Raw genomic sequence first — 55,693 nt, 5'->3', positions numbered from 1 at the left:
CCACACTTATCGATCGCAGAAAACAGCACAAAACCCTGACAACTCCCTCTTATCTCTACCCTATTCTCAAACAACTCCCCGCATCCTTCGTTTGCGGAGTGCAAAGATAGCTAGCTCCACCGGATTTCCAAATAAACTGCCCCTATTTTTTTACCAAAATATGCAATATACTGGAAACCAGAGCATTTTTTTATCCCCACCAAAAAACAAAAACCAACAGAACACCCAAATACATTATTTTTTAAACGTTTCTCCTCACTGGTTGAAAACCTAAAACGTCTTCCAAAAATCAACAGCCATTAAAAAAAATAAAACTCAAGTTTCTATACCTTGTTTATTCTAAAAGTGATTACTCAATAAACTAAGCTGCTAATGATGCAATATTTGCAAGATCTATCTCACAAAATGCCCTACTGGGTATGGAACATAGCAATCGTTTTATTTTCCATTTTAATAGGCATCCTTATCAAATCCATTTTAGTACCCATTGTTAAACATCAATCACAAAAACAAGAAGCTACCTATTCTTTCATAAAATCAATTATCAAACATTTCAACAAGATACTAACCGTTTTTATCCCAATACTAATCTTTAGCGCTCTGTTACCTTTAATGCAGCTTACTGCCTCTACTCGACTAATTCTATCAAAGACGACTGAAATCTTAATCACCCTTTGCTTCTCAATTGTCATTATAAGGATACTCCGAGTATCCGAAGATTATCTTTACCATCGCTTTGATATGAGCAAAGAGAACAACTTAAGGGAAAGAAAAATCCGAACACAAATGGTTTTCATTAGAAAGTTACTCATAACGTTAATCGTCATCATAACCATAGCGATTATCTTGTTAAACTTTGAAAGCATGCGCAAAATTGGAGCCGGTTTGCTCACTGGTGTTGGCATAGGTGGTATCATTATTGGTTTTGCTGCGCAAAAATCGCTAGGTAATCTGCTCGCAGGATTTCAAATTGCTTTTACACAACCTATCCGCATGGACGACGTGCTTGTCGTGGAAGGTGAATGGGGTAAAGTAGAAGAAATAAATTTGACTTATGTTGTTGTAAACATCTGGGATAAAAGACGGCTTGTTTTACCCATAAACTACTTTATTGAAAAGCCATTCCAAAATTGGACGCGTACCACCGCAGAAATACTAGGCACTGTATTTATATATACTGATTTTACAATTCCTATAGAAAATCTGCGTCAGCAATTAACTGAATTACTAAAACAGAACCGCCTATGGGACGGAAAAGTGAACGTCTTACAAGTAACCGATCTACGAGAACAAACAATGGAAATTCGTTGCCTAATGAGCTGTAGAAATTCTGGTCAAGCATTCGACCTAAGATGCTACATACGAGAGGAAATGATAAACTATATCAAAACCAATTTTCCCGAAGCATTAACTAAAACGAGAATCAGCTTCAACTCCATCAACGATAAAGGGGTGTAAACCCACCCCTACTGTTTAAGCCGCATCATGCGTGTTGTCCTTCATGCTTACCTTCTGCAAACTCTTCCACAATCTTTGCATTAAAAGCTGGTAAATCCGCTGGTGTTCTACTCGTCACTAATCCTTCATCTGTCACTACTTCACTATCTTCCCATTGCGCCCCTGCATTCATTAAATCCTTTCTAATTGCAGCTACCGATGTCATTTTCCGTCCTTCAACTACTTCGGCATTAATTAAGGTTTGCGGACCATGACAAATGGCAGCAACAGGTTTGCCCGATCGGAAGAATTCTTTTACAAAAGACAATACTTGTTCATTGGTACGCAATTTATCCGGACTTATTACTCCACCAGGAAGAAGTAATCCATCATAGTCCGAAGCCGAAACTTCATTTAAATGCTTGTCAACTGTATACGTGCCTTTCCATTCATTCCCTTCTTTGGCACGAACAGTTCCTTGCTTTGGCGAGACAATGTGGGTTATTGCCCCAGCGTCTATCAATGCTTGTCTAGGACTGGTCAATTCAATTTCCTCAAAACCGTCTTCCGTTAGAATAGCAATTTTTTTCTCACTTAATGTTCCCATAACGTTTGTTTTTAATACTATAAGATGTACAATAGGTACCTTCATACCTATATTTTTGTTTCAGAAAACTGAAAATTAGAGCTATGGAAACATAACCTATACCCTTTTATTTTCTATTACACCTGTCCAAAAAAAATTTTTGGAACAAAAAAAGTGCAGGTTCTCTGCTATGAAAAGTGATATTTTTGTTGGGAAAGGGAAAGAACCCTTGGATGTCGCTATAAATTCAACCATCAGATAATTTTTCAGTTGAACCAAGGCTATCGCGCTATACCTGTTTATCACCTGCAAGATACCAACTCATCTCTTAAACATTACAAAAGTCTTATTTGACTCTTATATGACTCTAGTTTTTAGCATCATTTATTAGTCTTTTAGTTGTCTTTTAATAGTCTTAAAGACGATAAAAAGACGACTAAAAGACGATAAAAAGACGATCAAATGTAGAAGCAGTATAGTGTTAGGTAAGTTATAGGATATGTTTTGGTAATAAAAAGGTAGCCGGCAATAGCGAGGCGGGTAATAAGGTAGATATGCCCCTGATTTAATATCTGTTATAAGCGATGCGGTGTTTATTGGTATAGGAAAGACTTGATTTGCACAGTACACGCCCAATGCCCAGGTGGTTGATGTTGCCGGTAGTACTCAATGATCTTTAAAAGTTCCTTATAATCACATCATTTCTGTCATAAATGATAAACATGAATAAATTAAACACGAAAAAGGAGAAATATGCTAACCGTAAGCAACTGTATATAAAAGACAAACGATGTTTATACTTGTTTTTTTAAAAGAGTTGGCTTATCTTAAGCCTGTTTTATAGCTACTTATATGTCAAGTCATCGGTTTATCACACCTTTAATGGTTACCTTTATAGTCCTTCTATGCATTTCTTGTCAACAGTCAACTAATAAACATAAACGAACCACTATAGATTCTTTGCATACTAAAGCGATTCAAGAATGGAACAAAACTATTCCCGGAAACTTTAGCGAACAAACCGATTTACATTTTGACAGCACTTTACTAGCACAATTTTTTGTAAAATATCCGGGTGTAGCAACCTATAAGGAAAATGTTATTAAATTCTATAACGAAAGAAATTACTCCTACGCTTGGTTTGATCAAAATGGACTCATTGAACAAGCTGGCAATCTAACTGATCGAATGCTAAATCTCAAAGATGAAGGAATCAACAAAGAATTACCGTACAATAAAGTATTAGATTCCCTTATTAGCCTATATAATGATCATAAATCAGGAGATTTCATCAATCCTGAGTTGGAAATCATGCTTACTGCTCAATATTTTATATTTGCTAATATCGTTTGGGCAGGGATGGATGAAGCAGATATTAAAGCTAATGACTGGTTCGTTCCCCGAAAAAAAGTTTCTTATACAGCCTATTTAGACAGCCTTTTGCAACATCCTCTTAACAAAACAAATGCGTCTATTGAACCTGTATATCGGCAATACGAGCAACTTCGTACTTATCTCAAAAAGTACAGGGCGCTTGCGGCGATGCCTTGGACTAATTTAGTAGCCGACAAAAAAAGCTATAAACTCGGTGATTCTTCATCGGTACTGCTACAAATTAAAAAAAGATTATGGTTGCTCGAAGATTATCAAGGAGATACAACAAATGGCTTTTATGATAGTACATTATTCCGCGGGATAAAAGCTTTTCAGGCAAGACATGGTTTAGCAAGCGATGGAACTATCGGCATAGGTACGCTTAATGACTTAAATACTCCTCCCAAAGAAAGAATTAAACAGATCATAGTCAATATGGAGCGTAGCCGTTGGCTGCCTGTAAGTCTGAATACAGATTACTTGGCCGTAAATATTCCGGAATTTAAACTCCATGTATATCATGCCGATAGTTTGCTATGGAGTTGCAATGTAGTAGTCGGCCAAGCGGTACACAAAACAGTAATCTTCCACGGTGAAGTCAAGTATGTGGTATTTAGCCCTTATTGGAATGTACCCCCCAGTATTGTACGTAATGAAGTTGTACCCGGCATGAACAGAAACCGTAATTATCTAGCTAATCATCGCATGGAAATTACGGGCAAAAGTGGTGGATTACCAGTTGTCCGACAAAAACCTGGCCCCAATAATTCGCTAGGATTGGTGAAATTTCTGTTCCCCAATAGTTATAATATTTACCTACACGACAGTCCAGCAAAGTCTTTATATAATGAAACATCAAGGGCTTTCAGTCATGGATGCATTCGCGTAAGTGAACCAGAAAAGCTCGCGAATTTCTTACTTCGCAATGATTCTACTTGGACAACAACGGCTATTTATGATGCCATGCATGCCGGTAAAGAGAAGTATGTGACTCTCAAACAAACCGTCCCTGTATTTATTGCCTATTTTACCGCCTTTATTGATCGTCAAGGAAAAATAAATTTCCGAAAAGATATTTATAGCCGAGATGAACGCCTTGCGAATATGTTGTTAAAAGAAAATACTAAAGAATAAACCATGCTGACATACAGCTGTCAATTCATGCTTTAGCTTTGTTCATCAATACCAAAACATAAAAAGATGGACTTAATTAAAGCACTGAAAAAAGAATTAACAGAAGAAGCGACAACTACACGCAAATTTCTTAAACTCATTCCCGAAGACAAATACGATTGGGCTCCTCATGAAAAGAGCATGAAAATGGGTAATCTTGCAACACACCTAGCCGAACTTCCTTCATGGATCGCCATGGCAGTAAATACCGATGAACTTAACTTTGCCGTAAATATGTACGAACCCACACCGCTAAACCACAATGAAGAATTGTATGCAATGTTTGAGCGGTCGCTCCAAGAGGGACTGGATGCGCTAGACAAAATTAATGAAGCCGACTTTGAGAAAAAATGGCTTCTGTTAAATGGTGACCAAGTACTTTGGGAAGGCAACAAATACGAAATGATTCGTGTTTCGTTTAGCCAAACAAGTCATCATCGGGCGCAGCTGGGTGTTTATTTACGATTATTAAATATCCCCATCCCAGGGAGCTACGGACCAAGCGCTGATGAACATACATTTTAAAGCTAGTATATTAGCTGGATTAAACTCACAAACAACTTCATTAATCCTCAGATCGAAATGAGTCTTTAGTCCTTATTTCTTAACTAAAGAAGCTTCACGAAATATGGTTCATGTTCCTAAAGCTGTACCATAAATAAAAACTGCTCCTTGTTATTAATCCTCAAAATGATGACCGTATAAAAGGCAAATTTTGAGGATTTCTTATTTACCTATAGTTTCGTTGTGCCTTCATTTTATTTATAGCATCACTTTATTTTCGCTCATTTATTTGTATTCATTCTAAATAAACTTATATTTGCAACCGAAATCGGCTGCCATTGGTACGTCAGGTCAACGTGTCTCATTAGGTTAGAAAGTGAAAAAGCCCGGTCATCAATCAACTAAGTCCGTGTCTGGATTAACACAGACAAATAATTTCATTCATCTTATATACAAAAATATGATAGGTATTAAACATTCTGCCTTCTCACCTTCTAGGTTAATTATGAGAAAACTATTTTCAGCTTTAAAGTATTCTGTTTGTTTAGCCACCTTATTATTACTGATGATCTATTTCGCAGATGCCCAAGAACGGTCGCTTAACCTAAAAGGTAAGGTAGTCGATAACTTAGGCGAGCCAGTCTACACAGCGCTGGTTAAGATACAAGAATCTGGTGCACAAAAAGTTACCGATGGTGACGGATTCTTTTCCTTTGAACATATTGCTCCTGGCAACTATCATCTCCAAATTCGTAGTCTTGGTTACAAATCCATCCAAAAAGAAATCACTATCAGTGAAAATGATACGGCCTTACTTCACTTCGTGTTACAATCAACACAACAACAACTCGAAGCAGCGACCGTCACAGAGAAAACAGCATCCCGAAAATTAAACGAAAGCGGTTTCCATGTGAATGCTATTGATATGTCAACCTATGCCAATACAAATGCTGACATTAATCAAGTGCTGAATGTCACCACGGGTGTACGCATTCGTGAGGAAGGTGGGCTCGGCTCCAATTTCAAGTTTTCGCTCAATGGCTTCAGCGGGAATCAGGTTAAATTCTTCATGGATGGCTTGCCCATGGATAATTTCGGATCATCCCTTACACTCAACAATTTTCCAGTTAATATGGCCGAACGAGTGGAAGTTTACAAAGGCGTATTACCCATTAACTTAGGCACCGACGCTTTGGGTGGTGCAGTCAATATTGTGACTAGAAGTAATTCCAACTATTTGGATGTTTCTTACGCCATTGGGTCATTCAATACGCATCGAGCTTCAGTGAATGGTGCTTATACGAACCAGAAAACCGGATTTACGGTACGAACCAATGCTTTCTTTAACTATTCAGACAATAATTACAAAGTACTTGCTCCTATCAAAAATCTGCAAACAAGCAGTTTTGAGGACGAAGAATGGGTAAAGCGTTTTCACGACAATTACCAATCGGCGGCCATTCAACTAGAAGCAGGTCTTACCAATAAAAGATATGCAGACAAATTACTCTTCGGTATAATCGCCTCGGAAAATGATAAAGATCTTCAAACCGGAGTAGTCATGGAAGAAGTATACGGAGCTATGAAAACCAAAAGCCATACTATCGTCCCTTCACTAAAATATCAAAAGAAAGACCTTTTTATCAAAGGTTTGGAGACAAACCTATATACGGCTTATAATCGTTCTTCCTTAAAAAGAATCGATACGACCTCCCGAATTTACAATTGGCGAGGTGAGTGGATACCAAACCCTTCGTATAATGACGAATCTGCCGGAGGCGAAAGAGGCCGTACACAAAATGAAAATACCGACCGAGAATGGTTATTGACCAATAACTGGAATTACCGTATCAATGCACAACAAGGTTTAGCACTCAATTATACCATGACCGATTTTCACCGTAAAGGTTATGATGTTGAAAATCCAGAGGCATTGGAAAACCGTTTCCCTACCAATTTAACCAAACATATACTGGGCTTATCTTATAATTTAGATGTTTGGAATAAATGGACCACCTCCTTCTTTGGAAAATGGTATTTTATGAATGCCACAGGCTACGAAAAGGTAGGCGCTTTTACTGAGGATGAGCGCTACGAAGCCACAAGTTATAGTTATAATAACCCAGGATTTGGTGTAGCCACGGCGATGTTTATTTACCCTCAATTACAGGCCAAGGCTTCCTTCGAGCGTACTTATCGCTTACCCGAAAGTGGTGAGATTTTTGGAGACGGTGTATTTACCGTTGCCAATTACAACTTAAAACCAGAACGAAGCAACAACTTTAATGTAGGTCTACGTTATGCCAGTAAAGAAGACAAACCCCACCAGTTCAGTGTGGAAGGAGATTTTATTTACCGTCTAACCCGTGATTACATCCGTATGGATCAAAGCGTTTCGGGCGGTAACCGAAGCATGGAAAACAAAGGCAAAGTCAGAACAATGGGTGGTGAAGGCGAAATTAAATATGATTACAAACACCGTCTCTTTGCCTCTATAAACGCTACGTACCAACAAATATTAGACAAGCAAGAATTTGAACAGAGCGGAGGTTATACTGGCGGAGCTACCCGAAACATCACTTACGACTATCGCTTACACTAGTTGTAAAAACGCGTCATTGCGAGAAAGAATGATGAAGTGATGGTGTTTTTGATATCATCAAATTGCTTCTCCGCCAGTTGGCAGATCGCAATGACGACGTAGATCTTTTAGACACCTTCAATTGTTACAATCTTCAATATGGCCGTTTCCATTAGTGTGAAACGGCCAACGTTACTGTTCGTAACCAAAACTTTTTAGGTAATTTTTTTTACTTCTCCAATCGGATATTACTTTAACAAATAGTTCTAAAAATACTTTTTTCTGCAAAAATTTTTCAATATCCTGCCGCGCATACGTACCTACCTTTTTGATCATTTCTCCCCCTTTACCTATGATAATATTTTTTTGAGAATCACGCTCAACAATTATCTCTCCGCTTATTCGAATGATTCGTTCTTCATCTTTAAATGAAGTAATGATCACTTCTGTACTATAGGGAATTTCTTTTTCGTATAGCTTAAAAACTTTTTCCCGAATAATTTCCGAAACAAAGAAACGTTCCGACTTGTCTGTCAATTCGTCTTTATTATAATACGGTTCGTGTATCGGAAGGTGTTCTAAAATAAAGGGCATAATCGCTTGTATATTGTGCCCATGTAAAGCAGATATAGCAAAAATACTTTTCGGATTTAACGTTTGCTGCCAGTATGCTATTTTCTTAATGACTTCTTCTTCAGAAGATTTATCAATTTTATTAATCAAAACTGCGATAGGAGAAGTTACCTTTTTTAATTTCTCAACAATGTCAGACTCATCGTAGCGCTCATTGATATCTGTCACGAAAAGAATAATATCAGCATCAATCAGTGATCCTTGCACAAAGCTCATCATCGATTCCTGTAAACTGTATGTCGGTGTGATCATACCAGGCGTATCCGAAAAAACGATTTGATAATTCTCATCATTAACTATTCCCAAAATACGGTGTCTGGTAGTTTGTGCCTTCGAGGTAACAATAGACATCTTTTCACCTACTAATGAATTCATTAGAGTAGACTTCCCCGCATTTGGTTTCCCTACAATGCTTACAAATCCTGCTTTGTGCGACATTTTTTTTTAATTTTATTTGCACAGCAAAGAAACAAAATATATCTTTGCACTCCAATCAAACGGAAATAAAATATGTTTTCCTACTGATTGGAGCAACTATTAGGGTAGAAAGTTGAAGCAAGTTCAACTAGCAGATTCGCTTAAGTCAATGTGCTAAATTGAATAGCTAAATAAAATATATTGCGGGGTGGAGCAGTTGGTAGCTCGTCGGGCTCATAACCCGAAGGTCACACGTTCGAGTCGTGTCCCCGCTACCACAGGCCGGTTAACGTTTGTTGATCGGCTTTTTTATTAACCAAACACCTATCTTGTTACCATTTACACCCGCTACACCCAAGCCGAAAGAGTAAGGAGTTATTTTATTCTCTCATACAACGCCCTTGCCTCCTCATCCAAACCGGGTTCCAGCTCCTTCAGACGTTCCAAAAGATTCATGGATACATGTCTAATAGTGAGTACAAATATATTGTCGTCAACAATATCGCAGATCAGGTAATGCTTCTGAATAGGATATACCCTAAACTTTGATGAGATTTTTTTATTGATTTTTAAAAGCCCTTTATGTGCTTGCAAGAGAGAAAAAGCGTCCTCGAAAGCCTTGATATATTTCAAAGCAGTTTGTTCGCCCCATTCATCAAGAGAATAATCATATATATCCTGAATATCGTCCAGAGCCCTTGAAGTTAGGTGAATTTTGGTCATTTGGATTTTGTCTTCCGATGTGTTTTCAAATCCGCCATTAAATCACCGGAAAATTCATGTATCCGGCCATGTATCACATCCTGATATCCTTCGATAATATGGCTACGCAATTTGGCAGCCTCTATCCGGTCACGTTCGTGACGAATTAAATCCCGCACGTATTCGCTGGGAGTGGCATAAAGTGTCCCGCTACCGGACTGGCTAGACACAAACTTTTTCATCTCGTCAGTAAGGGCAATATTTAGTGATTCAGTTTTGGACATATCCCACTTAAATTTATTGTATAGAACAAATGTAGCAAATTCTTTATATATTGACAATATATGAAGGAAAACAAGTGCAATTCCATATCGCATTGGATTAAATCCCAACGGAAAAACTGCTGTTTTTATAAGTGACAAACTGACTTTTAATAGGTCTCCGCATAATATCGTCGGTGCACTAAGGCCGAGTTACCGCTATTATGTATGTCTACTATCCTTTGTTTGTTTAACCAATGAGAGAAGAAAGGATGGACCGTTAAATTCATGCCTAGACTGAAACCAGTATTCAAAACGTATAACTAAACCTATAAAGAATTAAAATAGTTGGCAACAGACTTCCCCTTCACCGTAGGCATATCCAAGTGCAAGTATTCTGTTATGAAAACAGTAATATCCCGCAAATTCATTTCTTTAATCTCCACCCCCTTCTTCATTTGAGGGGAAATGGCAATAAAACCTGTCTGTATACTCCGGGTATCTGGAAAATAACCGTGGGTACCCCCTTTTCCCGCTGTGATGGTTTCTCTGGTACGACTATTTCCGAACGCCGCACCTTCAAGACCAGTAAGCGCAAAAGCCACATTCGGATCAGCACCAATCTTATTCATCTCTTTACGGGAAACAATACGGAAATAGCTCTTTTCTTCCGCTGGTAACGATTTTAATAAGGTCATTACTTGTTTAGCGGTTTGCTTATCTTTTTTATCACGCAAAAAAAGATAAGTGGAACCACCTGCCGAATAGAACTGCGCCTTTTGCAATAGACCGGCTTTAGACAACCAGACATTGGGATTAACCGACTTCTTTACATCGTAAAAGCCATGATCACCGGTCACAATAAACAATGTGCTGTCTGCAATGCCAGCGTCCATTATGGCTTGACGAATGATGCCAACCGCACTATCGGCATCACTGATCGCTTCCGAAACCATCGATCCTTCACGGCCCACCATATGTTCGGCATGATCCACTGAAAACAAGTGAATGGTCATTAAATTTGGTTTTAGGTTTTGGATAACCCAAGCAGCTACCTGTGCATTTTTCTGATCTTTCCCCCAATTGATATCGGCATTACTATGAAAAACCTCCTGTTTAATCGTCTCTACCACTCCTTCTGGCCTAGCGTATTTAGTTCTTACACTATCTCCCATTCCTCCTATATCAGCAATATTAAAAGAAGTAGGCGCCTCCGCAGAAACGGGCCACATTAAAGAGGCAACCGTTAAACCTGCCTTCTGCGCAGTCTCCCATATCGTAGGAACTTTAATTTGATGAAAGTTCCAATAAATTTTATTGCCAGCGCTATCCGGATCGAAAACACCATTATAATAAATGCCATGTTCATCCGGCTGCACACCAGTCACGATAGTAGTATGCGAAGAATAAGTGACTGAGGGAAAAACACTATTTACACCATATGCATGAATTCCCTCTAGTAACAGTTGTTTTAAATTAGGGGTAGGCCACTTATCTTCCAAATAGAAATCCGGACGAAACCCATCAATCGTAACTAATATGACATGCTTCTGCTGTGCATGTAAACTCAGTAAACTTAAACAACAAATCAGGAACAAAAAAAGGCGCTTCATGGAATAAATTTATCAATTCTTCAATTTCGCCGCAATTTAAATGATTTGCTATTACTTTAATGTTAAATTTACTCCTATAACTTGGTTAACTTAATCTACACATCTATCTATGATGCACCCTCTTGCACATATACCACACATACTAACAACAAGAAAATACCAAGGACAATAGCATGCTAAGCTTCTCCTTTGCAATATTGTTCATCAATTCGAAATGTTAACGATTCGTATCTTTTAGCCGCTAGCGTATTTAAATTGCATAATAAAAGCAATTTATATAAGTTTGTGCCACCACAAACTGTGTGATACGTACACAGGTACAAAAGGTCATGTTCAAAAAGTAAATTTTTTATATTATGTCAAATACATCCAAAATCATCTATACCAAAACTGATGAAGCACCAGCATTGGCCACTTATTCTCTATTACCAATCGTAAAGGCCTTCACTGCCTCATCCGGAATTGACGTAGAAACACGGGATATCTCTTTGGCTGCAAGAATTTTAGCCGTTTTTCCCGAATACCTGACTAATGAGCAAAAAGTGCCAGACACGCTCACAGAGCTTGGCGAATTGACTTTATTACCCGAAGCCAATATCATCAAATTACCTAATATAAGTGCTTCAGTACCTCAATTAAAAGCAGCTGTCAAAGAATTACAAGCTAAAGGTTATGCCTTGCCTAATTATCCAGACGATCCAACAACAGAAGAGGACAAAACGATTCGTGCAAAATACGATAAGGTAAAAGGAAGTGCCGTTAATCCGGTGCTTCGCGAAGGAAACTCTGATCGGCGTGCTCCAAAGGCAGTAAAGAATTACGCAAAAAAACATCCTCATAGCATGGGCGCATGGAGTGCTGATTCTAAATCTCATGTGGCGACTATGGAAAGTGGTGATTTCAAACACAACGAAAAATCGCTCACCATACCCGAAGAAACAACCGTTAAAATCGTTTTTACCGACCAATCGGGCAATCAAACTACCCTCAAAGAAAAGCTTCAGCTCCTTGCCGGCGAAATTATTGACGCTACCGTCATGAGTAAAAGGGCATTGTTGAAATTCCTTGACGAACAGATCGCAGATGCAAAAGCAAAAGGTGTGCTTTTCTCCTTACACATGAAAGCGACCATGATGAAAGTTTCTGACCCGATCATTTTCGGTTATGCCGTAAAAGCTTTCTTCAAAGATGTCTTTGCGCAATACAGCGAAGACCTTAAAGCTGTCGGCGCCAACCCAAATAGTGGTTTAGGCGATGTGCTTAATGCTATCGAAAAACTTCCTGAAGATAAAAAACAAGCCATACAAAACGCGATAACAACTGACATTAAGAATGGCCCGGCACTAGCCATGGTCAATTCCGATAAGGGCATTACCAATTTACATGTGCCCAGTGATGTGATCGTAGATGCTTCCATGCCTGCAATGATCAGAAGTTCTGGCCAAATGTGGAATGCGGCTGGTAAACTTCAGGATACCAAAGCAGTTATTCCAGATAGCAGTTATGCTGGCGTTTACGAGGCGACCATCGAATTCTGCAAGCAAAACGGTGCTTTCGATCCAGCCACGATGGGCACAGTACCGAACGTAGGATTGATGGCTCAAAAAGCCGAAGAATATGGATCGCATGACAAGACTTTTGAAATTAATGGTACAGGTAAAGTAGAAGTTATCGACCAAAATGGAACGGTTCTTTTAAGCCATGATGTCGAGTCAGGAGACATTTGGCGAATGTGTCAGGTAAAAGATGCACCTATAAGGGATTGGGTTAAACTGGCTGTGACACGCGCACGCTTATCCGAAACCCCAGCAGTGTTCTGGTTGGATGAAAATCGTCCACACGATGCAGAATTGATCAAAAAGGTCAATGCTTATTTACCTGAATATGATACAACTGGCTTAGACATTCGCATCTTGTCGCCGGAAAAAGCTACGTTATATACTTTAGCGCGAGTTAAAGCTGGCCAAGATACCATTTCTGTAACTGGAAATGTTCTGCGGGATTACTTAACGGATCTTTTCCCCATCTTAGAATTAGGCACTAGCGCTAAAATGCTTTCCATTGTTCCGTTAATGAACGGAGGTGGCTTATTTGAAACTGGGGCTGGCGGATCGGCACCGAAACATGTGGAACAATTTTTAGAAGAAGGACATTTACGTTGGGATTCTCTTGGTGAATTCCTGGCTTTAGCTGTTTCTTTCGAACACCTAGGCACGAACTACAACAATCCACGCGCATTAATTTTAGCCGACACATTAGATCAAGCCACAGGTAAATTGTTAGATAATCAAAAATCGCCTTCACGTAAAGTAAATGAGCTCGATAATCGAGGCAGTCACTTCTACCTAGCGCTATATTGGGCCGAAGCTTTAGCTGCGCAGGATAAAGATGCTACTTTAAAAGATCAATTCACCAATCTAGCGAAGCAATTAGCCGCTAACGAAACAAAAATTGTGAGCGAATTAAACGCAGCACAGGGACATTCGGTCGACATTGGTGGCTATTATTTTCCAAGCGATCATTTAGTTAATCAGACGATGCGGCCAAGTAATACACTTAATGAGACGATAGCCTCACTAAGTAAATAAAACACAGCACTTTAAATGGGGAGATTGATTCTCCCCATTTTTTTGGAATCGATATACCTTCCTTACGCACAATTGTTTTTTACGTAGATTTCTTTAATTGTGCAAAAACTAATTAAAAAACCACTTTAAATATTGCCCATAATTTGTATTTTAGCGACAGCATACAAATTATGGAAAATAATCATACGGGAGACATACTTAACAATAAAGGACAATTATTTAGGATAACCTATCAACAGCTAGACTGTTATTTTAGGGTACTGAAACCGGTCAAAATTACAGCGTCTACCAATGAAATAGAACTGCTCATTGAGGAAGAAACGCATACCATAGAACGAGATGGCAGGTTATGGGTCTTTAAAAATTCCAATTTAGATAACGATTTTGCCAATGCTATAGGCCGACTAATCTGCTTGAGATATCGGCTATAGGTTTTCAAAGCCGCAATCTTCTTCCATCTAAGCCTAACAATGTCAATCCTTATCCTTAACTTTGCGAGCAGCAATTCCAAGAAATAGGATTGCCATAAAACAGTATTCAAAGCGATAACAAAGCAACATGTCCAATATCATTGCCATAGTCGGCCGCCCAAATGTCGGCAAGTCCACCTTATACAATCGATTAACGGAATCAAGAAAAGCTATCGTCGATGATTTTAGCGGAGTCACACGCGACCGTCATTATGGGCAAGGTGAATGGATAGGCAAAACCTTTACCGTCATTGACACAGGTGGCTACGTACATGGCTCGGATGATATTTTCGAAGCAGCCATACGTGAACAAGTGTTAATCGCTATCGAAGAAGCTAGCGTCATTTTATTTATGGTAGACGTAACTGTTGGTATAACCGATTTGGACGACGAAATTGCCGATCTACTACGACGCTCCAAAAAGCCGGTATATGTAGTTGTCAATAAAGTTGACCATCACCAGCTGCATCACGATGCTACTGTTTTTTATAGTTTTGGACTGGGAGAAATCTATAACATCTCGTCCATGACCGGATCAGGTACAGGAGAATTGCTAGACGACGTCGTTCAACATTTTCAGGAAATCGAAGAGACAGACAGTCTACTACCTAAATATGCTATAATTGGCCGGCCCAACGTGGGAAAGTCTTCGTTAATTAATGCACTAATAGGAAATGAACGAAATATTGTAACACCAATTGCCGGCACAACCCGAGATGCTATCCAAATCCACTATAACCAGTATGGACACGAATTCATGCTGATCGACACTGCTGGTTTACGTAGAAAAACAAAAGTCAAGGAAAATATTGAATTTTACTCGGTTATGCGTACCATTAAAGCTTTGGAAGAAGCTGATGTGGTTATTTTAATGATCGATGCAATGGAAGGTATAGAAGCGCAAGATATTAATATTTTTCACTTGGCAGAAAAAAACAAAAAAGGTGTTGTAGTGGTGGTCAACAAATGGGACCTTATCGAAAAAAATAATAAAACTACGAAATTATTTGAAGAGCAAATTCGCGAAAAAACAGCTCCGTTTACCGACTATCCTATCGTCTTTACTTCAGTATTAGAAAAGCAACGAATTTTAAAAGCAATAGAGGTCGCAGCAAAGGTTTATACCAATAAATCTAAAAAAATACCGACTTCTAAACTTAACGAGATATTATTGCCCATCATTGAAAACTATCCTCCTCCAGCCATCAAAGGCAAATACATCAAAATTAAATATATAACACAAATCGTGGGTAAATCACCTATGTTCGCTTTCTTCTGCAACCTTCCTCAGTATATTAAAGATCCTTATAAACGCTTTTTAGAAAATCAGCTTCGCGAAAACTTTGATTTTGATGGGGTACCTATACAATTATTCTTTAGGCAGAAGTAAAAGTTTATGAGTTATATGTTTTAACCCAAATTCAGCAATAGGTAATAAGCCGTATGCTTTAAGCTATTTATATAGCCTGCAACCGGCAAATGTTTATTGCTTAAAGCCTAAAGTGTAATACTGGCTTAAGAGCATACGTATAACCTAAAACTTAAAACTTACAACTCCTTTAATTTTGCTACTTCTCTACAAATTCAATATCTTTATCCAAACGCTGCCAATTTTTTAGATCTTGCTTACTGTTAGGGTAATAAATATATCGTTAATTTCTTTGGGGAATTACGTTGAGGATAAATCATATGCCACATTTAATAACCATTAAAGATATTGCCCGATCATTAAATGTTTCGGTATCTACAGTCTCTAGAGCCTTACGAGACACCTACGATGTTAGTCAAGAAACGAAAGACAAAGTACGGAAAATGGCCCTAAAGCTGCACTATAAACCCAACTTTAATGCTATGGGCTTAGCTAATGGAAAAACGCACAATATTGGCATCATTATACCATTCATTACCAATTATTATTTCTCTACCGTTATTACGGGTATACAGGAGGCAGCGTATAATCAACAGTACAATATTATTCTGTATGTAACTAATGATTCGGAAGAACGGGAGAAAAAGATTACCAAAGATTTATCGGTAACAAGTTTAGATGGTTTATTGGTGTCTACTTGCTGCTCCAATGGCGAACATTTCGAAGATTATCTAGCCAAGCGTATACCCATTGTTTTTTTTGATCGAGTGATTGATCAAATGGAAGCATCGAAAGTGATGCAGGATGATTATAACGGAGCCTATCAAGCCACAGTACACCTTATTAAACAAGGGTACACCAAAATCGCCCATATTGCCGGACCAAAAGATCAAACTTTTACTAAAAAGAGGCTACAAGGGTATTTAGATGCGCTAAAACGCTATTGTCTGCCCATTCGGGAAGAATGGATCATTCACTCTGGATTTTCTCAGGAATGTGGAGAAAACGATACGCTGCATCTTTTAGACAAACCAAGCCACTTGTTACCTAATGCTATTTTTGCAGTAAATGACCGCAAAGCCGTTGGTGCAACCTTAGCCCTCAAAAAGAAACATATCCGCATTGGCCGAGATATCGGTATCATTGGTTTTACGAATGATCCTGTGTCCTCCTTGCTCTCTCCCACCATCAGCACCATAGCTGAACCGGCCTTCGATATAGGCTACCGATCATGTGAATTACTCTTGCAACATATACATAAGAAACAGACCGCCATACAGGAGATTACCTTACCGGGAGAACTGATTGTCAGGGAATCGACGCAAAAGAGGGTTGTTGGTGTTTGAAAGGGAGCTAAGGCAAATTAAAAAGGTAGAAACTAAAACAGTATAATAAATAAAAATATTCAGTATCCTTGTGGTATACAAAAGACCTTTGCTTATTTTTCCAAAAAGAAGGACCTTATAGGTACCTTACAACAAGTGACAATTATAACAAAGGCATTAACTAACACAACATCCAAACATAAAACATAGAAGTTTTATTTTTTTAACGTGCATTTTTTTTATCTTCTTCACAAAATCCTCATCATAAGTCCTATGTTCTGTTGTCTTCTGAAAAGAAACATTCAGTGCCTTTAATATGGCTTTAATTGCATTTGCCTGAGCCTTATTTTCCGGATAAACAATAAATGTTTCCATAATCATAACCGTTTTTATTCATATGTAAATAAGCTGTTTTTCAATGGCCATATGGAATGTCCAGATTATTTTCATTCGTGTTTGTGTTTTGGCAATCGTGGACATTTCATACAAAGATAAAGAATATTTATTCATACTAACCAGAATAACGTCCACTAGTATTCCAAATCCAGTTACAAACGCCAGCGGACCTCACCGGCTATGATCGTATAAGCGACGTTAATTTGATCATCAAAAATGACTACGTCGGCGTCCTTTCCATTCGTTAAAGCTCCTTTACTGTTGTGCAAGCCCATGATACGTGCCGGGGTAGTACTCATCATCCCAATCGTTTCAAGCAAAGGTACACCAGCTGTCGTGATCATCGTTCGCACCAATTGATTGGTTGTAGCTATACTTCCGGCAAAGGAACTTCGATCAGGTAATTTAGCTACACCATCTTCTATAATAACGGGCAATCCTGTTTCCTTATGCCCCAGCATACTGGTTTTAACAGCTGTACCTGCAGCCCGCATGGCATCCGTAATAAGAGCAATTTTGGAAGCTCCTTTAGTTTTATAGATCAGTTTTAACAATGCTTCCGGTAAATGAACGCCATCGGCAATGATCTCCACATCAATTTCATCCAGTAGTAATGCACTTTCAACCACCCCAGCGTAACGAAAAGCGTTACGCCGCGTCACACCTGACATACCGGAATAAAGATGCGTCGCTAAAGTGTAACCGTGTTCTATTGCTTTTAACACGTCGTCGTATACCGCATCGGTATGGGCTATAGCTGCCAGCACACCGTGAGATCGTAAAGCATCACCGAAGCTCAAAGCGCCATTCCGTTCCGGTGCAGCACTCCATCTGGAAATAAGCGAAGCTTGCTGCAAAATTTCCAAATATTCTGCTGGATCAGGATCTCGAATATACCGTGGATCCTGTGCCCCACGTTGATTCATCGCAAAATAAGGTCCTTCTAGGTGCATCCCTAATAGTTGTGCTCCCTTATGGTTGTGCGCTCGTGTCTTTTCATAGGTTGCTAAGGTATGCAATAACTGTTCCTTATCGCTTGTCAAGGTTGTCGGAACCATTGCGGTTGTACCATAACGGATATGTGTTTCAGCTACCTGCAAAAAGGCCTCTACGGTACCGTCCATAAAATCAGCTCCTCCTCCACCATGCACATGGATATCGATAAAACCCGGGGAAACATATAAGCCCTCCGCATTGATTATTTTCACCTTTCCGGGTACGGAAATATCGCCTTCCACAATCGCCTCAATCTTTCCCTGACGAATGTATAAGGAACCTCCTTCTATTATTCGTTGTGGCGTTAGGATACGGCCATTAATAATCTTTAACATACTACTTCTTGTGCTAACGGCACTAAGTTAAGGTTTTAATTGCTAGATCGCCACGTCCTATTCCTCGCCATGGTGATAAAGATTTAGTGGAAATCTGTCATTTACCTTTATGTGGTTAACAAAGCAGCGGATGCTTCATCCAGATAAAAACTACACTGCAAATGCTTTTGCAAGATGCTGGCTGGAAATAAATTACTAACTTTCTGTTCCAGACTATCCTTCACTGCCTGGGCTTTCCGAGCATCAGGAACAGAACATAGAATATGCTTCGATTGCATAATCTGCTTCACAGACATGCTAATGGCTTGGTGTGGAACTTCATCCAAGCTCTTAAACCAGCCTTCACCTAATTGTTGTTTGCGACATTGGGTATCTAAATCCACCACAAGATAAGGTTCTTCGGTTTCAAAATCAGCAGGCGGATCGTTAAAAGCGAGATGACCATTTTCGCCTATACCCACCAACGCTACATCTATTGGATGCCGACGGATCTGCTCACCCAATCGTTGCCTTTCGGCTTCAGGATCACCCTCTCCATCGATTAAATAAAAAGCTTTTAATGGAGACACCTTATTTAAGAAGCGCTCCTGCAAATATTTACGAAAACTGGCTGGGTGTGTAACCGGCATTCCAATGTATTCGTCTAGATGAAACATCGTCACCTTCGACCAGTCAATGTCTTCCTTGATCAACTGCTTGAGCGTTTCAAACTGGCTAGTTCCGGTTGCTAAAATAATATGAGCCTCTCCTTGTGTCTCAATACTTTTCCTAATTAAATCTGCAGCGGCTTTTCCAGCCGCCTCCCCTAATTCAGCAGGATTCTTTAACGTGAAAATATGCATTTTATAACAATTAAAAAGTAAAATTTAATATTTCAACCTCTTATAACGTAAAACGTATAACTCAGTCCCTAAACTTTACCACTCCAAACTCCTGTGGTTGCTCCTTGCGAAAGCGATAGGTCTACAGGTTTGTTTTCCTGCCATTTCCCATTAGTAAAATCTGGGATATCAATTGGCCGACTGCGGTTGGCTACAGACCATTCACTCAACGGACCGATCACACTCCAGGCTGCCGCATCATAAACATCCATATCCATTGGCAACCCGTTACGCAAGCAGTCGATCAAACGCCAATCCATCATAAAATCCATTCCGCCATGACCACCGATCTGCTTAGCCAATTCCCCAATTTTCTTCACAATGGGTGGTGTATATTCCGCTTCTATTTTCTTCATCTCCGTCTCATCCAGCCAGTCTTCATGACCAGTCGCGATCTTACCCGGGAGCGGGTATTTTTGGGCCACTGCTTTAGTTCCACTAAGTAAATGCAAACGTGAATAGACACGGGGAGATGAAACATCATGTTGTACAAGGATTGATCTTCCTTTCTGTGTTCGGATAGTGCTGGTATTCATATTGCCTCGGAAGGGTTTGTGTACAAAATCCTTAAATGTTGGATCTTCCGTTGCCCTTTTTTCTGCATAGGATTCTAACATAAAATCATTGGATGACATCGAAACCATATAGTCAAGACGATCACCGCGATTAATACCCATTGCCTGACAAACGGGACCGAACCCATGGGTAGGATAAAGATTACCATTCCGACGGGCATTCTGTTTCAGTCGCCATAAATTCCATCGGGCATCCTTTTCAAACAGGCTTTCCAAAATGTGGTGAATATACGCCCCTTCACCATGAATCAATTCACCGAAAAATCCCTGTTGAGCCATGTTGAGTGTCAACAACTCAAAGAAATCATAACAACAGTTCTCTAGCATCACACAATGCTTCTTGGTTTTCTCAGACGTTTCTACCAAGTGCCAGCAATCTTCAACCGTATAGGCGGCCGGAATTTCGGTAGCCACGTGCTTTCCGTGCTCCATCGCGTATACAGCCATTGGTGTATGGTATTCCCAAGGGGTACAGATATAGACGAGATCGATGTCTGGCTGTTCACATATCTTCTTCCACGCTTCCTCATCGGTATCGTACAACATTGGGTCATGACCTGCACTTTTGATCCGCGCCTTGGCCTCTTCTACTTTTATTTTCCGTACGTCACACAAGGCTTTGATCTGCACGCCATCCAGGTAACTCACCCGTTCTACCGCGGCACCGCCACGGTTACCCAAACCGATAAAACCAATCCGTACCGTTTCGATCTTAGGAGCAGCAAATCCACTCATGTTAAACTGCTGCTGATGACGCTGTTTACTTGCATCTAAGGTATGCTGTAATTTAATGCCCTTATTATCTTCCTGTTCATTTCCCGAGCAGGAAGATAAACTTAAACCGCTCGCGGTGCTAAGTCCGACTAGACCGGTATATTTTAAAAAATCACGTCGATTGCTCATTATCTATTAAATAAAAGTAAATCTCTTCTACTGGCCAATTCATGGACAACTCAAACTCGCTTTAGGCTGATTGCCTTCACTCAACTACCCTTCCAGACATCGTCCTTTCCCGATAGCTTGCCATTCGGGCAGTACTTAGTGTTTTCATTAAAGCCACATCGCCCCAAGGGATTATACCGGGAAGATGAATAGCCATATTGTAATAATCGATACTGTCACGTTGATCAAAGTGGTAGCTTTTAGGACAATCGTATAAAATCAACCGATCCGTTTTGTTCCAAATGGAGAAAGCCAGGGCCGCAACAGCCGTTTCTTTATATGCAGAGATCGTTAGTTTTTCACAACCTTGTTGCTTCAACCATTTTTGCATGACTTCTAAATCTGCCACCCATTCTCCGATAACTGTTCGGCCAAGCCATAAAGCGGATCGAGCTAAGGTATGAAAGGGAGGCAAACGACCATCAATCTGTTGCGCTTCTGGCGACGCTTGTTCACCCGTTCCCCAAAGGTCTAGCAAAATCACATTTTCCTTGTTCTGAATAGCTTTTTCTATTGCTTCCGACGAAAGACTATCTTTTCCTTGCGAATGAATAAACAGCTGATACGATGTTACCTTATTCCGACTTGCATACCACAAAAAAGGAATGGTTTGCCCGGCCATTGTCCGAAGTACCATCCTGCGCCAACCATCTTGATCACCCAGCTTATCTACACGTTTGATCACCCTTATCTCTCTTGTACCTATAATCTGCTTTAAGCTTTCACGCTTGCCATCGAAATAAGCTTTATCTATTTTGAAGTGGTTGATATCTAATGATTTACTCCCTTCCTGTCGGCAAAAATCGGCCGTCGAGGCGACTTCCTTTTCTCGTTGATTATCCGGATAAGTCGCTAAATCCTTTGCTGGTAAGGGTAATACGGATGGTCTAGGTTTGGCCGAACCATCGCCAATGCCTTTTAATTGATGATCGAACCATCCCAACATAGCCTCCTGCATAACCGGCCAATATCCATGTCCCGTATCGAAACGCTGATAGCTTAACTGCTCTTTCGCTCCCATAAGGGCATATATTTTTCTGGCATTAGCATATGTACGCAGCATTTCAGCGGGAAAAAAAGAAGGGTTGGCGTCTTGATTGGCATTAAAGACTTTCAATGCCCGTGGTGCAATCAACCCTAGCACCGCTGATTCTTCAGTAAAGCTTAAACCATGAGGCAATAATTCGCATACACAATTGCTGTTCATCACATATGATTGAAAGGTCCCTACACTAACCACCGGTATAGCTGCTTTGATCCGCTCATCCAAGGCAGCAAGCCACATTGTTTGGTTACCACCACCGCTTGAGCCAGTAGCGCCGATCTTAGTAGAATCAACCCCCGGTAAAGAGCAAAGCAAGTCTACGGCGCGAATGTTATCCGTTAATTGCATACCTAGAAGTGACTGACCGATATTGAATAAAGATGCACCTAGATTGGCACCGTGATATTCCTGCTCGCCTGCAATCGTACAACGTTCACCAGCTCCCCAAGCATCGATCGTTAGTGCGACATAGCCTGATTGAGCCAACACCTGAGCAACTTCTTGAAAGATGACTGCCCGTCGTCCGTCGGGCCAATGTCCATGGGTGATAAGTACTCCCGGAAATGGTCCCTTCCCTTCAGGTATATAAAGATTGGCTGTCGCATAAACGCCGGGGCGTGTTTGAAAACGGATATTTTTAATACGGTATTCCGTTTTTACAATCATTCCTGTTTCTTTTATTTCCAATGGCAGATTCGGATACCGCTGTACACCGGTCTCTTGTATAATCCGTTGTTTAAGCACATTCTTTTGCTTCAGCCAAAATTCCTTGTTGCTAGGTATAACAGCCTCTTGAAAAGCTTTTGCAGCCAATGATCGGTAGTGCTGAGCAATAAAGTCTGCTGGCTGACTGTCCAGCACATGGGATAAGCCAGCAGTTTGCCCCAACACCCCAGAAGACATTAACATCAAAAATACCATCGCTTTAACGAATAGAAGAATAGATCTGAACATAAGCGCTATTTAATCCACATCCCACCATACTCGAGTGGCCGCATTATCTGGCCCGCCAAGTAACGTTTTACCTTTCTCTAACTCAGCGGCATTACTGGTAGCCTCAGAAATCGGATAAGGTAACCGTTTGATAAATGTTCCTACCGGCAAGTCGGTATTATCAGATTGAACTAATGGATACAGTATCGGATAACCTGTACGTCGATACTCGGCCCAAGCTTCCATACCGTCTGGAAAAACAGCCAACCATTTTTGTGTTCCAATTTGCGCCCTTTCGGTAGCTTCGTCCGAAGCCCAGGGTACCGGAGTGTCGGCCACAGCCGCTGAATTACTAACATCGCCGGGAGCTGTAGGAACAACAGCGCTAGTTAAATACGTCGTGACTGCCGATTCATTACTACCCCACTGCTGTAAGCTCATGCGAATACCTGCTTCATATAATTCTTGAGCAGTACCTCCCATATTCCAACCATTTAAGGCGCCCTCTGCACGCAAAAAGAAAGCCTCAGCAGCGTTCATAATAGGCTGCTCCCGTTCTAGATTAGGGCTCCAAGTGTTGGAATTCTTATCCCAAGTTACCCAAGAGGTTCCCACATTGGAATTCTGCGCACTTGTGTTGCCTGGATTATTTAAAGCAGATGGCGGTAATCCATTCCGTAAACTATGGTACTGCCCATTGGTCACATCCGGCTGAAAATATTGTGCTAGTCGCGGGTCTTTGTATCCTTTCAAATAAGAAGCTATAGTTGAACTCATGGCAAATTCATTCCAGGCGGCGACCTGTGCTAAGCCATTCGCATCATTTCCCTCCAAGCTCTTAATTAACGAAGCATTATCGGTGTTCGTCGTAAAAACACCAGCTGCAACCGCAGCTTCCGCTTCTTGCTGGGCTTTTGTAGGATCAATCGCCGATATCCGTAGGGCCAATCGAAGGCGTAACGTATTTGCAAAACGAATCCATTGATCCACTTTTCCATCATACATCAAATCGTATCCTTCAAAAACCGTAGCATTGTCTCCCAGTGCTTTTAAATGCGTCACTGCCTCATCCAATCGCTTAAAAAAATCATCATAAATAAGATTCGGCGCATCGTATGCAATAGATTCAACGGGTTGAGCAGCATTAACGTAAGGGATCGGTCCAAAGTGGTCTGTTAATCTATGAAAAGCATATACCCACCAAATACTAGCCAACGCATATTCTCCAGAAGCTGGATCAGCATTGTCCATAATTGTTCTAAGCTGAGGAGCCGTATTGACATAGACTACCGTCCAAAACCGGGTTAGCCAATCCGGTGTCAGTACATAACGATCGGCTTGAAAAGACGTTACCGAGCTCGCGTAATACTGGGCATATAAATCTGCACCCAAATTTTGAACCGTCTGATAGAAGCCACGATCCATTGCAGCAGCCGATTGTGCTTTTGCAAACATAAAAGGCATTTCACGTTCACCAACTGTAGTAATTTTATTGGGATCGGTATTCATCTCTTCAAAATCTTTTGTACAAGATGCGAAAAACCCAAGTAACAGTATATATTTAAAAACAACTTTCATCTGTAAATAATTATTCGTCTATTATTATTTTACTATTGGCACTCATGAACCGCAAAGCGGGTTTATTTCATCGACCAGATGGAGCTTACCATGTTAAAAAATTACATTTCCTTGTGTGACAAAAATGAAATTTTTAACATGGACGGTGCATCGGTTTATTTTATTTGTTCATATATTTATTTAGTACCTAGACAAAAAATTTCGTCATTTATTTTTTGTCATCTATGCTAACTTTCCATTAAAAGGATGCCTGCACATTAATACCGAAGCTACGAATAGCTGGGGGCAGACCTGATTCCACACCTTGATAATTCCCGGCTCCTAATGCCGCTTCTGGATCTATCGGAATGGTTCTATCCACTCCTGGAATATCCAGTTTTGCTTTTCCTCTATAGAAAAAGAATAAATTACGCGCCACCAAAGCCACCCGGGCTTTCTTAATTACCGTACTTTTTATGGGTAAATTATACGCTAAGGAAAGTTCCCGCATTCTAAAATTGGTTGTGCTATACGTAAAAAACTCGCCCCAGGCCGAACGTCCATTTTGCGAAACTGTTGTCCATAAATCCTGTGAAGTAATCGCCGTCGTATTTGGGCTTCCATCGGCAAGAACACCCGGAAGAACCAATCCGCCATCACGCCAGCTTTCGGTAAAATCTCCTACACCATAAGCCCCTAAGAAAGAAGCCGTTCCCGAAACCAATTCACCACCTACACGCCCGTCAATTAACATAGACAAACTAAAATCCTTATAATGAAAGTCGTTTTGCCAACCTAATGTAAAATCGGGATTAAAATTTCCAATTTTTTGATTGGCGGTAACCACAGGCAATCCCTTATCATTGACTAAGTATTCCCCTTTTTCATTTTTTGACCAAGCAAAGCCATAAATATCACCATAAGCACCTCCTGTTTTAGCCACTACAGAAGCCAAACGCGCACTGGCCGATAAATCAGCTTGCGTAACCTGAGGAGCCAATTCCAGAATTTTATTGATATTTCTTGCAAAGTTAAGGGTCGTATTCCAAGAAAACTGTTCTTTCTTAAGGGGCGTTCCAGTAAGTTGCAACTCGATACCTTTATTTTCAATATTTCCGGCATTAATATATTGCCGACTAAAACCACTAGCTAGGGGCAACCCAATAAATAGCAATTGATTCTTGGTATTGCTTTTATATAAAGTCAGGTCCAAACCCAATCGGTTATCCAAGAACTTCCATTCCAAACCAATTTCACCCGAATGGGTAATTTCAGGTTTTAGATTACCGATAGCTCGAGTCACATCCCGGCTTACAAAACCTTGGCCTGCTCCTAAATTATATGAATAAAGTTGATTAAGCAGATTCGGATCGGCATCATTACCCACTTCCGTATAAGCAGCTCTTATTTTACCAAACGACACCCAATTTGGTAATTGCAGAGCATCTGAAAGTATTGCCGACAAACCCACCGAAGGATAGAAATAACTATGCGGAGCCGGTAAGGTAGAAGACCAATCGTTTCTCGCGGAAGCATCTAGGTATAGAAAATCTCGAAAATTTAGTTGGACATTGCCATATACCGACTGTAATTCCCTTTCCAATTTTACAGGAAGTGTATTTGTAAAAGAAGGCGTTGTAGCAAAAGCTAGGCTGAATTGATTAGGTATACTTAAACCATTGGCCATATTTTGTAAGCTACTGTTCTTTCTATTCAACACGCTGGCCCCAACATTGTAGGTAACTTTAAAAGCGTTAGAAATTGTATTATTACCAGACACCAATACATCCATGTTGCGTTCCCATCGGCTTTGAAAGGTTTCATAATACTGTCCACCAGCTTGTACATTTCCCAGAGAAACCGTTCCATCGTAAAAAGAACCATCTAGCTTATCGTCATATCGATCCAAACTATACCTCCCCATAACACTTAACCAATCGGTTAGCTGGTATTTCACCGATCCCAATAGTGTAATCCGGTTACGTTCCTCGTTTACAGAAGTTCGGTTGACATCCCAATAGGGATTGTCGAAAACAGAGGATGTTGTCCAGTATTGTCTTACGGGCTGGCCCGTAGCCTCATTGATCGTTTCAAAATTTCGAAGCGCTCCTTCACTCATATCCCGTGGCATAATATATGCTTCCATGGAAGTACCCGTATCGCCTTGTCTCGGTTTATTGGCTATAGTCTGATTGACATACGTTATTTTAGCATCGGTAGACAATCGCGAAGTTAATTTCGTATTCACCCTTAAATTCAAGGTATTGCGATTCAGCTTATTACCCGGAATAATACCGCCGTTCCGATTGTTCGTATAAGACATATAGCCTTGCGCATTTTCGGTGCCTCCAGAAAGGTTCAACGAATGATTATAGGAAGGGGTGCTTTGGAAGAAGCTCCTAACATTATCCGCATATGTTTGCGCTGGTGCACCCCAACTTTCCCCCGCAGTTTCACCGGCCTCTCCCCCGTTTCCTCTACCATAATGATTTTGGAATTTCATTAAAAGATTCGGTTGATCAACCGAAAATCCACCATTATAATTCAGGGAAGCCCTTCCTTCCTTTCCCTTTTTTGTGGTAATGATAATCGCCCCATTAGCCGCCCTACTTCCATAAAGTGCTGCCGCCGATGGCCCTTTTAGCACATTCATGGATTCAATGTCGTCTGGATTGATATTGGTCGCTCCATCGCTTGATCCGTAGCTATTAAAATCGCTAGTTGGTTGATTAGGAGATGAATTGTCGATCGGAACCCCATCAACTACGATTAATGCATTATTATTACCACTAATGGATTTATTGCCTCGGAGAACAATTTTGGCTGCTCCACCCGGGCCTGTTGCCGCTGGTGTAATAACAGCTCCAGCTACCTTTCCCGACAAACTATTCAAAACATTTCCGCTATTATCCCTAACTTCATTCAATTGGTTATCATCAATTTGCTGCGTAGCATAGGTTAAGGTTCTGGTTTGCCGTTCTATTCCTAAGGCGGTCACGACCACTTCATTCAATTGTGCCGCTTCGGCAGTCAAACTTACATTCAATACCTCTTGGTTACCTACAAGCACTTCTCTTGCTTCATAGCCAACGGAAGAAAACACCAATACCGCTTTGGGTGGCACTTCTAGCGTATAGGTACCCTGCGCATTGGTAGATGTGCCTTTGTTACCTCCTTTTATCTGTACACTTACCCCTGGTATGGGTTTACGGTCAGCTGCACTCGTCACAATGCCCTTGATCATACGGAGCTCTTGGGAATAGCTGCGTAGCGGTTGGTAAAACACCATTATAAGCAGCATAGATGCATATAGCCACCATCGAAAAAGCCAGTATCTGTTCATCATTCTTCTTTTAGTCATTGGTTACTTATAAAGGTTATTCTGTTCGTATAACCAAATGACTTAGAAAAATGGCTGAATCACAAAAATATAGAAAAAAACTACCGAGAACGTTACCGAAAAAGGTTTAAGCTGTAAGCCATAAGCTTTACGCTTTAGTTCATTGGGTGATAAGTGATACGTTGTAAGCGGATTAAGGGATAGGTTGTGAAGAGGTTGATCCAGATTTCAACTTTTCAGTGCCTCAATAGCTCGAACCAATAGGTGATCAGATCTATTTCTAATCTTAAAATATGCCTCTCCACCGAAGAAAAAACGTGCAACTAAGGCTTTCATATCTGATTCTATTAATTTTCTGGATACGCGAGCTTCAGCAAAATTTACATCAATGCCTTTTTCTTTAGCTAATTTAACAAAGTTAGTATACGTATCTTTCGGTAATTGGTAATGTTCAGAATAGTGATCAATGGAAAAATCAGGAGGGGTATTTACCAAATTACTATAGACATAATCATTAATAAGGCTAGCCTTGACTACTTTTTTGTAGAAACTATTAATACCTAATGTATCCAAGGGTACATAAATATCGGGCATAATCCCCCCACCACCGTAAATGGGCCGTCCTGCGCTAGTGTGATAAAGTAACCCCTTAAATATAGAGGTATCAACAATGGGTGTCCCTTCTCTATTATTGGTTAATTCTCCAGAAACATACCTTCTATTAATTTCGTTAAAATAGTTATCAAATCCATCTTTATAGGATTTTTGGATACTCCGTCCAGACGGTGTGTAATACCTTGCTATCGTCAGGTTAACGGCCGATCCATCATCAAAATTATATTGATCTTGCACTAGGCCTTTTCCAAAAGAGCGCCGACCAATCACAAGCCCTCTGTCCAAATCCTGAACAGCTCCGGCTACGATTTCACTCGCAGAGGCCGATCGTTCATCAATCAAGATGGCCAGCTTGCCCTTATCGAATATGCCATTACCACTAGAATAGTAAGCTGTTTTAGGCTCATGTGCACCTTGCGTATATACCAGCAACTTCTTTTCTTTAAAAAATTCACTTGCTAGCGCCGTGGCCGATCGAAGATAACCGCCACTATTTTCTCGTAAATCTAAAATCAGCTTATTAACACCATACTGTTTCATTCTGCTCAAATTTTTTCTAAAATCATCAGCAGTTTGTGCTCCAAAACGTTTAATTTTAATATAAGCGATAGCGGTATCGATAATGTAAGCGGCGTCAATGCTGCTTACTGTAATTTTATTGCGCGTCACTTTGATGGGATGTGCCAGATCGACCCCTTTTCGATTAACCCATAAGTTTACAATACTACCTCGCTTACCCCTTACTCTAGCGGCCACCTCTTGCTCATCCATATGTACACCAGATATGGGTTTATCGTCCACCCCGATTAACTTGTCGCCCATTTGTACGCCCGCTTGTTCAGCTGGCCCGCCAACGGTTAAAGAAGTAACCATAAGGGTGTCTCTTAGCCGGTAATATTCCAGACCAATCCCGTCAAAACTTCCGTTCAGATCTTCTCCAATTGTTTTTGCTAGTGTAGGCGGCATATATGTCGAATGCGGATCCAAATGGGAAAGCACTTCCTTAATGGCAAAGTCCTGCAGGGTATCGATACCCACCACATCCACATATTCGTCATTCACGATTTGCATCAGCCGTTGCAACTTTCCATTTTTGTCTATTAAAACCGATGGAACAACACCCGTTTTGCTCTTCGCATTTTCGTTCACAAAACTTTGTCCCAATAACAAGCCTAGGAATAAAACTCCAGCATAGGTAGCAGCAGTAAGCAAGTTTTTTCTAGTTTCGGGACTCATAGTGCATTAGAGGCGCTAAGTTAACTATAATAACGGAATTGTAATCTATCAACCATCTTTTTTACATCGTTATCCAAGGTAATTTTCAACGTTGTATTTCCTATTAAATTAGCTAAGTTTGCTTAAGAAAAGACATTTTAATAATATTATCCGCACCGCAGATCCATAGTTCAAACTATTTCGGTAACAAATCCGCGCATAAAATGTTTGTATAGAGCAAATTAAACCCGGATTCGGCATTAAACGGAGGAATAGAAGGCGTAGCTGAATGGTCATAAGGATGATTCATTGATTTGGATACCAAGTTGAGAATGTATTATGCACGAGATAGAACCTTTTTATCGTTGGAGAGATGATTATATTGCTGCTGAAGATGAACAATCACCGTTTTTTGGCACGGAATATAGCGAATTTGAGTTTGATAAGCAGATTTATAATTTTCTGTTACATCCTCAATGGGATACTTTTGGTTCAAACACACTTTATTTGAAAGTATTGTATGCCGATTATGAGCATCAATATGCGATTATCGAAATGATCGGCGAATGGAATGATGCCATCAATAACGATATTATGCTGCTAAAAAGGGAAGTTATTGAATTAATGGTTAATCAAGGTATCAACAAGTTTATCTTAATTGGTGAAAACATTCTGAATTTCCATTCCTCTGATGATTGTTATTATGAAGAATGGTTTCAGGAAATCGAAGACGGTTGGATAGCCGGAATCAATTTCCGACCTCATGTCATTAATGAGTTTAAAAATGCCAATATAGACTATTATATCAATTTTGGAGGATCATTAGATGATTTCCATTGGCGAAACCATAAACCTATCCAAGTATTTAGGGCTGTTGAAGAACAATTAACCAAAAGGCTGTATTAAATTGGTTGTTCGTTATTGGTTATTCGTTCGTTGATAGTTGTGCGTTGTTAATACCAAGATATAAGTATCAAGATTTTTAGTAGCAGTGGCGGTGGCAAGTAGCACTCCCTGTTTTGGTCGCTATTTGACTGCTACTGCAAGTGCCACTTTAATAGCTTTCTGCTTTACATTTTTAAAACGTGTAACTCAGCGATTTGCTGCAAAAAAAGTCTTGTGTTTTATGTCTTGCTACCTGTGTCTTATGTTTATATTAATTCCTGCAACCAGCCTATAGCTTAAAGCCTATTGCCCGTAGCCTATAGCTTTTTGGTACAGTGCTTGCTATTATTAATCAAGAGATGGTATTAATGAGTTGCAGGTTATGAGTTGCGAGTTGTGAGTACCTATATAGTTTACTAGCTTTAGGCTCTTATAACATATAACTTATAGCCTATGGTTTATAGCTTATAGCCTATGAAAGCTTTTGTTTTATTATTAGTGGCATCATCCGTTTATAGCACATCCGTTTTTGCACAAGAGACGGAAGAAAGTAGCTTGGGTAAACAAGTGGATAAATCGAAACTTCCCGTTCCCAACGAAAAAGAACAGTTGTTTTATTTACAAAGGGATCCTAATAGGAACACCGTTGTCTACACACTGAACACAAAAGATGGGCAGCTCGATGAAGACGACCCGGTCAAGGCCTATTGGATTTTATATGAAGAAGACGGTGAGCGTAAAGATTTATCGTATATACAACGCAAATTTGCATATGGTATTCACGCAAAAAAGATAGCAGAAAATGAATATCAAATTAATTTATCCTCTTGCAAGAAGATTCCTCTACGTTTGGCTTACAGCCAAGAAAGCGGCCAGTATGAGGCCTTTGTTTCCATTAAAAATAAACCTGCAATTGTTGAGCGCATATTCGTTCGAATTGACGGTGGCACGTTATTTAAACCACATATCGACTATATTGAGCTCACCTGTAAAGACAGTAAATCCGGACAAGAGTTGACACACACCATCTCTATGGATTGATCCTTAGCCATCGCCCCCATTATATTTACAGCGCGTGGTCGCTCACGCATCTAAACCCTAAATTATTGCTGGCACTGCTTACTTCTCCTTTTCCTCGGCTGCCTGCCTTATAGCGTTCGCAATATTGATCGTTACATAGAAATGATCCTCCCCGTTGCACCCGTTTAACTAAACCGGGTTCCGTTGGATCATAACTATCCGCAGGGCCTTTTGGATTATTTCTGTCGGCATGTTCATACGCATCTGGCCGGTAAAAATCTGAGCACCATTCCCATACATTACCCTCCATATCATACAAGCCAAAAGGATTTGCAGGAAAGGTTTTTACAGGAGCAGCTTCAACAAAGCCATCTTCCGCGCTATTTTTTGAAGGAAAATCTCCCTGGTACGTATTCGCTACCCATTTGCCTTTTGGCTTTAACTCATCTCCCCAATAATATTTCTTCCCCTTTAGTCCTCCTCTAGCCGCGTACTCCCACTCCGCTTCAGTAGGCAGGCGCTTTCCTGCCCATTTAGCAAAAGCTTCAGCATCCTCGTAGCTTACCTGAACTACCGGTTCATTCTCCTTACCCTGAATAGAACTCCCCGGCCCTTTAGGACGCCTCCACGAGGCACCCGGCACATATTTCCACCATTGTAAATGGTTTGTTAAATCAACATGTTCTTTTGGTGGAGTAAATACCGCAGAGCCCGGCACCAATAAATCTTTGGATACTCCAGGAAAGTCCGCGGGATCCAAAGCGCGTTCAGCTACCGTTATATATCCCGTTGCTTCCACAAAACGCGCAAATTGCGCATTTGTTACTTCATGTTCATCCATCCAAAAGTCGCTAACGGAAACTTCATGAATAGGCTTGGCATCGGCAAATTCGGCCGATCCCATTTGAAAGGTTCCCCCCTTAATCAAAACCATCTTTGCATCATCAGAACCTTGCAGGATTTCCTGCTGTGCTTTTTGGGTGGCAGCTGCACGGGACGGCATACCTTCTGATACACACATCGCTACCGAATCCTGTTCACTGGCAGCCTCTTTATTTTGGGAATGACAGCCCGTAAATACCAAACCGTTTACAAAAATACCCAAGCAGAATAAGGTACTACTATATCTCTTTATACAAACCATGATTATACTAATAAATGCTGTCTATTATGAGCGACAGACGCTACTTAGCCAAATAATAAAAATGCCAGCGCTAAAGTAATCAAGATATTGAATAATTGTGCTATCAAAAAGACCCAAAAAGGTCGCTGGCTATTTTCTTTAATTAAATCCTTAAAATTCGTCTCCAATCCAATGCTGGTAAAAGCCAAAGCAAACCATAGCCCTTGAATCGTCTTAATATCCCCTTTCACCGCATTTACCGTATCGACACTTAATACGAAGGAAAATAATAGGGATGCTGCGATAAATCCCAAAACAAACTTAGGAAAGCGTTCCCAGATTACGCCAATGCCTGGCTTTACCCCAGCCTGTCGTCCCACTGGATTATTAGTATACGTCCAATAAACAGAGATCGCTAGGGCAGCAATACCTAACAATACATTTTGCGAAAACTTCACAATAGTGCTAATTTTTAATGCGGTCTCCCCTACCAATGAACCAGATGCTACCACCGCACCCGAAGTATCAATAGTCCCTCCTATCCAAGCTCCTGTAACCTCTTCGGAAAAGCCAAAATAGCGCGCAATATAGGGCATCACAATCATCATCGGGATAGCAGTAATCAACACCATAGATACTACATAAGAAAGCTTCTTGGAATCCCCCTCGATTGCACCGGATGTCGCGATTGCGGCCGAAACACCACAAATAGACACGGCACTGGATAGCATTAATCCCAATTCTTCATCAATTTTAAATTTCTTACTCAACCAAAAAGCAAAATACCAAACCGACAATACCACTACTAACGATTGAATCAAGCCTAAAGCACCTGCTTTTAAGATATCGGAAAATATAATGTTTGTTCCCAACAGCACTAATCCAATTTTCACCAATAACTCGGCTGATAGTGCTTCCTTTAACCAAACCGGTAGCTTTATCGTGTTTCCAACAAGTAAGCCAATTAGCAGACTAAAAATCACGGCCTCCAGGCCAAGCTCTTCCATTTTGGCATTACCTGCAAAAAATAAGGCCACAGCTGTAAGCAAGAATATGATAGGAAAACCAATTAAATACGGTTTAATTTTTCTTCCCGTTAGTAAGCCACCCAACACCAAAACCACCAAGGTATAAACAAATTGCAAGACTAAGCGTTGCAAGTTTTCGAAGGAAAATACCGTCGAAAAATCGTCTGTACTCGCCCATTTATATTGCGGAGCGGCCACATGTAAACCGCCTATAATCGAAAAGATGATGAGAAAACCCAGTATAACAACCGTCCAGTCTTCTGTTAAATAATTTTTTTTAGGAAGGTTTTGGAGCTCGGGAGATAAGTCTTCCGTCGTCGTACTATCGTTAATTTGTTGATCCATGATTTAATAGCTGATTAGTAAAAAAACCAAACATAGCTAATTTTAAGTGGATGACAAATATAATCGATCAATTATTGATTTAAAACCAAGAAAAACTACGTATAGGAGGCATAAATTATGCCTATCACATAGGGTACACCTACATAAATTGGGGTTTCATTTTAAAAACATCCGCCAACACCTGTTTAGCAGCATAATAACCGCACATTCCATGAACGCCTCCACCTGGAGGTGTTGCTGATGAGCATATATATATTCCCTTTGCTGAGGTACGATAAGGCGACCATCGTAGTGCAGGCCGAGTAAATAACTGGCCAATATCCATGACCCCTCCGTTAATATCGCCACCCACATAATTTGGATTATAGGTCTCGTAATCTTTTGCGTTGGTTGCGCATTTTGCTATAATACGTTCCCTAAAACCTGGAGCAAAACGCGCTATCTGTCCTTCAATAGCTGCTGTCATATCTACATGAGATCCATTTGGCACATGGCAATAGGCCCAAACGACCTGATGAGGAGCTTGCGTCCGACTTTCATCAAATAAGCTCTGCTGCGCCAACAAGACAAAAGGTTTTTCCGGATGTCTACCATTCCACACGGCTGCTTCTGCTGCCGCGATTTCCTCCAAGGTATTGCCTATATGTACGGTTCCGGCCTTACGGCAGATATCCGAAGTGAACGGAACCGGACCATCCAAAATCCAATCCATTTTAAACACACCCATTCCGTAACGATAGTTTTGCAGCTGCCGACGATACGTTGCCGAGAACCGATGTCCTGCTAGTTGCAACAATTGCTTCGGACCCAAGTCAAACAGCACGGCTTTGGCCTTTGGTAATTGCGACAGGCTACTGATAGGATAATTGGTTACAATTTCTCCTCCTATAGCCACAAAATACGCCGCTAGCGCTTGAGCCAGCCCTTGAGAACCTCCCTTTGGTATGGGCCATCCCCTCTGATGCCCAGCAGCAGTAAGGACTAGGGCGATAGCCGATGTTGTTATTTTCGATAACGGTAACATGGCATGTGCAGCCATTCCTGCCCATAGTGCCCGCAAGGTAGTCGACTGAAATTGACGTGCAGTAGCCATAGCTGGCCGCAACGCCTTCCAACCAAATTGCAGAAAATCCATGGGGTGTTTTGGCCAATGAAAAGGAGCTAAGACATCATCTATGATTTGCGGCCATATGTTTAGCAAAGGATCGAACACCTCTAGATAAGTCTGTTTATCCACACCAAATTGTTCTGCTGTTGCGGTAATCGAAGCATACAAACCAACCGCACGCCCATCGTCAAGCGGATGAGCTGCCTGTATTTCTGGATAGCAATATTGTAAACCATGTTCGGCCAAGGGCAAGGTTTTAAAAAAAGGCGATTGTAATGCCAAGGGATGAATGGCTGAACAAATATCATGCTTATAGCCAGGCAATAACAATTCTGCCGACCGTAAACCACCGCCAATTGTTTCTTTTCCCTCTAGCAGTAACACGTCAAGGCCCTCTTGTTGTAAGGCAATTGCAGCTGCCAAACCATTTGGGCCCGAACCCACTATTACCGCATCATAATTATCCTTTTGCATCATTACCGATTATAGGGATACTCGTTGATCCATCGAAACCCTGTGTTCATTAAACGGAAAGAACTTATTTCTCTTTTTTTCAAATGTACTTGTATGCTGTCGCTTTTTAGATTGCCTCGTAAGATCAAATAATTATTCGCCAATTCATAACGAAATGCTCCCTTTTTTGACGTATCGGCATAAGGAAAAAAGTGTACCGTTTTTGCTACGGTATCTACGGTAAAGTTATAATAGTTCAATGAATTATTCATCAGTTTAACCGATGCGTTCTTTTCCCATTCAATAATCAGGTTTTTCCACCGATTGGTGTCGGTCATTAAAGGTGCTATGGTGTCTCCATTTAGGATAAACGCTTCGGTATCATATAATCCATATAAAGGTGGTTTCCGTCGTTTATCACCATAGCTATTTTGACCGCGAATACCCCCTACAATCCCAGAATAGAAAAAACTGCCGATGATCAGTATCTTTAACACTAAGCGTGTTATCTTCATCCATTTCCGCTTAAACTGAACAGGCCAAAAAACAGGATCAGCGGGTTTATTACAAATGAAAAAATTCAATACCCTTTTGGTATCGCTAGACAACAGAAAAAGCGACATTAACAGTAAAACGGAAGAAAACAATTTCACCGGTACATCAAAAAATAAGTTGATAGCTAAAATATTCACCGTCACCAGTACAGTAAGTAAAGCTCCGAGCGTTGTCGTTTTACGAAACAATAAAAAAAAGCCTGCTACAACCTCCGCAAAGCCCGTAAAGAAGCTGAAACCTTTTGAATAACCAACATAAGACCATGCTAAACCCATCGGCGATTTATCACCAAACTCCTGAATAAGCGTCGTAAAAGAAGGTGAAGGCATTTGCAAATGAAAAATTTTGATAAACCCATAAATAAACATAAACATAGCCAGATAGTAGCGTAAAAATACGCTAAGCCAGTACTGTAATTTAGGATATCCCGATGCCTTCCTGTCTAGAAAGGACCAGATCAAGCTTACTACCAAAGCCAGCAATACGTAAACCAAAACAGCCACATAATCGTAAGTGGTATCACCACTGCCATTGGTAAAGACGGTAATTGGCTTTTCCAACTGCAACACATGCAAAGCAAACCAAGGTACCACCATGTGAAATAGTCCGTATGTAAACCTATTTAGTATATATAGGATAAAAAATGTAAAGAAAAAGCGGAAACATATTTTTTGTACAAAACTCCATGAAGGTGTTATATCGGTCATAGCGTCAAGAATTTCCTAAAGATACTTTTTTTCTATCATTTTCAAATCTCCTCTTTACCTCCTCTGTCTCTAAATTGCATTTGATAATCATCAAATTATTATCGATATTTGCAACGCTTATTGAGAAAGACGGAGGGATTAGACCCTACGAAGTCTTGGCAACCTGTGCTTACAAGGTGCTACATTCTACCCAATCTTTTTTGGGACAGATAAGCGAAAGTCATTTTCTGGGCTTTTTTCTCAATGCAAGCATTATCACAAACAAAAAGGTCTAAGCGGAGATAGACAATAGCCTTTGCATGGCTTAACATGCCGTATGAGTATTAGAGAAGAACTAAATAAACGCATTTTAATCATTGATGGCGCCATGGGCACCATGATCCAGCCTTATGGCTTGAGTGAGCAGGATTTTCGTGGCGAACGCTTTGCCCACCATCCTTGCGAAGTAAAAGGGAATAACGATCTACTGAATATCACCAGGCCTGATGTTATCAAAGCGATCCATCAAGCTTACTTAGATGCCGGCGCAGATATTATTGAAACCAATACCTTCAGCTCACAGGTCATTTCTATGGCCGATTATCAGATGGAGCCTTTGGTGTATGAATTAAACTTCGAAGGCGCCCGTATTGCTAAGGAAGCTGCCGAGGAATATACCGCAAAAAATCCATCAAAACCACGTTTTGTAGCGGGTGCTATCGGTCCAACCAACCGCACCGCTTCCTTATCACCAGATGTAAACGACCCCGGTTATCGTGCAGTAACTTTTGACGACCTTGTTGCTGCCTATTATGAACAAGTAAAGGGGCTCATCGATGGCGGAGCAGATGTATTGCTTATTGAAACCATTTTCGACACACTCAATGCAAAAGCGGCCATATTTGCTATCATCAACTACGAAACAGAACTGATAGCTTCCGGAAAAAGGCAAAGCCCAATTGATATCATGATCTCCGGCACCATTACCGATGCCAGCGGGCGAACACTGTCTGGCCAAACGGTGGAAGCCTTCTTAAATTCCATCAACCATGGAAACATTCTCAGCATCGGCTTAAACTGTGCACTGGGAGCAAAAGAAATGCGCCCCCATATAGCAGAATTAGCCCAAAAAGCAGGCTGTTTTGTTTCCGCCTATCCCAATGCGGGCTTACCTAATGCATTTGGTGCCTATGACGAACAGCCCCATGAAACCGCTCATTTGGTGGAAGATTTTATCGCTAACGGTTTTGTGAACATCGTTGGTGGCTGCTGTGGTACAACGCCAGACCATATTCGTTGTATTGCCGAGAAGGCCGCTAAGGCCCGTCCGCGGAAACCACCCGTACCTGAACCGTATTTACGTTTAAGCGGTCTAGAGCCGGTGACCTATACTCCCGATAGTGTTTTTATGAATATTGGGGAGCGCACCAATGTTACGGGTTCTCCGAAGTTCGCTAAATTGATTCTAAATGGCGACTTTGAGGCCGCATTAGCGATTGCCCGCCAGCAGGTGGAAGGTGGCGCTCAAGTGATTGACGTGAACATGGATGAAGGTATGCTTGACTCAGAAGCAGCCATGACACGCTTTTTAAATCTAATTGCCTCTGAGCCTGATATCGCTAAACTTCCCATCATGGTCGATTCGTCGAAGTGGACGGTTATTGAGGCCGGTTTGAAATGCTTGCAAGGGAAGGGCATTGTGAACTCCATCTCCTTAAAAGAAGGGGAAGAACTTTTTAAAGAACGGGCAAAAACAATCTTACATTACGGTGCAGCCGTAATTGTCATGGCCTTTGATGAAAATGGACAGGCTGATAGCTACGAAAGGCGTATTGAAATCTGCAAACGTTCCTATGATATTCTTGTTCATGAAGTCGGCTTTCCACCACAGGATATTATCTTTGACCCCAACATTCTGACCGTTGCAACGGGTTTAGAAGAACACAATAATTACGCGGTAGATTTTATTAAAGCAACCAAATGGATTAAAGAAAACTTACCCTTTGCCAAAGTAAGCGGTGGTGTGAGTAACATCTCTTTTTCCTTTAGGGGAAATAATACCGTACGCGAAGCGATGCATGCAGCCTTTTTATACCATGCTATTAAAGCTGGTTTAGATATGGGTATTGTTAACGCCGGCATGCTCGAAGTATACGAAGAAATTGATCCTACCCTATTGGAGTATGTGGAAGATGTGCTGCTCAATCGTAGAGCAGATGCCACCGAACGTTTAGTAGACTTTGCCGAAACGGTCAAAAGTAAGGGTAAAGCCGAAGTGAAAAGCGAAGAGTGGCGCAACGGGACCGTAGAGGAACGTCTTTCACATGCTTTAGTCAAGGGAATTATTGAATACTTAGACGACGATGTTGAAGAAGCTCGCTTAGCCTACGACCAACCATTGGAGGTCATCGAAGGCCCCTTAATGGATGGGATGAATATTGTGGGCGATTTATTTGGCGCCGGAAAAATGTTCTTACCTCAAGTTGTGAAGTCAGCCCGGGTTATGAAAAAGGCAGTAGCTTATCTATTACCCTTTATCGAGGCAGAAAAAGCCAAAAACCCCTCCTTATCCGACAGGAAGAACGCCGGAAAAATCTTAATGGCCACTGTAAAGGGTGATGTGCATGATATTGGGAAAAACATCGTGGGTGTGGTATTAGCCTGTAATAATTTTGAAGTAATCGATTTAGGCGTAATGGTACCTAGCCAGAAAATATTGGATGAGGCCCGAAAGCATCAAGTAGACATTATTGGCCTTAGCGGTCTCATTACTCCTTCCCTTGATGAGATGGTGCATGTAGCCAAGGAAGCCGAACGGGAAGGCTTTAAAATTCCCATTCTTATTGGGGGCGCAACGACCTCACGTATCCACGCTGCGGTAAAAATTGACCCTAATTACAGTGGTCCAATCATCCATGTATTGGATGCCTCCCGTAGCGTTACGGTAGCGAGCAGCTTAATGAATGCCGAAACGCGCGAGACCTATGCCGCTAATATCCGTGCAGAATATGCGCAAGCTCGTGAAAATCATTTAAAAAAGCGAGGCGACAAAAAACTGGTTCCTATAGAAACAGCTCGTGCGCAAGCCTTCCAAATTAATTGGGCAAATTATCAAGCTCCCAAACCTTCTTTTTTAGGTACCAAAGTGTTTACCGATGTTTCGTTGGCAGAACTGGTTCCCTATATCGATTGGACGCCTTTCTTCCACACTTGGGAACTTCGTGGCAGCTATCCACGTATTTTAACCGATAAGACGGTCGGCACGGAAGCTACCAAATTGTTTGAAGATGCCCAAAATTTATTAAACGAAATCGTATCGAAGAAGCTCCTTCAGGCAAAAGGTGTCATTGGTTTCTGGCCCGCCAATGCCTCAGGAGATGATATTATATTGTATACCGATGAAAGTCGGCAAGAGGTATTAACCACGATCCATACCATTCGGCAACAAGCCGAAAAAGCAAAAGATCAACCCTATTATGCCTTATCCGATTTCATTGCTCCGGTATCTAGCGGAGTTGCCGATTATTGGGGAGGCTTTGCCGTTACTACGGGCATCGGTTGTGACGAACTGGTAGCCCGTTACGAAAAGAATTATGACGATTATAACAGCATCATGGTTAAGGCTTTGGCTGATCGTTTAGCAGAAGCCTTTGCCGAGAAAATGCATAAAGAAGTAAGGAGAACCTATTGGGGCTACGCTCCGCAGGAGGAGTTAAGCAATGAGGACCTCATTAAAGAACAATATGCTGGCATTCGTCCGGCGCCGGGTTATCCTGCTTGTCCGGAACACACCGAGAAGATTACCTTATTTCAACTACTGGATGCCGAAAAAAATACAAGTATCTATTTAACCGAAAGCTTGGCTATGCACCCTACCGCTGCCGTTAGCGGCTTCTATTTTTCGCATCCCGAATCCCGCTATTTCGGGGTAGGAAAAATCGGCAAAGATCAGGTTGAAGACTACGCCAAACGCAAACAGGTGCCGTTCGAAGAAGTAGAGAAATGGTTGGGACCGAATTTAGGGTATTAACAGTTATGCGTTATGAGTTGCCAGTTGCGCGTAATTGACCCATTATCTACCTTTACAAGATGCAAGAAACTATAAAATCTTATACGGAATTAGAGGTTTGGAAACAAGCAAGGGGTTTAACCAAAGAAATTTATCAAGCAACAGCAGCCTTCCCAAAAGAGGAAATATTCGGATTAGTAAATCAGATGAGACGAAGTGCTGTCTCTATTCCGTCAAATATTGCAGAGGGATGTGGACGAAATTACGCAAAAGACAGTATTCAATTCTTTTATATAGCAAGAGGGTCACTATACGAATTAGAAACCCAACTTTACGTTTCTTTTGATTTGCAATATTTTGACAAGAATTTATTAAACAAACTACTTGGTCAACTTCAGAATTCTAGAAAATTACTAAATGGTTTTATCCGTTACTATCAGCAGTTAAAAGACATAAAGCAATAGCTTTCTCTGACAACTCACAACACGCAACACGCAACTTAAATTAAAATGAAAATAACAGACCATATCAAAAACGCCAAAGGTAAAACCCTTTTTTCTTTCGAGCTTTTGCCACCAATTAAAGGGCAAAGCATCCAAGGAATATTCAATACCATCGATCCGTTAATGGAATTCAATCCACCATTTATTGATGTCACTTATCTCCGGGAAGATTATATTTACAAGCAACATCCAAATGGTTTACTGGAAAAGATTGCCTATAGGAAGCGCCCAAGTACCGTAGCCACGTGCGCTGCGATCATGAATAGATACAAAGTAGATGCCGTACCGCATTTAATTTGCGGGGGATTCACGAAAGAAGAAACCGAAAATGCATTGATCGATCTACAATTTCTAGGGATAGATAATGTACTGGTATTGCGTGGCGATGCCCGCAAAAGCGATAGTTCTTTTATTCCTACACCCGGTGGACACGCTTATGCCTCCGAGCTGCTGCAACATGTGGTCAATATGAACCAGGGCAAGTACCTTCACGATTACATGGACAATACCGAAAAAACGGATTTTTGTATCGGTATCGCAGGCTATCCCGAAAAACATTTTGAATCGCCAAATCTGGAAACGGATTTTAAATACCTGAAACAAAAAGTGGATGCCGGAGCAGACTTCATTGTAACACAAATGTTTTTCGACGTAGACAAATACCAGGCATTTGTTGCTAAATGCCGGCAAAACGGTATTCATATACCCATTATACCCGGTCTAAAGCCTATTACGACCAGTAAGCAATTGGTCAGTCTTCCAAAAGTCTTTCATTTGGATATCCCTTTGGAACTGAGTGAAGCTATTCTGGCCTGTAAATCCGAAAAAGACGTAAAAGAAGTAGGTATCGAATGGATGATTCACCAATGCAAGGCATTAATCGCTTTAGGTGCACCTGTGCTGCATTTTTACACCATGGGTAACCCAGAACCTACAAAACGTATCATTCAGGGGGTGTTTTAAACATTTACTATCTTCGGTGATGCCTCTTTGCTAATCAAGCTATTTCTAATTTTAGGGTACCAAATTATACCTTTAAATAGAAATAGCTTCGCACTTTACCCTAAACTATTCATTCCCGTTATAGGGAGCTGAAAACTTACCCTCCGTTATTTTAATATACTCACCCTCAGCACCCAGGCGCAAGACACCCGAGAACGTACCGGCTACTCCCCAATCGTCCAAGCGGGTGATGGTCAATTCAAATCCCGTACCATCATCAGAACCATTGTCATAACTTAATGTACCATTTTCCGTTTGTTCATAATAAACACCATGTAGATTCGACTCCTTCGAAGTGTAATGTGTAGTTGTTGCACCTCCATCCTCTACCAATAGTTCTAATCCCAATCCCGGAGACAGGGGATCATCATTTTCATGTCCGCCAACCACAACAAAATGTACGACTTCTTCGCTAGGCTTATCATTGGCATTTACTTTCGCGTTAAATTCGCGATATTCACCATCAATCTTGCATGTCAAATACTTATCATTTTCAGGAGTACTAGCGCCTCCATCATCCTTTTTGCAACTCCACATCGACATAATCAGTGTGGCGCATATTAATACACGAATACCGTCTTTAAATTTCATCATTTTTATTATGTTAATCGAAAAATCAAAACAAAAATAACAAAAAAGCGACTCAACGCCTATCAACAAAAACCTGTATTCTTTTTTACTTGATTTCTACCACATCAAAATAAGGGCATACTTCATAAAACCTATTTTTTTATTCTTAGACTAGTATAATAAGCCATCACGCGATACTCTCCTTGCACCCTACCAAAAACAAATCCAAAATAATGATCCCCTACCGAGCTGTTGCCCCCATATTCGCAGTACAATTCCAACAAAGTTGTCCCCTTGTCAATCAAACGCCCTAAACGTTTATAATAGTCGCCACTCGCCTCCACATCTATCTGCTGTATGCGTGACACGTCCGTTTCCGGAATTAAACGACGTACCTGATCATTGAAAATGGTATCCGCATACTGATCGAATTCGTCTGCCTGAATTAAACCATTAGCCTTCTCTTCATCCGAGAAGGAATTCATTCCATCAATCCAATACATGGTTTGCAAGGGAAAATAAATCACTTGTTGAAGTGCGTCTAGGCGCTGAGCTGCGACATTGCGTTGAAATCCGGTATAGAAACTTCTAAACGCTTTATCCAATTTTTGGCCAAAGCTTGTCCCGCACAATCCCAATAGTAGAAGTCCTAACCACATTCTTTTTTTCAGTTCATGCATAAGTAAAACAAAACCTAAGTGCTCCAATATACGATTAATTCCCCTATTGCCTTCATAATTACCCTCCTTTTCGAAACAAAAATAACAAGCCTTTGTTGTTCATAAACGATAAATAGCAGATTAAAAATTTAAACAGATGAAACGGAATGCAACGGCCGTATGGCATGGCACAGGAAAAGATGGTAAAGGCGTAATAAGCACCCAAAGTGAGGTATTAAAAGAAACAGCCTATTCTTATAAGACACGTTTTGAAGAAGGGACAGGCACTAATCCCGAAGAACTGGTAGCGGCGGCACATGCAGGCTGCTTTACCATGAAATTAGCATTCAATATTGATTCAGCAGGGTACGAAGCCGACCGCTTAGAAACCACCTGTACCATCGAACTTAAAGAAGGTTCGATCACGAATTCCTACCTTAAGATTATCGCTAAAATACCTGGGATTCATAAAACAAAATTTGACGAACTGGTTACCGATGCAGAAAAGAATTGTCCGATATCGAAACTACTCAATACCGCCATATCGGTTGATGCTCAGCTGGTAGAAGACTAAGTTTTAATCCAAACTCAGCAATAGGCAATAAGCCGTATGCTTTAAGCTATTGGCATAGTCTGCAAGGCTATAAAATCGGTAACGCTTATTGCTTATAGCCTATAGCTTAATGCAAGTTTAAGTTATACGTTTTAAGTAACGGAAAGCCGATGGAATCATCGGCTTTTTTCATTTTTAATTTTTAATTTTACCGGTGTATGCTTAGTCGACTACTGATAAAAAATTACGCGCTAATCGATCAACTTGATATACGACCAGCGAAAGGTTTAAATATTCTGACGGGGGAAACAGGTGCTGGAAAGTCCATTATTTTGGGCGCCCTCTCTCTTATTTTAGGGCAACGAGCCGAGGGAAAATATTTTTATAACCAAGAACGAAAATGTATCATTGAAGGTTTCTTTCAGCTAGCGGATTACCAGCTTCAGTCTTTTTTTGATGAACATGATCTGGATTACGATGAAGAAACCATTCTACGTCGCGAAATAAGTGCTGATGGCAAGTCTAGAGCCTTCGTTAACGATACGCCAGTCACGTTAACCGTATTAAAAGCTTTGGGCGAGCGATTAATCGACATCCATTCACAGCATGCTACCCTGGAAATCAATACCGAAGATTTTCAATTGATGACGATCGATAGCGTCAGCAAAAACACCCATTTGCGGACACAATATCAATCCACCTATAAACAATATAAACAAACAGAGCAAGCACTGCATGCCCTCGAAGAAGAAGTTAAACAGGCACAAACAGAGGCCGATTACCATCAGTTTTTATTCGATGAATTAGCCGCAGCCAAACTAAACAGTGGAGAACAAGAACTCCTTGAACAGGAACAAAATCAACTCAGTCATGCGGAAGAAATTAAACGGGCATTACTCCAAGCCAACTTCCTACTCAGCGAACAAGAGCAACCCGTTATCAGTGCTTTAAAAGAAGCGCTTCAACAGGTACAGCAAGTAGAGCGTTACGTTCCCAATTTACAGGAAATTGCCGAACGACTACAAAGTGTTTTTATCGAGGTCAAAGATCTTACCGAAGAAATCAGCCATATCGAGCAAGGTATACTATTTGACGAAGAACGATTAACAGAAATCAATGACCGGCTAAGCCTGATCTTTCAACTGCAACAAAAACACCATGTATCGGGCATAGACGAATTGCTTGTTATTCAGCGAGACCTGGAAAACAAACTCCTCAAACTGTCAAGTAATGACGATACTTTAGCCAAGCTTAAAGAAAAGCATACCCAATTGAAGGATGCTTGTGAAAACTTAGCCCAAGAACTCCATAACAGTAGAAAACAGGCTATCCCCTACGTGCAGGAGGCCGTTATTCGCGTCTTACGTGAAGTTGGTATGCCTAACAGCATCCTGCAAATCGATCTGGTGTCCACCGGACAGTTAAGACCATCCGGTACAGACAACATTCAATTTCGCTTCAGTGCCAATAAGGGGCAAGAACCTCAGCCACTGAACAAAGTAGCTTCCGGGGGCGAACTCTCCCGCTTAATGCTGGCAATCAAATCCCTCATTGCCCAGACTTCCGCTTTACCAACCATCATTTTTGACGAAATTGATACCGGTATTTCCGGTGAGGTTGCCTTAAAAGTTGGAAATGTTTTGGAAGACATGGCACAATACCTTCAAGTAATTGCGATTACACATCTTCCTCAGATTGCATCAAAAGGACAAACCCATTATCAAGTATATAAAACAGAAGAGCAGGGCCTTACCCGCACCCATATGCGTCAATTGAATCCGGTAGAGCGGGTGACCGAACTCGCACAGCTATTAAGTGGTAGTAATCCAGGTGATGCTGCCATCCAACACGCTCAGGAATTATTAAAACTTAAGTAAATGCCTTGCATTTCATTATCGCTAAAAAAATGGTAATTTAGCCCGCTAAAACAAGTACATCAATAAAACAATCGATATGGCTTATAACCTACTAAAAGGGAAAAGAGGAATTATATCCGGTGCTTTAAACTCCAGTTCCATTGCATGGAAAGTTGCCGAAAAAGCACACGAAGAAGGTGCTACCTTTGTGTTAACCAATGCTCCTATTGCAATGCGCATGGGTGAATTAAATGGACTTGCAGAAAAAACAGGATCAACGATCATTCCGGCAGATGCAACCAGTATCGACGATTTAACTAATCTCTTTACGCAATCGCAGGAACTGCTCGGTGGTAAAATCGATTTCGTGCTACACTCTATTGGCATGAGTGTAAATGTTCGTAAAAATATTCCTTATACTGAAGCCAATTACGATTTTTTTCAAAAAGGCATGGACGTATCAGCATTATCCTTGCATAAAATGCTTCAAGTAGCGATGAAGTTAGACGCTATTAATGAATGGGGTAGTGTGGTTGCCTTAACGTATGCAGCAGCACAACGTACCTATTCTTTTTATAATGATATGGCCGACATTAAGGCTACTTTAGAGTCGATTGCCAGAAGCTTTGGTTATCACTACGGTGTTGCCAAAAAAGTACGGATTAATACGGTATCCCAATCGCCGACTAAAACAACAGCCGGACAAGGTATTAAAGGTTTTGGCAACTTCTTTGATTTTGCCGACGCCATGTCACCATTAGGCAATGCTACTGCAGAGCAATGTGCCGACTATTGCATTACCTTATTCTCCGACTTAACCCGCATGGTTACCATGCAGAACTTATACCACGATGGCGGATACTCTTCTACTGGTGTAACCAACGCCATTATGGAAAAATTCGGTATTGAAGGATAGTAACCCAATAATCATTAGATAAAAAAGCACCTCAAACGATGAGATGCTTTTTCGCTTTTATAGCTTCTTATAACTTTAGGCAGCGGTAATCAAAAAGTTCTCATTAGTAATGAACAATAATTCTCATTACTAATGAGAACTTTTTATAGTTACTCTTATAGCTTAGTGATTGCTGTGAACATCCCCTCCTAATTCAACTAATTTATCGGATCAGAATCCGATAAAATCAATTTACCGTAAATCAAATCTTCCGGCGGATTGATCTTGTGTTTGCCATCTGATGCTTCACAATAAATTCTCAGATAACCGCCCTGATCATCAAACCCATAATTATAGGTGTAAGCCACCTGATTAATTGTTGTTGGCAAAGCTTCATATTCATTGTCTATCAAACTCAAGTGCACAATAACATAACCATCATCAAAATATGCATCATCAAGCTCAGGCAACTCCAATGTTTGGTACCAAGTCAATCCATTATCCTCAGTTCCCCAATTATTGCTACCTCCAGGAACATCAAATTTTATTGTTCTCGAATTAATCGGATTTACGATTTCTTCTTTTTTACACCCACTCATTCCTACTAAGCCTATCAGGGCAATCATTAAAAATAAATACTTCTTCATGCGTTATTGGTTGTTTTATTCGTTATTCATTAATTTTCAGTATCAAGACAAAAGTATCAAGATCTTTCTAAGCACGCATGGCTTTTCGCTTTATGCTTTCTGCTCATCAAGCTTTGTGTCTTGTGTCTTGTGTCTTGTGTCTTGTGTCTTCTAATTAGAATAACAAAACTCCAAAAGGTTTAAGCAATAACCGCTCCATTTTTAGTTGTGCGTTACGTATGTGCATTTCGGGACAGGCTCGAAAATTATTTATAACAAAGAAGGCGTCGCTTTAATGAGCGACGCCTTCTTTTTATCCGTCTGAATTTATACTAACCTCACATGGGCTAATTAGAAAATTGACTCATGAACATTATCCTTCCTTCTTTTCCCGTTCATCCTGCTCATCCTCCTGCTCTTTCCCAATATCAGTAGGTTTTGAAGCCTTTTTATTAGCCGTTTTATTCGATCCGTTTACAACAATCTCTTCCTTCGCTTTGTCATAATCAATCGACAAGATTGCACCATCGGCCAAATCACCTTTCAAGATTTCCTCCGCAATAGGATCTTCCAAGTATTTCTGAATGGCCCGTTTTAACGGACGAGCACCAAAATTGCTATCAAATCCTTTCTCTGCAATGAACTCTTTCGCTCCGTCGGTCAAGTTCACCGTGTAACCCAAACCTTGGATCCGATCAAATAAAGACTTCAATTCAATATCGATAATCTTGAATATCTCTTCTTTTCCTAAAGCGTTAAAGACAATTACATCATCTACCCGATTCAAGAACTCAGGTGCAAAAGCGCGTTTTAGTGCATTTTCAATGACACTGCGCGAATGCGTTTCCGCTTGGGTGGCTTTCGCTGTGGTCGTAAATCCAACACCCTGCCCGAAGTCCTTCAACTGGCGGGCTCCGATATTAGAGGTCATAATCACGATGGTATTCCGGAAATCTACCCGCCTTCCCAAACTGTCGGTTAATTGCCCTTCATCCAATACTTGCAATAACAAGTTGAATACATCAGGATGTGCTTTTTCAATTTCATCCAATAACACTACGGCATAAGGTTTCCTACGCACTTTCTCTGTCAACTGTCCACCTTCTTCATAACCCACATATCCTGGAGGCGCTCCCACCAAACGAGATACCGCAAATTTCTCCATGTATTCACTCATATCGATCTGGATCAGCGAATCTTCACTATCAAACATAAAGCGCGCCAGTTCTTTCGCCAGCTCCGTCTTACCTACACCTGTTGGGCCTAGGAAGATAAAAGAGCCTATCGGCTTTTTTGGATCCTTCAACCCTGCCCGGGTACGCTGAATAGCCTTCACCAGTTTTTTCACTGCATCATCTTGCCCGATAATCCGTCCTTTCATCGAATCGGCCATATTCAACAGCTTTTGGCTATCGGTTTGGCCTACACGTTGTACCGGAATACCGGTCATCATGGAGACCACCTGTGCTACATCATCTTCGGTCACGGTATACCGTTTAGTCTTCGTTTCCGCTTCCCAAGCTTGCTTTTCACGATCCAGCTCTTCCAATAATTTCTTCTCGGTATCGCGAAGCTTAGCCGCCTCTTCATATTTCTGACTACGCACCACTTTATTCTTTTCTACTTTGATATCCTCGATTTTCTCTTCGATATCAATGATACTTTGTGGTACGTGAATATTGGTCAAATGTACGCGCGAACCTGCCTCATCCAACGCGTCAATAGCCTTGTCAGGTAAGAACCTATCGGTAATATAACGGGTTGTTAAACCCACACAAGCTTCAATGGCTTCCGATGTATAGGTTACCGCATGATGTTCTTCGTATTTATCTTTAATCCGATTTAAGATCTCAATCGTTTCCTCATGCGTTGCTGGCTCAATCATCACCTTTTGGAAACGACGGTCCAAGGCGCCATCCTTTTCAATATATTGGCGGTACTCATCCAATGTAGTAGCACCAATACATTGAATTTCTCCACGGGCTAAGGCTGGTTTGAACATGTTCGACGCATCCAAAGACCCCGAAGCCCCTCCAGCACCTACAATGGTATGGATTTCATCAATAAATAAGATCACATCAGGAGATTTTTCCAGCTCGTTCATGACCGCTTTCATGCGTTCTTCAAATTGGCCTCGGTATTTTGTACCCGCTACCAGCGAAGCCAAATCAAGCGTTACTACCCGTTTATTAAAGAGCACACGGGAAACTTTGCGCTGTACAATACGTAAGGCCAAGCCCTCCGCAATAGCCGATTTACCCACTCCAGGCTCACCGATTAAGATCGGGTTGTTCTTTTTACGACGTGAAAGAATCTGAGATACGCGTTCAATCTCTTTTTCACGTCCTACGATTGGATCTAGACGCCCTTCCTCGGCAGCTTTGGTTAAATCCCTACCAAAATTGTCTAGTACAGGTGTTTTTGATTTAATGTCAGAAACTTTCTTCGGTTGACTGAAACTATCTTCATCACGATAATCATCATCTCCAGCAGTAGAGCCAGAGGCTTGATCCGTAATTTCTGTTTTATTTTGCTCTACTTCCGCCTTAAACACATCGTAATTGATGTGGAATTGCTGAAGAATCTGCGATGCGATATTATCTTCATCCCGCAAAATAGAAAGCAGCAAATGTTCTGTTCCAATGATTTCGCTTTTAAATATTTTAGCTTCCAAGTAGGTGATTTTCAATACCTTTTCTGCTTGTTTCGTTAAGGGGATATTGCCCAGATTTGCAGTGGTTGATGAGGTACCTTTCACAGCCTCCTCAATGGAGCGCCGCAAACGTGCCGTATCCACCCCAACATGCTTTAATATTTTGATTGCTAAACCATCTCCCTCGCGGATCAGGCCTAGCAAGAGATGCTCGGTGCCGATATAATCGTGTCCAAGTCGAAGCGCTTCTTCCCTGCTATAGGAGATAACGTCTTTTACGCGTGGCGAGAATTTTGCTTCCATGAATGTATTTACCTTTCTTTTAATGTGCTAAATGTATAAAATTATTAATTAAACATCCAGCGCGTTCTGTAACTTTTATCAACAATTACGCCATTTCATCTTTACGCCATGCCTGTCAGTAATTCGAATACTTAAAGTTACGCGTTTATGACCAATTATCACCATCTTTGCTGGATATTTTTATTAAGCATATGTCAGACGAGAAAGTTATCTTTTCGATGGCCGGTGTAAATAAGATTTACCCGCCTCAAAAACAGGTACTAAAAAATATTTATTTATCGTTCTTTTACGGTGCCAAAATTGGCGTTATCGGCTTAAATGGTTCCGGAAAATCATCTTTACTTAAAATTATTGCCGGTTTAGATAAATCCTATCAAGGTGAAGTCGTCTTTTCTCCAGGCTATTCTGTGGGTTATTTAGCTCAAGAACCCGAATTAGATCTTAAAAAAACCGTTAAGGAAGTGGTAGAAGAAGGGGTTGCTGAAACCAAAGCCATATTGGATGAATATGAAGCCATTAACGAAAAATTTGGATTGCCGGAAGTATACGAGAATCCCGATGAAATGGATAAATTGATGCAAAGGCAAGGCGAATTGCAAGATAAAATTGATGCTTCGGGAGCATGGGAATTGGATACCAAATTAGAGCGGGCCATGGATGCCTTACGTTGCCCCGAGCCTGATGCGTTAATTGCCAATTTGTCAGGAGGAGAGCGCCGTCGTGTGGCATTATGTCGGCTTTTATTGCAAGAACCCGATGTTTTGCTCTTAGATGAACCCACCAACCACCTCGATGCTGAATCCATCGATTGGCTGGAACAACATCTACAACAATATAAGGGAACCGTCATTGCCGTGACGCACGATCGCTATTTTCTAGATAACGTTGCTGGATGGATCTTAGAACTTGATCGTGGGGAAGGCATTCCTTGGAAGGGTAATTATTCATCTTGGTTAGATCAAAAAGCGAAACGTTTGGCACAGGAAGAAAAAACCGAAAGTAAACGACAAAAAACACTGGAGCGTGAATTAGAGTGGGTACGCATGGCGCCAAAAGCCAGGCATGCAAAATCCAAGGCACGTTTATCCAATTATGAAAAGCTGGCTTCGGAAGAAACTAAGGAACACGAAGATCGCTTAGAGCTCTTCATCCCTCCCGGCCCACGCTTAGGCAATGTCGTGATCGAAGCACAAGGAGTAACAAAGGCATACGGCGATCGGGTGCTCTTCGAGCATCTCACCTTTTCTTTACCCCCAGCAGGCATTGTGGGTATTATTGGACCAAATGGCGCGGGAAAAACAACTTTATTCCGGTTAATCACCGGACAGGAGCAACCGGATGCTGGTTCGTTCCGTGTAGGCGAAACTGTTGCTTTGGGCTATGTCGATCAACTGCATGACGACCTTGACCCGAACAAGACGGTCTGGGAAAACATTACCGGTGGGCTTGATAATATGGTTTTAGGTAACCGCACGGTTAATTCCAGAGCCTACGTCTCCAAATTCAATTTTAATGGGGCCGATCAGCAGAAAAAAGTTAATGTACTTTCTGGCGGAGAACGGAACCGTGTACATTTAGCCATCACCTTAAAGAAAAGTTCCAATGTTCTTTTACTGGATGAGCCCACCAATGATATTGATGTCAATACCCTTAGAGCCTTGGAAGAAGGTTTGGAAAATTTTGGTGGCTGTGCGGTGATCATCTCACACGATCGTTGGTTCCTCGATCGGATCTGCACGCATATCTTAGCCTTTGAAGGTGATTCCCAGGTTTATTTTTTCGAAGGCAACTATACGGAATACGAAGAAAACCGGAAAAAACGCTTAGGAGATGTAGCGCCTAAACGGATTAAGTATAAGAAGTTAGTCAAGTAGTTGTGCGTTATGAGTTACGCGTTGTGAGCAAGATTAAACATCCTATTTCGATAGAGGCAAGACTCGCAACGCATAACTGGCAACTCGCAACTGATTAAAGTTCAAACTTCATCCACGATGCTCCACTTTCGCTGAACACAAAATATTGCGGGTATAGGAGTTGAGCCAATAGTTCAACATCATCAGCTGCGTGTAAGAGGTTTCCTTGTAAGTGTTGGCTATGTTCAACGAGAAATACGTTATTTTTCTCAACAGCCGCACTCGTTTTCCATTGTGGCTGATCGAGCAGTACAGGGAGTTCGCCTAACAGCTGGTACATACCTTCCGCCAAAAAGATCAACAATCCCGCATCCGCTTCATCAGGATTAACTATTCGTCCACCTGCCGTTTTGATCAGGGTATCCAAATAATGATTACGAAGCAAGTTATGTCCGTTTTGTATTAGTGCAACTCTTGGGCGTTGATCTGTGGCAATAAATTTCAATTTATGGATAACGATATGAATGCGTTCTTCCATATTTTCCCGCAAGGTTTCTGCTTTAGCCGACACATCAAATAGCCGACCAATATCGCTGATCAGGTCAAATACTTGCTGGATATCCGTTAGTTGTTCAACCTTATTCGTTTCCGCTATTTCCAATAATTGTTCGCAAGCTTCATCTAAATCGAGTGCCTCCAATAGTGAGCGAAGTCCGTTATCCTGTTGCATAGTTATTTCGTTATCGTCGGTGAGCAAATATAAGGCATTTAGAAGAAACAAAGGATTGCGGAAGCACTATCTCCGGGGCTTAATAACCGGATATACATCGCGCTGTCTTTCTCGGCCACGACCTCCATCCTTTTGTTTAGGTAAGTTACCACCCGATTTTGAGCCGAAGCAGGTTTAGCGCAGGTGACCAAAAGCGCCATCATGAAAACAGGTATTTTTATAGCATGAGGTAAGTTGAGCATAGGATTACTTTTTGGTTACCTTACAAACATAGCTAAACCGGAAATTATATAAGTTGTTTTGTCGTTATTTTGATAAAATAAAACAAGCCTTTACTTTTAAATGAATAAACTTGGATTAAGTGTGCTGTTTTTTTAACATTATCGCAAGAGATAAATAATTCCTAGGAACGAGTTTTTTAGAAAATAGAACTAACCATTGCAAAGGACGCTTATTATATCATTCTATTCATGTATTGACATTTTCTTTCACCAGATATTTTACGTTTTTACCAGACTATTTTTCAACGATAAACCCAACCTATAGATTTTCCACTACCCAACATATTACGAACATATCCGTGAGGCTGGCTTTGCAATAAACTAAGATTGATGTTAGAGGATTTATTTCTCCCAGCAACTGATGCACAATGTTACTCCGATATCACCCATTCTTTTCATAATATTTGGATCAAATTCCATATTACATTGTTGTTCATATTCATACATATACCAAAAACTTATTTGTTCTTCCTTTATTCCTAAGCTCTTCAATTCACTTAAATTCCCTTCTATTGTTGAAGTAAATTTATCTAACGCATGAAGAAAATCAGAAGAACCTTCCTCTATTATTTGATACCAATCTGATTGATACTCTCGACTAGAGATACCTAAGATGTTTTCAATTTTTTGCTTTTCATCAATATTACATCTTATTTGCAATTCATAATAACTAGCCATACTATTTTAAATAATCAGTTGCCTTTAGATTTGTTTGAAATGTTTTACCTTTGAATGGGCCTGTTCCTGTTAGTTGAATTTTGTCTCCAACAACTTTAACATCCGGATTATTACCTACTTTTTTCACAAAATCCCCAACATTACTCAAGATATTCTTTTTTATTACACGGTGGAAATGTTCTCTGCTTACGGCAATTTTACCAAAGTATAATAACTTGCTACCATTTGCTGCTCCTTTTATAGCAACATTTGGGATATTAGACTTCTTTCCTCTTAACAATCCCAACAAACCTGTTGTCAACCTAGTTTTCTCTTCTAGTGAGCCGTTTGAATAAATATCATAAATATTATCTGGGACTTCTTTGAAAGTATTCCATACCTCCCCAATCGTCTTAGGTTCACCCTCTTCTAAAGGCCGTATCGGTGCTAATCCTTTAGCCAGATCTTCAAGTCCAGCAACAAATCCATCCCAAAACTGAATTCCATTGCTTTTTTCTCCTCTCTTCTTATTCGGATCATCTTGCTCACTAGCATTTGCTTCCTTTTCTTGTAGAAAATCAGCTATTTCAGTCGGATCAGAAGTTGACCACCTATCCTTACTTTCTACCCACATACCATTCGGATCCAGCTTGCTAATGGGATCGTTCAATGCATAGTTGTACGGAGAATATGAAGCATAGCTTTCCAGCATCGGCTCCACACCTTTCTACTTGCCAATCACCATCGTAATGGCGCTTTCTGAAATTAAAAATAATATCCTTTAATATCTATCTTATTGTCATTGAGAATTCAACATCTTCTATTCGTAATTCTTTTTTTTTAAATTGAAATTCTTTCAGATTTAAAGGTCCTAAAACACCTGAGTCTGGTACTAATGTTTTTTTATGAACATGTAATATATAATAATTTGTCAGACTACTATCAATATTTGCAGGATAACTAAAAGGATGTTGTTTGGCAATAATATATTTTTTACTACATCCAACGGAAAAAACACAAGATGGTACCACACCTACAAAATTTCCGGTTTCCAATTTAAAGTCTATATAAATGTTATTTTGAAAGCCATCTGTGGTTGTTAAATAATAATTGCCAAGTATTTTCTTACTCTCAAACTCATCGCCAAAACATGAAACAAGGAATAGACAAATAGCTATCGATAAAAAACATCTACTTCTTTTCATCTTTTTTTAACTTATCTGTATCTAATTTTTCCGAAAAAATGTAGGTTTGATAGAAATTACTCATCGGCCCTCCTGAATCGTAAGAAGGCAAGGCATGATAAAAAGCAGATGTCATACTCGTGTTGTTAGTGATAACATACTTTAATGTTTTGGAATCTTCTTCATAATATATCATTGTTGTCCGGTTAAATTCCCAATGTTCTTACAAAACATGCTTGGTTTCACTTGATCGCTGTTTTTCTGTTTAATGTCGATAGCATGGTCATGTCTGAA

45 protein-coding genes, 1 tRNA gene and 1 riboswitch are annotated in these 55,693 nt (G+C 40.6%); of the genes, 19 read left to right on the top strand and 27 right to left on the bottom strand.

Annotation, left to right across the window (positions count from 1 at the left end):
- A partial coding sequence (locus tag ABD930_RS09955) for a hypothetical protein (RefSeq protein ID WP_345231561.1) occupies positions 1 to 274 on the top strand: 274 nt, incomplete at its 5' end.
- Positions 275 to 372: 98 nt separating this feature from the next.
- Positions 373 to 1,458 (top strand): mechanosensitive ion channel family protein, encoded by a 1,086-nt coding sequence (locus ABD930_RS09950; RefSeq protein ID WP_345231560.1) that lies wholly within the window; start codon positions 373 to 375, stop codon positions 1,456 to 1,458.
- Positions 1,459 to 1,483: 25 nt separating this feature from the next.
- Here the strand turns inward: ABD930_RS09950 and ABD930_RS09945 are convergent, their stop codons facing one another.
- Positions 1,484 to 2,044 (bottom strand): type 1 glutamine amidotransferase domain-containing protein, encoded by a 561-nt coding sequence (locus tag ABD930_RS09945; RefSeq protein ID WP_345231559.1) that lies wholly within the window; start codon positions 2,042 to 2,044, stop codon positions 1,484 to 1,486.
- A gap of 939 nt (positions 2,045 to 2,983) precedes the next feature.
- On the opposite strand from ABD930_RS09945, the gene ABD930_RS09940 reads away from it, so the two are divergent.
- The 3 genes from ABD930_RS09940 to ABD930_RS09930 all read left to right on the top strand — a co-directional run bounded on the left by ABD930_RS09940 (position 2,984) and on the right by ABD930_RS09930 (position 7,676).
- The gene (locus tag ABD930_RS09940) at positions 2,984 to 4,531 is read left to right on the top strand and encodes a L,D-transpeptidase family protein (RefSeq protein WP_345231558.1); all 1,548 of its coding nucleotides are present in this window, start codon (positions 2,984 to 2,986) and stop codon (positions 4,529 to 4,531) included.
- A 66-nt stretch (positions 4,532 to 4,597) separates the two neighbouring features.
- The gene (locus ABD930_RS09935) at positions 4,598 to 5,095 is read left to right on the top strand and encodes a DinB family protein (RefSeq protein WP_345231557.1); all 498 of its coding nucleotides are present in this window, start codon (positions 4,598 to 4,600) and stop codon (positions 5,093 to 5,095) included.
- 484 nt (positions 5,096 to 5,579) lie between these two features.
- On the top strand, positions 5,580 to 7,676 hold the full coding sequence (locus tag ABD930_RS09930) for a TonB-dependent receptor (RefSeq protein ID WP_345231556.1): 2,097 nt from the start codon (positions 5,580 to 5,582) through the stop codon (positions 7,674 to 7,676).
- A 171-nt stretch (positions 7,677 to 7,847) separates the two neighbouring features.
- On the opposite strand, the gene era is transcribed toward ABD930_RS09930, so the two are convergent.
- Positions 7,848 to 8,726, bottom strand: a complete 879-nt coding sequence (gene era / locus ABD930_RS09925) for a GTPase Era (RefSeq protein ID WP_345231555.1) — start codon at positions 8,724 to 8,726, stop codon at positions 7,848 to 7,850.
- 181 nt (positions 8,727 to 8,907) lie between these two features.
- Here era and ABD930_RS09920 point away from each other — a divergent pair.
- Positions 8,908 to 8,983: transfer RNA gene (locus ABD930_RS09920), tRNA-Met, on the top strand.
- A gap of 97 nt (positions 8,984 to 9,080) precedes the next feature.
- On the opposite strand, the gene ABD930_RS09915 is transcribed toward ABD930_RS09920, so the two are convergent.
- The 3 genes from ABD930_RS09915 to ABD930_RS09905 all read right to left on the bottom strand — a co-directional run bounded on the left by ABD930_RS09915 (position 9,081) and on the right by ABD930_RS09905 (position 11,280).
- Positions 9,081 to 9,428 carry a type II toxin-antitoxin system RelE/ParE family toxin gene (locus ABD930_RS09915; protein WP_345231554.1) on the bottom strand — a complete coding sequence of 116 codons (348 nt, stop codon included), beginning with the start codon at positions 9,426 to 9,428 and terminating at the stop codon, positions 9,081 to 9,083.
- Complete coding sequence (locus tag ABD930_RS09910; protein WP_345231553.1) at positions 9,425 to 9,691, bottom strand: ribbon-helix-helix domain-containing protein; 267 nt, start codon at positions 9,689 to 9,691, stop codon at positions 9,425 to 9,427. The genes ABD930_RS09915 and ABD930_RS09910 overlap by 4 nt, the downstream gene beginning before the upstream one ends.
- 305 nt (positions 9,692 to 9,996) lie before the next feature.
- Positions 9,997 to 11,280 carry an alkaline phosphatase family protein gene (locus ABD930_RS09905; RefSeq protein ID WP_345231552.1) on the bottom strand — a complete coding sequence of 428 codons (1,284 nt, stop codon included), beginning with the start codon at positions 11,278 to 11,280 and terminating at the stop codon, positions 9,997 to 9,999.
- A gap of 356 nt (positions 11,281 to 11,636) precedes the next feature.
- On the opposite strand from ABD930_RS09905, the gene ABD930_RS09900 reads away from it, so the two are divergent.
- From ABD930_RS09900 to ABD930_RS09885, 4 genes are all read left to right on the top strand, one after another.
- The gene (locus ABD930_RS09900; RefSeq protein WP_345231551.1) at positions 11,637 to 13,868 is read left to right on the top strand and encodes an NADP-dependent isocitrate dehydrogenase; all 2,232 of its coding nucleotides are present in this window, start codon (positions 11,637 to 11,639) and stop codon (positions 13,866 to 13,868) included.
- A gap of 170 nt (positions 13,869 to 14,038) precedes the next feature.
- Entirely contained in the window at positions 14,039 to 14,299 is a 261-nt protein-coding gene (locus ABD930_RS09895; RefSeq protein ID WP_345231550.1) for a hypothetical protein, read from the top strand.
- A gap of 127 nt (positions 14,300 to 14,426) precedes the next feature.
- On the top strand, positions 14,427 to 15,728 hold the full coding sequence (gene der, locus ABD930_RS09890) for a ribosome biogenesis GTPase Der (protein WP_345231549.1): 1,302 nt from the start codon (positions 14,427 to 14,429) through the stop codon (positions 15,726 to 15,728).
- A 299-nt stretch (positions 15,729 to 16,027) separates the two neighbouring features.
- Complete coding sequence (locus ABD930_RS09885) at positions 16,028 to 17,053, top strand: LacI family DNA-binding transcriptional regulator (protein WP_345231548.1); 1,026 nt, start codon at positions 16,028 to 16,030, stop codon at positions 17,051 to 17,053.
- 156 nt (positions 17,054 to 17,209) lie between these two features.
- Here the strand turns inward: ABD930_RS09885 and ABD930_RS09880 are convergent, their stop codons facing one another.
- The 8 genes from ABD930_RS09880 to ABD930_RS09845 form a co-directional block, all read right to left on the bottom strand.
- Positions 17,210 to 17,407 (bottom strand): DUF2683 family protein, encoded by a 198-nt coding sequence (locus tag ABD930_RS09880; protein WP_345231547.1) that lies wholly within the window; start codon positions 17,405 to 17,407, stop codon positions 17,210 to 17,212.
- Between the two features lie 173 nt (positions 17,408 to 17,580).
- On the bottom strand, positions 17,581 to 18,759 hold the full coding sequence (gene nagA / locus ABD930_RS09875; protein WP_345231546.1) for an N-acetylglucosamine-6-phosphate deacetylase: 1,179 nt from the start codon (positions 18,757 to 18,759) through the stop codon (positions 17,581 to 17,583).
- A 107-nt stretch (positions 18,760 to 18,866) separates the two neighbouring features.
- Positions 18,867 to 19,601, bottom strand: a complete 735-nt coding sequence (locus tag ABD930_RS09870) for a glucosamine-6-phosphate deaminase (RefSeq protein ID WP_345231545.1) — start codon at positions 19,599 to 19,601, stop codon at positions 18,867 to 18,869.
- Between the two features lie 68 nt (positions 19,602 to 19,669).
- The gene (locus ABD930_RS09865; protein WP_345231563.1) at positions 19,670 to 21,121 is read right to left on the bottom strand and encodes a Gfo/Idh/MocA family protein; all 1,452 of its coding nucleotides are present in this window, start codon (positions 21,119 to 21,121) and stop codon (positions 19,670 to 19,672) included.
- A 73-nt stretch (positions 21,122 to 21,194) separates the two neighbouring features.
- A complete protein-coding gene (locus tag ABD930_RS09860) occupies positions 21,195 to 23,156 on the bottom strand; it encodes a dienelactone hydrolase family protein (protein ID WP_345231544.1) in 1,962 nt (653 codons plus the stop codon).
- A 9-nt stretch (positions 23,157 to 23,165) separates the two neighbouring features.
- A complete protein-coding gene (locus ABD930_RS09855) occupies positions 23,166 to 24,713 on the bottom strand; it encodes a SusD/RagB family nutrient-binding outer membrane lipoprotein (protein ID WP_345231543.1) in 1,548 nt (515 codons plus the stop codon).
- Between the two features lie 238 nt (positions 24,714 to 24,951).
- Positions 24,952 to 28,038, bottom strand: coding sequence for a SusC/RagA family TonB-linked outer membrane protein (locus ABD930_RS09850; protein ID WP_345231542.1), 3,087 nt, complete (start codon positions 28,036 to 28,038; stop codon positions 24,952 to 24,954).
- Between the two features lie 222 nt (positions 28,039 to 28,260).
- Positions 28,261 to 29,883, bottom strand: coding sequence for a S41 family peptidase (locus ABD930_RS09845; RefSeq protein ID WP_345231541.1), 1,623 nt, complete (start codon positions 29,881 to 29,883; stop codon positions 28,261 to 28,263).
- A gap of 318 nt (positions 29,884 to 30,201) precedes the next feature.
- Between ABD930_RS09845 and ABD930_RS09840 the strand changes: the two genes are divergently transcribed.
- Both ABD930_RS09840 and ABD930_RS09835 read left to right on the top strand, forming a co-directional pair.
- Entirely contained in the window at positions 30,202 to 30,768 is a 567-nt protein-coding gene (locus tag ABD930_RS09840) for a hypothetical protein (protein WP_345231540.1), read from the top strand.
- A gap of 453 nt (positions 30,769 to 31,221) precedes the next feature.
- On the top strand, positions 31,222 to 31,788 hold the full coding sequence (locus ABD930_RS09835; protein ID WP_345231539.1) for a DUF4833 domain-containing protein: 567 nt from the start codon (positions 31,222 to 31,224) through the stop codon (positions 31,786 to 31,788).
- 25 nt (positions 31,789 to 31,813) lie between these two features.
- On the opposite strand, the gene ABD930_RS09830 is transcribed toward ABD930_RS09835, so the two are convergent.
- The 4 genes from ABD930_RS09830 to ABD930_RS09815 form a co-directional block, all read right to left on the bottom strand.
- Positions 31,814 to 32,911, bottom strand: a complete 1,098-nt coding sequence (locus ABD930_RS09830) for a formylglycine-generating enzyme family protein (RefSeq protein WP_345231538.1) — start codon at positions 32,909 to 32,911, stop codon at positions 31,814 to 31,816.
- A 44-nt stretch (positions 32,912 to 32,955) separates the two neighbouring features.
- On the bottom strand, positions 32,956 to 34,263 hold the full coding sequence (locus ABD930_RS09825; protein WP_345231537.1) for a YeiH family protein: 1,308 nt from the start codon (positions 34,261 to 34,263) through the stop codon (positions 32,956 to 32,958).
- A 139-nt stretch (positions 34,264 to 34,402) separates the two neighbouring features.
- Positions 34,403 to 35,845, bottom strand: a complete 1,443-nt coding sequence (locus tag ABD930_RS09820) for a phytoene desaturase family protein (protein WP_345231562.1) — start codon at positions 35,843 to 35,845, stop codon at positions 34,403 to 34,405.
- 2 nt (positions 35,846 to 35,847) lie between these two features.
- On the bottom strand, positions 35,848 to 36,975 hold the full coding sequence (locus tag ABD930_RS09815; protein ID WP_345231536.1) for a DoxX family protein: 1,128 nt from the start codon (positions 36,973 to 36,975) through the stop codon (positions 35,848 to 35,850).
- 225 nt (positions 36,976 to 37,200) lie between these two features.
- A riboswitch (SAM riboswitch) is annotated at positions 37,201 to 37,302 on the top strand.
- 100 nt (positions 37,303 to 37,402) lie between these two features.
- Between ABD930_RS09815 and metH the strand changes: the two genes are divergently transcribed.
- Genes metH through ABD930_RS09800 form a run of 3 tightly spaced genes read left to right on the top strand, consistent with a single transcriptional unit; the run spans position 37,403 to position 42,540 of the window.
- Entirely contained in the window at positions 37,403 to 41,095 is a 3,693-nt protein-coding gene (metH, locus tag ABD930_RS09810; protein ID WP_345231535.1) for a methionine synthase, read from the top strand.
- Positions 41,096 to 41,154: 59 nt separating this feature from the next.
- Entirely contained in the window at positions 41,155 to 41,538 is a 384-nt protein-coding gene (locus tag ABD930_RS09805; protein ID WP_345231534.1) for a four helix bundle protein, read from the top strand.
- 45 nt (positions 41,539 to 41,583) lie between these two features.
- Positions 41,584 to 42,540, top strand: coding sequence for a methylenetetrahydrofolate reductase (locus tag ABD930_RS09800; protein WP_345231533.1), 957 nt, complete (start codon positions 41,584 to 41,586; stop codon positions 42,538 to 42,540).
- A gap of 105 nt (positions 42,541 to 42,645) precedes the next feature.
- Here the strand turns inward: ABD930_RS09800 and ABD930_RS09795 are convergent, their stop codons facing one another.
- On the bottom strand, positions 42,646 to 43,173 hold the full coding sequence (locus ABD930_RS09795) for a hypothetical protein (RefSeq protein ID WP_345231532.1): 528 nt from the start codon (positions 43,171 to 43,173) through the stop codon (positions 42,646 to 42,648).
- Positions 43,174 to 43,301: 128 nt separating this feature from the next.
- Complete coding sequence (locus ABD930_RS09790; protein WP_345231531.1) at positions 43,302 to 43,808, bottom strand: hypothetical protein; 507 nt, start codon at positions 43,806 to 43,808, stop codon at positions 43,302 to 43,304.
- A 157-nt stretch (positions 43,809 to 43,965) separates the two neighbouring features.
- Here ABD930_RS09790 and ABD930_RS09785 point away from each other — a divergent pair, with 157 nt between their 5' ends.
- The 3 genes from ABD930_RS09785 to ABD930_RS09775 all read left to right on the top strand — a co-directional run bounded on the left by ABD930_RS09785 (position 43,966) and on the right by ABD930_RS09775 (position 47,133).
- Entirely contained in the window at positions 43,966 to 44,382 is a 417-nt protein-coding gene (locus ABD930_RS09785; protein ID WP_345231530.1) for an OsmC family peroxiredoxin, read from the top strand.
- 197 nt (positions 44,383 to 44,579) lie between these two features.
- On the top strand, positions 44,580 to 46,238 hold the full coding sequence (gene recN / locus ABD930_RS09780) for a DNA repair protein RecN (protein ID WP_345231529.1): 1,659 nt from the start codon (positions 44,580 to 44,582) through the stop codon (positions 46,236 to 46,238).
- A 76-nt stretch (positions 46,239 to 46,314) separates the two neighbouring features.
- Positions 46,315 to 47,133, top strand: a complete 819-nt coding sequence (locus ABD930_RS09775; protein WP_345231528.1) for an enoyl-ACP reductase FabI — start codon at positions 46,315 to 46,317, stop codon at positions 47,131 to 47,133.
- A gap of 197 nt (positions 47,134 to 47,330) precedes the next feature.
- Here the strand turns inward: ABD930_RS09775 and ABD930_RS09770 are convergent, their stop codons facing one another.
- Together ABD930_RS09770 and ABD930_RS09765 are read right to left on the bottom strand one after the other, a co-directional pair.
- A complete protein-coding gene (locus ABD930_RS09770) occupies positions 47,331 to 47,759 on the bottom strand; it encodes a hypothetical protein (RefSeq protein ID WP_345231527.1) in 429 nt (142 codons plus the stop codon).
- 352 nt (positions 47,760 to 48,111) lie between these two features.
- A complete protein-coding gene (locus ABD930_RS09765) occupies positions 48,112 to 50,694 on the bottom strand; it encodes an ATP-dependent Clp protease ATP-binding subunit (protein ID WP_345231526.1) in 2,583 nt (860 codons plus the stop codon).
- Positions 50,695 to 50,885: 191 nt separating this feature from the next.
- Here ABD930_RS09765 and ettA point away from each other — a divergent pair, with 191 nt between their 5' ends.
- On the top strand, positions 50,886 to 52,568 hold the full coding sequence (gene ettA, locus ABD930_RS09760) for an energy-dependent translational throttle protein EttA (protein WP_345231525.1): 1,683 nt from the start codon (positions 50,886 to 50,888) through the stop codon (positions 52,566 to 52,568).
- Between the two features lie 94 nt (positions 52,569 to 52,662).
- On the opposite strand, the gene ABD930_RS09755 is transcribed toward ettA, so the two are convergent.
- The 6 genes from ABD930_RS09755 to ABD930_RS09730 all read right to left on the bottom strand — a co-directional run bounded on the left by ABD930_RS09755 (position 52,663) and on the right by ABD930_RS09730 (position 55,595).
- Positions 52,663 to 53,277, bottom strand: coding sequence for a substrate-binding domain-containing protein (locus tag ABD930_RS09755; RefSeq protein ID WP_345231524.1), 615 nt, complete (start codon positions 53,275 to 53,277; stop codon positions 52,663 to 52,665).
- A gap of 38 nt (positions 53,278 to 53,315) precedes the next feature.
- On the bottom strand, positions 53,316 to 53,519 hold the full coding sequence (locus ABD930_RS09750) for a hypothetical protein (RefSeq protein WP_345231523.1): 204 nt from the start codon (positions 53,517 to 53,519) through the stop codon (positions 53,316 to 53,318).
- Between the two features lie 381 nt (positions 53,520 to 53,900).
- Complete coding sequence (locus ABD930_RS09745) at positions 53,901 to 54,236, bottom strand: hypothetical protein (protein WP_345231522.1); 336 nt, start codon at positions 54,234 to 54,236, stop codon at positions 53,901 to 53,903.
- 1 nt (position 54,237) lies between these two features.
- A complete protein-coding gene (locus ABD930_RS09740) occupies positions 54,238 to 54,927 on the bottom strand; it encodes a hypothetical protein (RefSeq protein WP_345231521.1) in 690 nt (229 codons plus the stop codon).
- A 76-nt stretch (positions 54,928 to 55,003) separates the two neighbouring features.
- Positions 55,004 to 55,420, bottom strand: coding sequence for a DUF3997 domain-containing protein (locus ABD930_RS09735; RefSeq protein ID WP_345231520.1), 417 nt, complete (start codon positions 55,418 to 55,420; stop codon positions 55,004 to 55,006).
- Positions 55,407 to 55,595, bottom strand: coding sequence for a hypothetical protein (locus ABD930_RS09730; protein WP_345231519.1), 189 nt, complete (start codon positions 55,593 to 55,595; stop codon positions 55,407 to 55,409). Before ABD930_RS09730 ends, ABD930_RS09735 begins: the two co-directional genes overlap by 14 nt.
- Positions 55,596 to 55,693 lie beyond the last annotated feature (98 nt).

It is taken from the genome of Olivibacter ginsenosidimutans, assembly GCF_039542865.1.
GTDB classification, from domain to species: Bacteria; Bacteroidota; Bacteroidia; order Sphingobacteriales; family Sphingobacteriaceae; genus Olivibacter; species Olivibacter ginsenosidimutans.
The sequence above is the reverse complement of the archived record's forward strand: the minus strand, read 5'-3'. Positions and strand labels throughout refer to the sequence as shown.

Coding starts and splice junctions, on each gene's coding strand:
- ABD930_RS09850 (WP_345231542.1), bottom strand. CDS start 28,038: ATGATGAACAGATACTGGCTTTTTCGATGGTGGCTATATGCATCTATG.
- ABD930_RS09785 (WP_345231530.1), top strand. CDS start 43,966: ATGAAACGGAATGCAACGGCCGTATGGCATGGCACAGGAAAAGATGGT.
- ABD930_RS09855 (WP_345231543.1), bottom strand. CDS start 24,713: ATGAAAGTTGTTTTTAAATATATACTGTTACTTGGGTTTTTCGCATCT.
- ABD930_RS09770 (WP_345231527.1), bottom strand. CDS start 47,759: ATGAAGAAGTATTTATTTTTAATGATTGCCCTGATAGGCTTAGTAGGA.
- era (WP_345231555.1), bottom strand. CDS start 8,726: ATGTCGCACAAAGCAGGATTTGTAAGCATTGTAGGGAAACCAAATGCG.
- ABD930_RS09815 (WP_345231536.1), bottom strand. CDS start 36,975: ATGGTGGTACCTTGGTTTGCTTTGCATGTGTTGCAGTTGGAAAAGCCA.
- ABD930_RS09835 (WP_345231539.1), top strand. CDS start 31,222: ATGAAAGCTTTTGTTTTATTATTAGTGGCATCATCCGTTTATAGCACA.
- ABD930_RS09795 (WP_345231532.1), bottom strand. CDS start 43,173: ATGATGAAATTTAAAGACGGTATTCGTGTATTAATATGCGCCACACTG.
- ABD930_RS09805 (WP_345231534.1), top strand. CDS start 41,155: ATGCAAGAAACTATAAAATCTTATACGGAATTAGAGGTTTGGAAACAA.
- nagA (WP_345231546.1), bottom strand. CDS start 18,759: ATGTTAAAGATTATTAATGGCCGTATCCTAACGCCACAACGAATAATA.
- ABD930_RS09945 (WP_345231559.1), bottom strand. CDS start 2,044: ATGGGAACATTAAGTGAGAAAAAAATTGCTATTCTAACGGAAGACGGT.
- ABD930_RS09735 (WP_345231520.1), bottom strand. CDS start 55,420: ATGAAAAGAAGTAGATGTTTTTTATCGATAGCTATTTGTCTATTCCTT.
- ABD930_RS09750 (WP_345231523.1), bottom strand. CDS start 53,519: ATGCTCAACTTACCTCATGCTATAAAAATACCTGTTTTCATGATGGCG.
- ABD930_RS09745 (WP_345231522.1), bottom strand. CDS start 54,236: ATGGCTAGTTATTATGAATTGCAAATAAGATGTAATATTGATGAAAAG.
- ABD930_RS09950 (WP_345231560.1), top strand. CDS start 373: ATGATGCAATATTTGCAAGATCTATCTCACAAAATGCCCTACTGGGTA.
- ABD930_RS09905 (WP_345231552.1), bottom strand. CDS start 11,280: ATGAAGCGCCTTTTTTTGTTCCTGATTTGTTGTTTAAGTTTACTGAGT.
- recN (WP_345231529.1), top strand. CDS start 44,580: ATGCTTAGTCGACTACTGATAAAAAATTACGCGCTAATCGATCAACTT.
- ABD930_RS09765 (WP_345231526.1), bottom strand. CDS start 50,694: ATGGAAGCAAAATTCTCGCCACGCGTAAAAGACGTTATCTCCTATAGC.
- ABD930_RS09860 (WP_345231544.1), bottom strand. CDS start 23,156: ATGTTCAGATCTATTCTTCTATTCGTTAAAGCGATGGTATTTTTGATG.
- metH (WP_345231535.1), top strand. CDS start 37,403: ATGAGTATTAGAGAAGAACTAAATAAACGCATTTTAATCATTGATGGC.
- ABD930_RS09730 (WP_345231519.1), bottom strand. CDS start 55,595: ATGATATATTATGAAGAAGATTCCAAAACATTAAAGTATGTTATCACT.
- ABD930_RS09755 (WP_345231524.1), bottom strand. CDS start 53,277: ATGCAACAGGATAACGGACTTCGCTCACTATTGGAGGCACTCGATTTA.
- ABD930_RS09870 (WP_345231545.1), bottom strand. CDS start 19,601: ATGCATATTTTCACGTTAAAGAATCCTGCTGAATTAGGGGAGGCGGCT.
- ABD930_RS09880 (WP_345231547.1), bottom strand. CDS start 17,407: ATGGAAACATTTATTGTTTATCCGGAAAATAAGGCTCAGGCAAATGCA.
- ABD930_RS09820 (WP_345231562.1), bottom strand. CDS start 35,845: ATGCAAAAGGATAATTATGATGCGGTAATAGTGGGTTCGGGCCCAAAT.
- der (WP_345231549.1), top strand. CDS start 14,427: ATGTCCAATATCATTGCCATAGTCGGCCGCCCAAATGTCGGCAAGTCC.
- ABD930_RS09895 (WP_345231550.1), top strand. CDS start 14,039: ATGGAAAATAATCATACGGGAGACATACTTAACAATAAAGGACAATTA.
- ABD930_RS09915 (WP_345231554.1), bottom strand. CDS start 9,428: ATGACCAAAATTCACCTAACTTCAAGGGCTCTGGACGATATTCAGGAT.
- ettA (WP_345231525.1), top strand. CDS start 50,886: ATGTCAGACGAGAAAGTTATCTTTTCGATGGCCGGTGTAAATAAGATT.
- ABD930_RS09910 (WP_345231553.1), bottom strand. CDS start 9,691: ATGTCCAAAACTGAATCACTAAATATTGCCCTTACTGACGAGATGAAA.
- ABD930_RS09775 (WP_345231528.1), top strand. CDS start 46,315: ATGGCTTATAACCTACTAAAAGGGAAAAGAGGAATTATATCCGGTGCT.
- ABD930_RS09900 (WP_345231551.1), top strand. CDS start 11,637: ATGTCAAATACATCCAAAATCATCTATACCAAAACTGATGAAGCACCA.
- ABD930_RS09825 (WP_345231537.1), bottom strand. CDS start 34,263: ATGGATCAACAAATTAACGATAGTACGACGACGGAAGACTTATCTCCC.
- ABD930_RS09845 (WP_345231541.1), bottom strand. CDS start 29,883: ATGAGTCCCGAAACTAGAAAAAACTTGCTTACTGCTGCTACCTATGCT.
- ABD930_RS09830 (WP_345231538.1), bottom strand. CDS start 32,911: ATGGTTTGTATAAAGAGATATAGTAGTACCTTATTCTGCTTGGGTATT.
- ABD930_RS09885 (WP_345231548.1), top strand. CDS start 16,028: ATGCCACATTTAATAACCATTAAAGATATTGCCCGATCATTAAATGTT.
- ABD930_RS09800 (WP_345231533.1), top strand. CDS start 41,584: ATGAAAATAACAGACCATATCAAAAACGCCAAAGGTAAAACCCTTTTT.
- ABD930_RS09790 (WP_345231531.1), bottom strand. CDS start 43,808: ATGTGGTTAGGACTTCTACTATTGGGATTGTGCGGGACAAGCTTTGGC.
- ABD930_RS09935 (WP_345231557.1), top strand. CDS start 4,598: ATGGACTTAATTAAAGCACTGAAAAAAGAATTAACAGAAGAAGCGACA.
- ABD930_RS09740 (WP_345231521.1), bottom strand. CDS start 54,927: ATGCTGGAAAGCTATGCTTCATATTCTCCGTACAACTATGCATTGAAC.
- ABD930_RS09840 (WP_345231540.1), top strand. CDS start 30,202: ATGCACGAGATAGAACCTTTTTATCGTTGGAGAGATGATTATATTGCT.
- ABD930_RS09930 (WP_345231556.1), top strand. CDS start 5,580: ATGAGAAAACTATTTTCAGCTTTAAAGTATTCTGTTTGTTTAGCCACC.